This is a genomic window from Anaerotignum lactatifermentans DSM 14214 (genome assembly GCF_900142265.1).
Classification (GTDB): Bacteria; Bacillota; Clostridia; order Lachnospirales; family Anaerotignaceae; genus Anaerotignum; species Anaerotignum lactatifermentans.
Genome location: NZ_FRAH01000020.1, coordinates 1 through 48810, shown reverse-complemented (window position 1 = coordinate 48810; position 48810 = coordinate 1). Strand labels below are relative to the sequence as shown.

At 46.3% G+C, this 48810-nt stretch carries 53 protein-coding genes and 1 tRNA gene; 47 read left to right on the top strand and 7 right to left on the bottom strand.

What is annotated here, in order from left to right; translation table 11 throughout:
• Nucleotides 1-270: 270 nt before the first annotated feature.
• The gene (locus tag BUB35_RS07210; protein WP_072850472.1) at nucleotides 271-1464 is read right to left on the bottom strand and encodes a type III PLP-dependent enzyme domain-containing protein; all 1194 of its coding nucleotides are present in this window, start codon (nucleotides 1462-1464) and stop codon (nucleotides 271-273) included.
• A 242-nt stretch (nucleotides 1465-1706) separates the two neighbouring features.
• Here BUB35_RS07210 and rimP point away from each other — a divergent pair, with 242 nt between their 5' ends.
• From rimP to BUB35_RS07155, 12 genes are all read left to right on the top strand, one after another.
• Nucleotides 1707-2171, top strand: coding sequence for a ribosome maturation factor RimP (gene rimP, locus BUB35_RS07205; RefSeq protein ID WP_072850470.1), 465 nt, complete (start codon nucleotides 1707-1709; stop codon nucleotides 2169-2171).
• 22 nt (nucleotides 2172-2193) lie between these two features.
• On the top strand, nucleotides 2194-3372 hold the full coding sequence (gene nusA, locus BUB35_RS07200; protein ID WP_072850468.1) for a transcription termination factor NusA: 1179 nt from the start codon (nucleotides 2194-2196) through the stop codon (nucleotides 3370-3372).
• Nucleotides 3373-3394: 22 nt separating this feature from the next.
• Complete coding sequence (gene rnpM, locus BUB35_RS07195) at nucleotides 3395-3673, top strand: RNase P modulator RnpM (RefSeq protein ID WP_054329586.1); 279 nt, start codon at nucleotides 3395-3397, stop codon at nucleotides 3671-3673.
• A complete protein-coding gene (locus BUB35_RS07190; RefSeq protein ID WP_072850466.1) occupies nucleotides 3666-3980 on the top strand; it encodes a L7Ae/L30e/S12e/Gadd45 family ribosomal protein in 315 nt (104 codons plus the stop codon). Before rnpM ends, BUB35_RS07190 begins: the two co-directional genes overlap by 8 nt.
• A gap of 41 nt (nucleotides 3981-4021) precedes the next feature.
• A complete protein-coding gene (gene infB, locus BUB35_RS07185) occupies nucleotides 4022-6295 on the top strand; it encodes a translation initiation factor IF-2 (RefSeq protein WP_084730608.1) in 2274 nt (757 codons plus the stop codon).
• A gap of 15 nt (nucleotides 6296-6310) precedes the next feature.
• The gene (gene rbfA / locus BUB35_RS18495) at nucleotides 6311-6694 is read left to right on the top strand and encodes a 30S ribosome-binding factor RbfA (RefSeq protein WP_084730607.1); all 384 of its coding nucleotides are present in this window, start codon (nucleotides 6311-6313) and stop codon (nucleotides 6692-6694) included.
• Complete coding sequence (locus BUB35_RS07180) at nucleotides 6684-7634, top strand: DHH family phosphoesterase (RefSeq protein ID WP_072850464.1); 951 nt, start codon at nucleotides 6684-6686, stop codon at nucleotides 7632-7634. Before rbfA ends, BUB35_RS07180 begins: the two co-directional genes overlap by 11 nt.
• Before the next feature lie 12 nt (nucleotides 7635-7646).
• Entirely contained in the window at nucleotides 7647-8546 is a 900-nt protein-coding gene (gene truB / locus BUB35_RS07175) for a tRNA pseudouridine(55) synthase TruB (RefSeq protein ID WP_072850462.1), read from the top strand.
• A 12-nt stretch (nucleotides 8547-8558) separates the two neighbouring features.
• Nucleotides 8559-9515: a bifunctional riboflavin kinase/FAD synthetase gene (locus tag BUB35_RS07170; RefSeq protein WP_072850460.1), complete on the top strand. Its 957-nt coding sequence runs from the start codon at nucleotides 8559-8561 to the stop codon at nucleotides 9513-9515.
• Between the two features lie 36 nt (nucleotides 9516-9551).
• Nucleotides 9552-10448, top strand: coding sequence for a DMT family transporter (locus BUB35_RS07165; RefSeq protein ID WP_072850458.1), 897 nt, complete (start codon nucleotides 9552-9554; stop codon nucleotides 10446-10448).
• 164 nt (nucleotides 10449-10612) lie between these two features.
• Nucleotides 10613-10876 (top strand): 30S ribosomal protein S15, encoded by a 264-nt coding sequence (rpsO, locus tag BUB35_RS07160; RefSeq protein ID WP_191344099.1) that lies wholly within the window; start codon nucleotides 10613-10615, stop codon nucleotides 10874-10876.
• A gap of 175 nt (nucleotides 10877-11051) precedes the next feature.
• Nucleotides 11052-13208, top strand: coding sequence for a polyribonucleotide nucleotidyltransferase (locus tag BUB35_RS07155; RefSeq protein WP_072850454.1), 2157 nt, complete (start codon nucleotides 11052-11054; stop codon nucleotides 13206-13208).
• Nucleotides 13209-13363: 155 nt separating this feature from the next.
• On the opposite strand, the gene BUB35_RS07150 is transcribed toward BUB35_RS07155, so the two are convergent.
• Nucleotides 13364-13810: a hypothetical protein gene (locus BUB35_RS07150; protein ID WP_072850452.1), complete on the bottom strand. Its 447-nt coding sequence runs from the start codon at nucleotides 13808-13810 to the stop codon at nucleotides 13364-13366.
• A 253-nt stretch (nucleotides 13811-14063) separates the two neighbouring features.
• On the opposite strand from BUB35_RS07150, the gene BUB35_RS07145 reads away from it, so the two are divergent.
• From BUB35_RS07145 to BUB35_RS07125, 5 genes are all read left to right on the top strand, one after another.
• Nucleotides 14064-15329 (top strand): M16 family metallopeptidase, encoded by a 1266-nt coding sequence (locus tag BUB35_RS07145; protein WP_072850450.1) that lies wholly within the window; start codon nucleotides 14064-14066, stop codon nucleotides 15327-15329.
• A gap of 69 nt (nucleotides 15330-15398) precedes the next feature.
• Complete coding sequence (locus BUB35_RS07140; RefSeq protein WP_022255215.1) at nucleotides 15399-15632, top strand: DUF378 domain-containing protein; 234 nt, start codon at nucleotides 15399-15401, stop codon at nucleotides 15630-15632.
• 48 nt (nucleotides 15633-15680) lie between these two features.
• Nucleotides 15681-16514: a diaminopimelate epimerase gene (gene dapF / locus BUB35_RS07135; RefSeq protein ID WP_072850448.1), complete on the top strand. Its 834-nt coding sequence runs from the start codon at nucleotides 15681-15683 to the stop codon at nucleotides 16512-16514.
• Between the two features lie 21 nt (nucleotides 16515-16535).
• The gene (gene hflX / locus BUB35_RS07130) at nucleotides 16536-17819 is read left to right on the top strand and encodes a GTPase HflX (RefSeq protein WP_022365183.1); all 1284 of its coding nucleotides are present in this window, start codon (nucleotides 16536-16538) and stop codon (nucleotides 17817-17819) included.
• Nucleotides 17820-17844: 25 nt separating this feature from the next.
• Nucleotides 17845-18468, top strand: a complete 624-nt coding sequence (locus tag BUB35_RS07125) for a hypothetical protein (protein ID WP_072850446.1) — start codon at nucleotides 17845-17847, stop codon at nucleotides 18466-18468.
• A 55-nt stretch (nucleotides 18469-18523) separates the two neighbouring features.
• On the opposite strand, the gene BUB35_RS07120 is transcribed toward BUB35_RS07125, so the two are convergent.
• Nucleotides 18524-19183, bottom strand: a complete 660-nt coding sequence (locus tag BUB35_RS07120; protein WP_072850444.1) for a B3/B4 domain-containing protein — start codon at nucleotides 19181-19183, stop codon at nucleotides 18524-18526.
• A gap of 133 nt (nucleotides 19184-19316) precedes the next feature.
• On the opposite strand from BUB35_RS07120, the gene BUB35_RS07115 reads away from it, so the two are divergent.
• Both BUB35_RS07115 and BUB35_RS07110 read left to right on the top strand, forming a co-directional pair.
• A complete protein-coding gene (locus tag BUB35_RS07115; RefSeq protein WP_072850442.1) occupies nucleotides 19317-19724 on the top strand; it encodes a DUF3791 domain-containing protein in 408 nt (135 codons plus the stop codon).
• 65 nt (nucleotides 19725-19789) lie between these two features.
• Nucleotides 19790-20227 carry a GNAT family N-acetyltransferase gene (locus BUB35_RS07110; protein ID WP_072850440.1) on the top strand — a complete coding sequence of 146 codons (438 nt, stop codon included), beginning with the start codon at nucleotides 19790-19792 and terminating at the stop codon, nucleotides 20225-20227.
• 96 nt (nucleotides 20228-20323) lie between these two features.
• Here BUB35_RS07110 and BUB35_RS07105 read toward each other — a convergent pair.
• Nucleotides 20324-20397 (bottom strand) — tRNA-Pro (locus BUB35_RS07105).
• Nucleotides 20398-20585: 188 nt separating this feature from the next.
• On the opposite strand from BUB35_RS07105, the gene BUB35_RS07100 reads away from it, so the two are divergent.
• The 16 genes from BUB35_RS07100 (at nucleotide 20586) to BUB35_RS07025 (ending at nucleotide 31980) form a co-directional block, all read left to right on the top strand.
• Nucleotides 20586-21092, top strand: a complete 507-nt coding sequence (locus BUB35_RS07100; RefSeq protein WP_159432869.1) for an RNA polymerase sigma factor — start codon at nucleotides 20586-20588, stop codon at nucleotides 21090-21092.
• Nucleotides 21076-21402, top strand: a complete 327-nt coding sequence (locus BUB35_RS07095) for a zf-HC2 domain-containing protein (protein ID WP_072850436.1) — start codon at nucleotides 21076-21078, stop codon at nucleotides 21400-21402. Before BUB35_RS07100 ends, BUB35_RS07095 begins: the two co-directional genes overlap by 17 nt.
• 157 nt (nucleotides 21403-21559) lie before the next feature.
• A complete protein-coding gene (locus BUB35_RS07090) occupies nucleotides 21560-22513 on the top strand; it encodes a beta-ketoacyl-ACP synthase III (protein WP_072850434.1) in 954 nt (317 codons plus the stop codon).
• A 112-nt stretch (nucleotides 22514-22625) separates the two neighbouring features.
• Nucleotides 22626-22850 carry an acyl carrier protein gene (locus BUB35_RS07085; protein ID WP_072850432.1) on the top strand — a complete coding sequence of 75 codons (225 nt, stop codon included), beginning with the start codon at nucleotides 22626-22628 and terminating at the stop codon, nucleotides 22848-22850.
• A 17-nt stretch (nucleotides 22851-22867) separates the two neighbouring features.
• Nucleotides 22868-23815 carry a nitronate monooxygenase gene (locus tag BUB35_RS07080; protein WP_334292964.1) on the top strand — a complete coding sequence of 316 codons (948 nt, stop codon included), beginning with the start codon at nucleotides 22868-22870 and terminating at the stop codon, nucleotides 23813-23815.
• On the top strand, nucleotides 23803-24714 hold the full coding sequence (gene fabD, locus BUB35_RS07075; RefSeq protein WP_072850428.1) for an ACP S-malonyltransferase: 912 nt from the start codon (nucleotides 23803-23805) through the stop codon (nucleotides 24712-24714). Before BUB35_RS07080 ends, fabD begins: the two co-directional genes overlap by 13 nt.
• Before the next feature lie 3 nt (nucleotides 24715-24717).
• Entirely contained in the window at nucleotides 24718-25452 is a 735-nt protein-coding gene (fabG, locus tag BUB35_RS07070; protein ID WP_022255202.1) for a 3-oxoacyl-[acyl-carrier-protein] reductase, read from the top strand.
• A 10-nt stretch (nucleotides 25453-25462) separates the two neighbouring features.
• Complete coding sequence (gene fabF / locus BUB35_RS07065) at nucleotides 25463-26698, top strand: beta-ketoacyl-ACP synthase II (protein WP_072850427.1); 1236 nt, start codon at nucleotides 25463-25465, stop codon at nucleotides 26696-26698.
• A gap of 5 nt (nucleotides 26699-26703) precedes the next feature.
• Nucleotides 26704-27165 carry an acetyl-CoA carboxylase biotin carboxyl carrier protein gene (gene accB, locus BUB35_RS07060; protein ID WP_072850425.1) on the top strand — a complete coding sequence of 154 codons (462 nt, stop codon included), beginning with the start codon at nucleotides 26704-26706 and terminating at the stop codon, nucleotides 27163-27165.
• 20 nt (nucleotides 27166-27185) lie between these two features.
• Complete coding sequence (locus BUB35_RS07055; protein ID WP_022255199.1) at nucleotides 27186-27599, top strand: 3-hydroxyacyl-ACP dehydratase FabZ family protein; 414 nt, start codon at nucleotides 27186-27188, stop codon at nucleotides 27597-27599.
• Between the two features lie 6 nt (nucleotides 27600-27605).
• Nucleotides 27606-28940, top strand: coding sequence for an acetyl-CoA carboxylase biotin carboxylase subunit (locus tag BUB35_RS07050; protein ID WP_054329533.1), 1335 nt, complete (start codon nucleotides 27606-27608; stop codon nucleotides 28938-28940).
• Nucleotides 28933-29787 (top strand): acetyl-CoA carboxylase, carboxyltransferase subunit beta, encoded by an 855-nt coding sequence (gene accD, locus BUB35_RS07045; RefSeq protein WP_022364881.1) that lies wholly within the window; start codon nucleotides 28933-28935, stop codon nucleotides 29785-29787. Before BUB35_RS07050 ends, accD begins: the two co-directional genes overlap by 8 nt.
• A complete protein-coding gene (locus BUB35_RS07040; protein WP_022255196.1) occupies nucleotides 29784-30572 on the top strand; it encodes an acetyl-CoA carboxylase carboxyltransferase subunit alpha in 789 nt (262 codons plus the stop codon). Before accD ends, BUB35_RS07040 begins: the two co-directional genes overlap by 4 nt.
• Nucleotides 30573-30691: 119 nt before the next feature.
• The gene (locus BUB35_RS07035) at nucleotides 30692-30949 is read left to right on the top strand and encodes a hypothetical protein (protein ID WP_022255195.1); all 258 of its coding nucleotides are present in this window, start codon (nucleotides 30692-30694) and stop codon (nucleotides 30947-30949) included.
• A 20-nt stretch (nucleotides 30950-30969) separates the two neighbouring features.
• The gene (locus BUB35_RS07030) at nucleotides 30970-31209 is read left to right on the top strand and encodes a phage holin (protein ID WP_072850423.1); all 240 of its coding nucleotides are present in this window, start codon (nucleotides 30970-30972) and stop codon (nucleotides 31207-31209) included.
• A 15-nt stretch (nucleotides 31210-31224) separates the two neighbouring features.
• Entirely contained in the window at nucleotides 31225-31980 is a 756-nt protein-coding gene (locus tag BUB35_RS07025) for an N-acetylmuramoyl-L-alanine amidase family protein (RefSeq protein ID WP_072850421.1), read from the top strand.
• Nucleotides 31981-32037: 57 nt separating this feature from the next.
• On the opposite strand, the gene BUB35_RS07020 is transcribed toward BUB35_RS07025, so the two are convergent.
• The 3 genes from BUB35_RS07020 to BUB35_RS07010 all read right to left on the bottom strand — a co-directional run bounded on the left by BUB35_RS07020 (nucleotide 32038) and on the right by BUB35_RS07010 (nucleotide 34879).
• Nucleotides 32038-32460 carry a Fur family transcriptional regulator gene (locus BUB35_RS07020; protein WP_242949218.1) on the bottom strand — a complete coding sequence of 141 codons (423 nt, stop codon included), beginning with the start codon at nucleotides 32458-32460 and terminating at the stop codon, nucleotides 32038-32040.
• Between the two features lie 74 nt (nucleotides 32461-32534).
• The gene (locus BUB35_RS07015; protein WP_072850419.1) at nucleotides 32535-33632 is read right to left on the bottom strand and encodes a pyridoxal phosphate-dependent aminotransferase; all 1098 of its coding nucleotides are present in this window, start codon (nucleotides 33630-33632) and stop codon (nucleotides 32535-32537) included.
• 95 nt (nucleotides 33633-33727) lie between these two features.
• Entirely contained in the window at nucleotides 33728-34879 is a 1152-nt protein-coding gene (locus BUB35_RS07010; RefSeq protein ID WP_072850417.1) for a YkvI family membrane protein, read from the bottom strand.
• Between the two features lie 298 nt (nucleotides 34880-35177).
• Between BUB35_RS07010 and nth the strand changes: the two genes are divergently transcribed.
• From nth to tnpA, 12 genes are all read left to right on the top strand, one after another.
• Nucleotides 35178-35825: an endonuclease III gene (gene nth, locus BUB35_RS07005; RefSeq protein WP_072850415.1), complete on the top strand. Its 648-nt coding sequence runs from the start codon at nucleotides 35178-35180 to the stop codon at nucleotides 35823-35825.
• Between the two features lie 106 nt (nucleotides 35826-35931).
• On the top strand, nucleotides 35932-36723 hold the full coding sequence (locus tag BUB35_RS07000) for a LolA-like protein (RefSeq protein WP_072850413.1): 792 nt from the start codon (nucleotides 35932-35934) through the stop codon (nucleotides 36721-36723).
• Between the two features lie 149 nt (nucleotides 36724-36872).
• The gene (locus BUB35_RS06995; RefSeq protein WP_143158956.1) at nucleotides 36873-37721 is read left to right on the top strand and encodes a hypothetical protein; all 849 of its coding nucleotides are present in this window, start codon (nucleotides 36873-36875) and stop codon (nucleotides 37719-37721) included.
• A gap of 184 nt (nucleotides 37722-37905) precedes the next feature.
• Nucleotides 37906-38724 carry a DUF6612 family protein gene (locus BUB35_RS06990; RefSeq protein ID WP_072850409.1) on the top strand — a complete coding sequence of 273 codons (819 nt, stop codon included), beginning with the start codon at nucleotides 37906-37908 and terminating at the stop codon, nucleotides 38722-38724.
• A gap of 256 nt (nucleotides 38725-38980) precedes the next feature.
• The gene (locus BUB35_RS06985; protein WP_159432868.1) at nucleotides 38981-39886 is read left to right on the top strand and encodes a LysR substrate-binding domain-containing protein; all 906 of its coding nucleotides are present in this window, start codon (nucleotides 38981-38983) and stop codon (nucleotides 39884-39886) included.
• 180 nt (nucleotides 39887-40066) lie between these two features.
• Nucleotides 40067-41590 (top strand): glutamate synthase-related protein, encoded by a 1524-nt coding sequence (locus BUB35_RS06980; protein ID WP_072850407.1) that lies wholly within the window; start codon nucleotides 40067-40069, stop codon nucleotides 41588-41590.
• A 110-nt stretch (nucleotides 41591-41700) separates the two neighbouring features.
• Nucleotides 41701-42954 (top strand): M16 family metallopeptidase, encoded by a 1254-nt coding sequence (locus BUB35_RS06975; RefSeq protein ID WP_072850405.1) that lies wholly within the window; start codon nucleotides 41701-41703, stop codon nucleotides 42952-42954.
• Nucleotides 42945-44192 (top strand): EF-P 5-aminopentanol modification-associated protein YfmH, encoded by a 1248-nt coding sequence (gene yfmH / locus BUB35_RS06970; RefSeq protein ID WP_072850403.1) that lies wholly within the window; start codon nucleotides 42945-42947, stop codon nucleotides 44190-44192. The genes BUB35_RS06975 and yfmH overlap by 10 nt, the downstream gene beginning before the upstream one ends.
• Nucleotides 44193-44206: 14 nt before the next feature.
• Nucleotides 44207-45103, top strand: a complete 897-nt coding sequence (gene lgt, locus BUB35_RS06965) for a prolipoprotein diacylglyceryl transferase (protein ID WP_072850401.1) — start codon at nucleotides 44207-44209, stop codon at nucleotides 45101-45103.
• A 92-nt stretch (nucleotides 45104-45195) separates the two neighbouring features.
• Entirely contained in the window at nucleotides 45196-47109 is a 1914-nt protein-coding gene (locus BUB35_RS06960; RefSeq protein WP_072850399.1) for an ABC-F family ATP-binding cassette domain-containing protein, read from the top strand.
• An 87-nt stretch (nucleotides 47110-47196) separates the two neighbouring features.
• The gene (locus BUB35_RS06955) at nucleotides 47197-48480 is read left to right on the top strand and encodes an HlyC/CorC family transporter (protein WP_072850397.1); all 1284 of its coding nucleotides are present in this window, start codon (nucleotides 47197-47199) and stop codon (nucleotides 48478-48480) included.
• Nucleotides 48481-48654: 174 nt separating this feature from the next.
• A partial coding sequence (gene tnpA, locus BUB35_RS06950) for an IS200/IS605 family transposase (protein ID WP_143158955.1) occupies nucleotides 48655-48810 on the top strand: 156 nt, incomplete at its 3' end.

The window sequence follows — 48810 nt, the reverse complement described above, 5'->3', positions numbered from 1 at the left end:
CCAGCGCTTAATAATACCGAGACAGTTGATATTAAATCTTCTCATGGTTTCACTGAGACTTAGACCTTCTTCCCGCATCGTTTCTACCACCAGTTGCTTGAATTCTGGTGTATATCGTTTATTTGGTACTCCTTTTGGCATAAAAATCACCCCACTTGTTATTCAGTATATCATACTGTCTAACAAATGGGGTGCAGTTCATTGTTTCAAGGATGTCGGCTATATGAGAATGGTCAGATTTGTTTTTATCTGGAATGCCTTTTACTGTAATCAGATGTCTATTTCGTGTTCCAGCCAAAGCTGATCTGGCGGGGTTTGAGAGCCAAAGAGCAAAGGGGAAAGGGTATAACCGTAACTGCCGGCGTTTGTAAACAGCAGGCGGTCGCCTACCTCTGCTCGAGGAAGTGTCACATTAGATGCCAGCAGGTCATAACGGCTGCACAGACCACCTACGATGTCTACGGTTTCTGTACCTTCCCGGTCAGCCAGCAGTGTCACCTGAGAAATGTTCGGACAGGTGTAGAAAGGCTCTGCCGGTGCTGGTGTATGCTGGTCTTTTGTCATTAATTCCTTCATGACTGGACGGAAAAAGCCGTTGGTACCATTTTTTACAATATAATATGTTTTGCCACGGGAGATTTTGATGTCCATAATTTCTGTTACATAGACGCCGCTTTCGCCCACCAGAAAACGTCCGCTTTCCAGCAGGAATTTTGCCTGCAAACGAGGACGGAATGCATCAAAGACGGTGGATACCTTTTTTTGCAGGACATCTAAATCCAGCGGTTTTTGAGTATCTGGATCGTAAACAATGCCTAAGCCACTGCCGAAATTGATGTAAGAAAATTTGGTGTCCCAAAGGTGTTCCAGCCGCAGAGCCAATGTCAGTACATGAGCATAGTAGGCTGTCAGCTGGTCTGCATCCAGAATCTGTGACTGGATATGTACGTGAATGCCTGTAGGACGCAGGGCAGGAAAATCGTCAAAAGCGTGGGAAGAAAGAAGCTGTTCCTCATCAATGCCAAACTGGGAAGGTCCCCCCTCAGTTCCTTCCATAGAAAATGCTGGATTGATGCGGATACCGATAGGCAGAACAGCGTGTTTTTCCTGTGCCAGACGATTGCATAAATCAAGTTCGTGGAAGCTGTCCGCAATGATATGGCAGCGTCCAATGACGTCCTCCAATTCATCCCGTGTTTTGCCGGGAGCGGAAAAATAAATCCGCTCAGAAGGAATCCCTGCCCGGCGGCTTTCTGATACCTCTTTGGCAGAAGCGGCATCAGCCCCCAGACCGAATTCGGAAATGGTCTGCAAAATGGGGAAGAATGGATTGGTTTTGATGGAATATAATATTTCAAAATCAGGAAAAACCTGTTTCAGTTTTTGTGCCTGACGCAGAATCACCTGTTTGCGATAAGCGTAAAAAGGTGCTGCGTGTATGGTGAAAATATCATGTCTCTTCAAGAATGAACCCTCCTTTTTGCCCTTCTATCATATCACAGGGAGTAGTCCAGAAACAATAGAGAATGTTTTTTTCTGCCATAGCCAAATTCCTTGATTTTTCGGGAAATAAAGGAAAAATGCTTGCATAAGGTATGAAAAAATGGTATACTAACAACAGTAACAAGCGGAAATGGCAGAGAAAAGAGTGGGTGAAAGCCCACTCTTTGTTGTTGCTTAGGCAAAAATATATACGAGGTGAAAAAATGGCAAAGAGCAATACAGAAAAGAAAGTACTGCCTCTTCTGGAACCCATTGTGGAAGAAAGAGGTCTGGAACTGGTGGATTTGGAATTTGTAAAGGAAGGCGCGAACTGGTATCTGCGTGTGTATATCGACAAAGAAGGCGGCGTTTCCATTGACGACTGCGAAGCTGTCAGCCGTGCGCTGGAAGCAAAGCTGGATGAAAAAGACCCCATCGAACAGGCTTATGTGCTGGAAGTAAGCTCTCCCGGTATCGACCGTCCCCTGAAGAAGGATGCGGATTTCATCAGATTCCAGGGAGAAATCATTGATGTAAAGCTCTATAAGGCTGTAGACGGACAGAAACAGTTCCAGGGCAAACTGCTGGGACTGAACGACGGCGTGATTTCTTTGGAAGAAGAAGATGGTACTGTTCGCGAATTTGTACAAAAAGATACCGCTGATGTGCGGTTGGCTGTTATTTTCTGAGGATAAGGGAGGAATAGGAAAAATGGATAGAGCAGAATTTATCGAAGCACTGCATTTGATTGAAAAAGAAAAAGGTATCGACAAGGAGATCATTTTTGAAGCCATTGAAGCATCTCTGGTTTCCGCTTGCAAAAAGAACTTTGGTTCCAACCAGAACATCAAAGTTGTTATCGACAGAGAAACAGGTAACGTTGCCTGCTACGCACAGCGCGAAGTTGTGGAAGAAGTCATGGACGAACAGAACGAAATCGACCTGATGGCTGCAAGAATTCTGAACCCCAGCTATCAGATTGGCGATACTGTAGATCTGGAAGTAACACCCAGAGACTTCGGTCGTGTGGCTGCCCAGACAGCAAAACAGGTAGTTGTACAGAAATTCAGAGAAGCGGAAAGAGAAATCCTCTACAATCAGTACATCACAAAAGAACGTGAAGTAGTGACCGCTATCGTACAGAGAAAAGAAAGAAGAAACATCATCGTACAGATGGGCAAAATCGATGCGGTGCTGGCTGCCAACGAACAGATTCCCGGCGAACAGTATAATTTCATGGACCGCATCAAAGTATATGTGCTGGAAGTAAAACAGACACCAAAGGGTCCCCAGATTTATGTTTCCAGAACACATCCCGAACTGGTAAAACGTCTCTTTGAACAGGAAGTGCCTGAAGTGCATGACGGTACTGTAGAAATCAAGAGCATTGCCAGAGAAGCAGGCAGCAGAACAAAAATCGCTGTTTACTCCAAAGACGAAAATGTGGACGCTCTGGGCGCATGTGTTGGTCAGAACGGCTACCGCGTAAATGTTATCGTAAACGAACTGGGCGGCGAAAAGATCGACGTGATCAACTGGAGCGAAGATCCTAAGGAATTTATCGCTGCGGCTCTGAGCCCTTCCAAAGTTCTGGCAGTTGCCATCAACGAAGCAGAACAGAGCGCAAAAATCGTTGTGCCTGACCATCAGCTGTCTCTGGCCATCGGTAAAGAAGGTCAGAACGCAAGACTGTCTGCAAAACTGACAGGCTGGAGAATCGACATCAAGAGCGAAACACAGGCAAGAGAAACAAACTTCCTGGCTGAAGATCCTGTAGAAGAAACAGAAGATGCAGCAGAAGAAATGACAGAAATCATGGAAGAATCCGCAGAAGCTGTGGAAACAGCAGCAGAAGAAACTGCTGTAGAAGAAACACAGGAAGAAGCGTAAACATAGAGGAGGCGGCATCATGATGAAACAACGGAAAGTCCCCCTCAGAAAATGTACCGGCTGTCAGGAAATGAAGGACAAACGGGAATTGATCCGCATCGTGCGCAACGATGCAGGCGAATTTTCTCTGGACCGTACAGGCAAGAAACCGGGACGGGGCGCATATATTTGCCCCAATACGGAATGTCTGGCAAAGGCGCAGAAGTCCAAAGGTCTGGAACGCTCCTTCAAAGCACCTGTGCCCAAGGATGTATATGAAGCCCTGCTGGCACAGCTGGAAGGAGAAGAAAATCATGCGTAAGTTTTATTCCCTGCTGGGGCTTTGCAAGCGGGCCAATAAAGTGGCAGGCGGCGAAGTGGCAGCAGAGGAAGCGATACGCGGCAAAAAGGCATGTCTTGTCATTGTGGCAGGAGATGCGTCGGCAAATACAAAGAAAAAATTTCATAACTCTGCATCGTTTTATGAAGTTCCGATTTTGGAACTGGGAACAAAGGCAGATTTAGGCAGAGCTGTCGGCGAGGAAATCCGCGCGGTACTGGTTGTGACAGAAGCGGGATTTGCGGCAAAACTGCAGCAGCTTGCACAGACAGCAGAAAACGCAGAGTAAAGGATTTGGAATAGATGTAAGAGAAAGAAGAGGTGCGGCGAATGTCAAAAATGCGAATTTATGAACTGGCAAAGCAGTTGGGCGTAGCCAATAAAGAACTGATGGAAAAAATGAAGAGTGTAGGTATGGAAGCAAACAGCCATATGAGCATGATCGAGGAAAGCGACGCGGACAAGATCAGAAAGCTGTATCAGCCTGCACAGAAAGCGGAAGAACCCAAAAAAGAAGCTCCCAAGCAGGAAGTGAAAGAGCAGCATAAGGGAAATCAGCAGAAAGATGCTCCCAAACAGGATAACAGAAACAAGGGCGAAAACAAAAAAGCGCAGGACGGCAAGAACCCGCAGAATAATAACAATCAGAACAAAAACAACAACCAGAATAAAAACCAGAACAACAACGCCCAGAACAATCAGAATCAGGGCAAAAAAGATAAAAAGGGCAAAGGCAAAAAAGACCAGAAACCCAGAGAAAATCCCTTGGAACGCAGAAGACGTGAAATGGAAGAAGAAGCGGCGCTCCTGGCAGAACTGGAAGCGCTGGAAGCAGCTGAAAAAGCAGCAGAACCTGTAATCAAATCCATTCCTGCTTCCATCAGCGTGAAAGAACTGGCAGAAGTGCTGGGCAAAAAAGGTTCCGATCTGGTAATGGCACTGATGAAAAAAGGTCAGATGCTGAACATCAACGCAACACTGGACTTTGATACAGCTGCTGCCATTGCAGAAGATTACAACGTTATTCTGGAACAGGAAGAAGAAAAAGACATTCTGGAAACTGTTTTCGCAGAGGAAGAAGACGACGAAAAAGATCTGAAAGAAAGGCCTCCCGTTGTTGTTGTTATGGGTCACGTTGACCACGGTAAAACATCCCTGCTGGATGCCATTCGTCACAGTAACGTAACTAAAGGCGAAGCCGGCGGTATCACACAGCACATTGGTGCTTATACAGTACAGATCGACGGCAAACCCATTACATTCCTGGATACACCCGGTCACGAAGCTTTCACAGCAATGCGTATGCGTGGTGCGCAGATTACAGATATTGCTATTCTGGTTGTAGCGGCTGACGACGGTGTTATGCCTCAGACCGTAGAAGCCATCAACCATGCCAAAGCAGCAGGCGTTGAAATCATCGTTGCCATTAACAAAATGGATAAACCCTCCGCAAACCCTGACCGCGTAAAACAGGAATTGGTAGAATATGGTCTGGTAGCGGAAGACTGGGGTGGTCAGACTATCTGTGTACCTGTTTCCGCAGTGACAAAAGAAGGTCTGGATTCTCTGCTGGAAATGATCATTCTGGTAGCAGAAATGAAAGAATTGAAAGCAAACCCCAACAAACATGCAAGAGGCGCTATCGTAGAAGCACAGCTGGACAAAGGCAGAGGTCCCGTTGCGACTGTACTGGTACAGAACGGTACTTTGCAGGTAGGTGACCCCATCGTTGCAGGTGCGGCTTATGGTAAGATTCGTGCTATGACCGACGATAAGGGCAGACGTGTGAAAAAAGCAGGTCCTTCTACTCCTGTAGAAATCCTGGGTCTGTCTGAAGTACCTTCCGCTGGCGACAGCTTCTATGTAGCAGAAAATGATAAACAGGCAAGACAGGTTGCTGAAAGCATCATCGCGAAGAACAGAGAAAACATGATCAAAGAAACACCCCAGAAAGTATCTCTGGACGACCTGTTCTCTCAGATTCAGAGCGGTAACATGAAAGAACTGAACATCGTAGTAAAAGCAGACGTACAGGGTTCCGTAGAAGCCGTTCGTCAGAGTCTGGAAAGACTGTCTAACGAAGAAGTACGTGTACGTATCATCCACGGCGGTGTTGGTGCTATCACAGAAAGCGACGTTATGCTGGCTTCCGCATCCAACGCTATCATCATCGGCTTCAACGTACGTCCCGAACCCGCTGCAAAAGCATTTGCAGATGAAGAAAAAGTTGATGTTCGTCTGTACCGTGTCATCTACAACGCTATCGAAGACATCACAGCTGCTATGAAAGGTCTGCTGGACCCCGTATTTGAAGAACAGGTACTGGGTCATGCGGAAGTACGTCAGCTGTTCAAAGCTTCCGGTGTTGGTACTATTGCCGGCAGCTATGTAAAAGATGGTAAGTTCGTAAGAAACTGCCAGGTTCGTATCATCCGTGACGGCATTGTTGTTTACGAAGGCGATCTGGAAAGCTTGAAACGTTTCAAAGACGACGTAAAAGAAGTTGCTGCGGGCTATGAATGCGGTCTGGTATTCAAGAAGTTCAACGACGTGAAAGAAGGCGACTGGATCGAAGCCTATACCATGGTAGAAGTACCTAGATAAGCAGGTGAGAAATATATGAAGAACAATACAAGAATTTCCCGTATCAATGACGAAGTTTTCAAGGAAATCTCTCAGATTGTATGGGGAGAATTGAAAGACCCTCGCATCGGCGCTATGACCAGCGTTGTGCGTGTGGATACCACTCAGGATTTGAAATACTGCAAAGTATATGTATCTGTGCTGGGGGATGAAAACCAGAAAGCAAGCGTCATGAAAGGCTTGAAAAACGCTTCCGGTTTCATCCGCCATCTGGTGGCAGAACGTGTGAATCTGCGTCTGACACCGGAACTGATTTTCAAACTGGACGAATCTGCGGAATATGCCGTTCGTATGGAACAGCTTATGGCGCAGATTGCCAAAGACCGTGAGGAAAGAGAAGTGCAGAAAGATGCAGAATAATACAAAACAGGAAATTCTGGAAAAAATTGCACAGGCAAAGACCATTCAGATTGCAGGGCATACCAATCCCGACGGCGACGCCATCGGGGCTTGCCTTGCTTTCGGGCTGGCACTGGAAAAAGCCGGTAAAGATGTGACCGTACTGCTGGAGCATTATGCGCCCAAGTATGACGTGATTCCCGGCAAGCATCTGGCGAAAGAAGCGGCAGCGAAAGCGGACCTGTTTCTGGCGCTGGATTGCGGCGACGAAGGTCGTCTGGGGGCTGCAGGGGATTGGTTTCGTCAGGCAGATGTGACCATCAACATTGACCATCACAGCAGCAATACCTATTACGGGCAGTACAATTATGTGGAAGGGGAAGCGTCCTCCACATCTGAAATCGTATATGGTTTTCTGGAAGGAAATTACCCTGTAGATCAAGACATGGCGGCAGGACTTTATGCTGGTCTTATTTATGATACTGGTGGCTTCCGTCATTCTTCCACATCTCCTAATACCATGCGTGTGGCAGGGGCTTTGATGGAAACAGGGATTCCTTTTACAGATATTTACAACCGCTTTTTCGACAGCCGCAGTTTTTCCGAAATGAAAATTATGGGACAGGCTCTGGAAAACGCAAAACTGTATTTTGACGGCAAAGTGGTATGTGCTACCATCACTTCTGCGGAAATTGCTGCCTGCAACGGCACCAATAAGGAACTGGACGCCATCATTAATTACCTCAAAGGCGTGCAGGGAGCAGAAGTGGCATGTTTCCTTTACGAAAAGACAGAAACAGAAGTCAAAGCAAGCTTCCGTGGCGCTGATGGCAGAGATGTCTGCGCATTGGCACAGAAATTCGGCGGCGGCGGTCATGTGAAGGCGGCAGGCTGTACCATTGCGGCACCCATTGACAAAGCCAAAGAAATGGTGCTGGCAGAAATCGAAAAAATGCTGTAAGGAGGGAATCGCTTGGACGGTATTTTGAATATCCGAAAGGAAAAGGGATTTACCTCCCATGACGTAGTGGCTGTGGTGCGCCGTATCCTTCACACAAAGAAAGTGGGGCATACAGGCACCTTAGACCCGGACGCAGAAGGCGTACTGCCTGTTTGCGTAGGCAAAGCCACAAAACTGGCGGACATCATCATGGACGGGAAAAAACGTTACCGTGCCATGGTGCGGCTGGGCATCACCACCACGACAGAAGACGCGGCTGGTGAAGTGCTGGAAGAAAAGCCCGTGGATTTTGATGAGGAAAAAATCAGACAGGCAGTAGCCGGATTTGTGGGGGAACAGAAACAGATTCCGCCCATGTATTCCGCTATCAAAGTCAACGGCAAGAAATTGTATGAGTTGGCGCGGGAAGGCAAAGAAATTGAGCGTAAGGCAAGAACCATTACCATTTTTGCTATCAATATTGTCCGTTTTCTGCCTCCTGACCGCTTTGAAATAGATGTGGACTGCTCCAAAGGGACTTATATCCGTACCCTTTGCAGTGACATTGGCAAGACTTTGGGCTGCGGCGCACATATGGCAGAACTGACTCGTACCCGTACCGGCAGTTTTGCATTGGAAGATGCCATTACACTGGGAGAATTGCAGACAATGGCAGATGAAGGACGGCAGGAAGAAGCTTTCCTGTCCATGGAAGCGGCATTGTCCGATTTCCCGAAAATCATCGTTTCTCCGAAGTCCACAAAGATGCTGTATAACGGCGGCAGAGTTTACGCCAAGTTTTATGAGGCGGAAAAAGAACTGACAGCAGGTGATATCGCCGCTGTCTTTGACAGTGAACACCATCTGGTGGGACTGTATGAAGTACGGGACGAAGAAGGCTTTTATATCAAACCATTTAAGATGTTGATTTAAAGGAGTATCGAAATGGAACATATTACAGACGGGCAGGTAGACCGCAGCAGACCCACAGCCATTACTTTGGGGAACTTTGACGGGCTGCATCTGGGTCACCGTGCCCTGATTCAACTGACAAAAGAATTTGCGGCAGAGGAAAATCTGGAAAGTGTTGTATTTTCCTTTTCTCCTCATCCCATGCTGGTATTCAAGAAAAAAGAGGATTTTGCTCTGATTATGGCACCCTCTGAAAAACTGTTTACCATGGAGCAGATGGGCGTGGATACGTATATCGAATATCCTTTTGATGTGGAATTTGCTTCTATGTCTGCTTATGATTTTGCCGTAAAACTGCTTTTTGAACGCATGAAGTGCAAAGTGCTGGTGGTAGGAGAAAATTATCATTTCGGCAGCAATCGGGCAGGCAATTATGAAATGCTGCGCCGTTTGGGGGAAGAACACGGCGTGAAAGTCATTGCGGTGCCTTCTGTCCAGTATGAAGGCGAACGGGTCAGCAGCTCTCGTATCCGTCAGTGCCTCATCGACAAGGATTTGGAAAGCGCGAACACCATGCTGACTGTGCCTTATTTCATTCTGGGTACTGTAAAAGAAGGGAAAAAACTGGGCAGAACTATTGGTTTCCCTACGGTGAATATCGAAGCCCATCCCTTGAAGCTGTTCCCTCCCAATGGGGTATATGCCACAAAAACACTGTATGAAGGCAAGTATTACTACGGTGTGACCAATATCGGCAAAAATCCTACGGTAAACGGCACACAGAAGATTGTGGAAACCTATCTGTTTGACTTCAACAAAATGATTTACGGCGAAGAATTACAGATTTTCTTCTATAAATTCCTGCGCAGTGAAAAGAAATTTGAAAGCGTAGACGAATTGCAGGCACAGATTGCTATCAATGCGGAACAGACCAGAGCATATTTCGCTTCTGCGGAATATGAACACTGGAAAGCGGAAGAAGAAAAATAAGAAATACAGACAGATAAAATGATATGAGGTAACATCATGTTAGAGAATAAAAGAACACGGGCCCATCTGTTGCTGCTCTTGACAGCTATCATCTGGGGGAGCGCCTTCGTTTTTCAGAAATTTGCCACAGAGGAACTTTCCGGCTGGTTTATCACAGCGGCAAGATTTTCCATCGCGGCAGTGGTGCTTTGGGTCATTACCTACAAAAAATGGGGCAGACTGGATAAGGGGTATTTGCTTGGCGGTATCATCACAGGCTTGACCATGGGGACGGCCACAGCTGTGCAGACTGTTGCTCTTGCCATGGGTACCACACCGGGCAAAAGCGCCTTTTTGACGGCGGTTTATTGCGTGATTGTACCATTTTTCTATTGGTTTGTTTCAAAGGAACGTCCTCAACGCAATCATGTCATTGCGGCAATCTTCTGCTTGGCGGGGATTGGGCTCATTTCCCTCAACGGGGATATGACTATGCTGCCGGGGGACGTGGTAACACTGGTCTGCGGCGTCATTTACGCCTGTGACCTGACAGCAGTGGCGTGGTTTTCCAAGGGCAGAGACCCCATTCTGCTGACTACTATGCAGATTACATTCTCTGCGGTCATTGGCTGGATTGGTACCCTTCTGACAAACGGTATGCCGGAAAGCGTTTCCATGGGTGCCATGGGAAATGTCATGTATCTGGCGCTGCTTTCCACAGCTCTTTGCCTGTTCCTGCAGGCATATGGTCTGAAGCATACAGATGCGGCAGTGGGAACCATTCTGCTGAGTCTGGAATCCGTTTTCGGGGTTGTCTTCTCTGTACTGCTGTACCATGAAGAAGTAACACCCAGAATGGCGGTGGGCTTCGCGGTGGTATTTGTGGCAGTGCTCATGTCGCAGTTCCGTTATGAACCCAAGAAAAAGACGGAAAAATCAGCCCAAACCAGCTGAAAAAACGAAAAAATCGCAAGAAATCAAGCCTTTGCTCTTGCAAAGGGTCATATAGTATGATAAAATGAGAACGCTGTAAAACCAGGACTCAGTGACAGGACGCTCCGACCTTCACTTAGTTCTAGGGGTTGCAAGAATAAATATTTTTAAGGAGGCCAAAAATCATGGCAACAATCAACAAACAGGAAATTATCGCAAAATACGGCAGAACACCTAACGACACAGGTTCTCCCGAAGTTCAGATCGCTCTGCTGACAGCAAGAATCACTCTGCTGACAGACCACCTGAAAAGCCACAAGAAAGATCACCACTCCAGACGTGGTCTGCTGAAAATGGTTGGTCAGAGAAGAGGTCTGCTGAACTACCTGAAAGAACTGGATATCGAAAGATACCGTGCAATCATTGCAGAACTGGGTCTGAGAAAGTAAGACACAAACCAAAAGATTAGGAAAAGAGAGGACGTTTTTCCTCTCTTTTCTTCTATCAAACAAAAACAAAGAAGGTTGCACTATAGATTTCCAACTTTGCAAATATGGACGACCATGTTTTTGAAGTTGAAGATCTATGGTGCAGGAGAAAAACAGACAGAAAAGGAGAATGAACATGTTTAGAACCTATTCCATGGAACTGGCAGGCAGAACATTGACAGCTGAAATCGGCAGAGTAGCAGAACAGGCTAACGGCGCTGTATTGCTGCGTTACGGCGATACCACTGTACTGGTTACTGCAACTGCATCCGAAAAGCCCAGAGACGGCATTGACTTTTTCCCTCTGAGCATTGATTACGAAGAAAGACTGTACTCCGTAGGTAAAATCCCCGGCGGTTTCATCAAAAGAGAAGGCAGACCTTCCGAAAAAGCAATCCTGACAGCAAGATGTATCGACAGACCTCTGCGTCCTCTGTTCCCTAAGGATTACAGAAACGACGTAGCTATCGTTGCAACAGTAATGTCCGTAGACCAGGACTGCTCTCCTGAAGTAGTAGCGATGATCGGTGCATCTCTGGCACTGAACATTTCCGATATTCCTTTCACAGATCCCGTTTCTTCCGTAAGCATCGGTTATGTGGACGGCGAACTGGTGGTGAACCCCACAGCAGAACAGAGAGAAAAAACAAGACTGACACTGACTGTATCTTCCAAAGAAGATAAAGTTATGATGATTGAAGCAGGCGCAGACGAAATCCCTGACGCACTGATGATGGAAGCCATCCATCTGGCATTCGACACTAACCTGGAAGTTGTCAAATTCATTCAGGAAATCACAGCAAAAGAAGGCAAGGAAAAAGCTCCTTACACAGAACATGTGATTCCCGAAGACGCTTACAAACTGGTAACAGAATATATCACAGACGCAAGAATGGAAGAAGCTGTTTTTGCAGAACTGAAACAGGATCGTGACGCAAAGATCAAAGTCATCACAGAAGAAGTTCTGGAACAGCTGACAGAAGCTCTGACAGAAATTTCTGAAGAAGATACAGACATTGCTGCTCTGGTAGACGAAATCATCTACAAATTCGAAAAAATGACTGTTAGAAGAATGATTCTGAGAGAACACAAACGTCCCGACGGTCGTGGTATCGAAGAAATCAGACCTCTGAGCGCAGAAGTAGACGTACTGCCTCGCGTGCATGGTTCCGCTCTGTTCTCCAGAGGACAGACACAGGCTCTGACAGTAACCACACTGGGCGCCATCAGCGAAGGTCAGCGTCTGGATGGTCTGGATGCAAACGAAACAGGCAAACGCTACATTCACCATTATAACTTCCCCGGTTTCTCTGTAGGTGAAGCAAAAACTTCCAGAGGTCCCGGCAGACGTGAAATCGGTCACGGCGCACTGGGTGAAAGAGCACTGCTGCCCGTTATCCCCAGCGAAGAAGAATTCCCTTACGCAATCCGTCTGGTTTCCGATATCCTCAGCTCCAACGGTTCCACATCTCAGGCTTCCATCTGTGGTTCCACACTGTCCCTGATGGCAGCAGGCGTACCCATCAAACGCCCCGTTGCTGGTATCTCCGTTGGTCTGGTAACAGGTGACAGCGATGATGACTTCATCGAAATCACAGACATCCAGGGTGTAGAAGACTTCTTCGGCGATATGGACTTTAAAGTAGCTGGTACTTCCGAAGGTATCACAGCAATTCAGATGGATATGAAGATCAAAGGTCTGACATTCGAAATGATCGAACAGGCTTTTGTGCAGACAGGCAGAGCAAGAGAATATATCCTCAACGAAGTCATGCTGAAAGCGATTCCCGAACCCAGAAAAGAACTGTCCAAATATGCGCCTAAGATTGCAACTATGCAGATTGACGTGGATAAGATTGCGGAAGTTATTGGTACAAGAGGCAAAGTCATCAAAAAGATCATCGAAGAAACAAATTGTGAAATCGATACAGAAGATGATGGCAAGATATTCATCAAAGGTACAGATCCCGCAGATATGCAGCGTGCAATGGATATGATCAACGCTATTGTCAGCGATCCCGAACCCGGTAAGGTTTACAAAGGCACCATCACAAGACTGATGACATTCGGTGCTTTCGTAGAAATCGCACCCGGCAAAGAAGGTCTGATTCATATCTCCAAAATGGCAAACAAGAGAGTTGCAAAAGTAGAAGACGTTGTAGCACCTGGCGATGAAGTTATGGTAAAACTGACAGAAATCGACAAACAGGGCAGACTGAACTTCTCCATGAAAGACGCTCTGGTGCAGGACGAAACACCTGATTCCGAAAAAAGCGTTCTGGAAAGATATTGATTTGCAATCAGATAAAATTAAATCTCAGTAAGAACAAAAAAGCTGAAATCCTCTATCATAAGGATTTCAGCTTTCTTTGTTGTTGATGAAGATGCCCCAAAAGCAGAGATTTTCTGTTTCATCCATTTTTCTGGTAAGATTAAAATTTTGCGGAATCAACTGAAGTCGGGAGCATCTGGGTGTTCTATCAGATAGATATCATGGAGATTGCCATTGAGCGCAGGCGAATCCGACATTTTTTCAAACAGATATGTTTCGCCAGAAATGGTCAGAGAAAATGTGCCGTTTTCTATGGTGATTTCCTGCTGCCCCAGTGTTTCGCTTTCCAGAAGATAATGCCCGTAGGTTTTCAGTGTACAGGTGCCGGATTCATACAACCCTTTGTTCATGTCGTATGAACCAGTATCGGCATCAAGGAACACAGATTCGTTTTGGTAAATGTAGAATATCCCTTTTTCCTCGCTTGCCGCAAAATAATACTCTTCTGTTTCCGTATGACAGGAATATGTGCCTGTGATCATAGGCTCGGATGTTGTGACCAGACGATAGACCCCGTAGAGCAGAAGCAGAGCAATGACTACCAGTAAAATTTTTTTTGCCATCAAAATCCCCCCAATTTGTAAGATGTTCTATGCCGTTGTTATATAGTTTCATGGTAGCAGATTTTGAATGGGACAACAATGTCCATCCTTACGAAAAAACAGAGAGTTTGTGGGAACAATGGACGAATTCGCAGAAAAAATCGACAAGAAGATTGCACAGGAAAGCCGATTTTGCTATGCTATAAAGATAGAAATATGTATGGTATTTTGAAAATGGAATACCCTAATGAGAAAAACAGGCAGGAGAAGAATGATGCTGACCATAGAAAAATTAGAAAACGGAATACAGGTGGTGCTGGAGGAAATTGGCTACGTCCGCAGTATTTCCTTTGGCATTTGGGTGAAAAACGGAACGAGAAACGAGCGTCCCGAGGAAAACGGCATTTCCCATTACATTGAACACATGATGTTCAAGGGAACAGAAAACCGCTCCGCAAGGCAGATTGCAGAGGAAATGGACGCTTTGGGCGGACAGATCAACGCTTATACTACAAAGGAATATACTTGTTATCATACCCGTGTGCTGGACAAGCATGTGAAACAGGCCATGGAAGTTATGAGTGATATGCTTCTGCATCCGGCTTTTTCTCAGGAAGAAGTGGATAAGGAACGGAACGTCATTACAGAAGAAATTTATATGTATGACGACGCGCCGGAAGAACTGGTTCATGACTGCTTGCAGGACAGCATTTGGCGGGAAAGCAGTTTGGGCATGCCCATTCTGGGAACAGAAGAAACCATTGGCAATCTGGATGCGGCAAAAATCCGCGCTTATTACGAGAAAAATTATCATACGGAAAATATGGTGCTTTCCGTGGCAGGAAACTTCAAACGGGAAGAAATGCTGGAACTTTTGAACCATTACTTTGGCAGATGGCAGGCAAAAGCACCTTATGCTCCTTTGGAAACAAAGGCTTCCTATCACCAGTCATGGATTCAGAAGAAAAAAGATGTGGAACAGCTCCATACATGCATTGCTTTTGAAGGGCTGGAACGGGAACATCCCTTGAAATACGCTATGGCAATTTTCAATACGGTTTTTGGTGGCGGCATGAGCTCTCGTTTGTTCCAGAAAATCCGTGAGGAACAGGGATTGACCTATTCCATTTACAGCTACACCACCGCTTTTGCGGATACGGGACTTTTTTCCATTTATGCCAGCATGAACCCCTCTCAGGCAGAGGCAGTATATAAGGGCATTGCGGCAGAAATCGCGGCATTGCGGAAAGAAGGCATTTCCGAAAAGATACTGAATGTGACAAAAGAACAGATGATCAGCAATTTCATCATCGGTTCTGAAAGCACATTGAACCGTATGACAGCGGCAGGTTCCGCCATGCTCCTGCGTGGTAAGGTGCAGGAAATGGAAGAAGTCATTGAAAAAATAGAAGCAGTGACACAGAAAGATTTGGCAGAAGTGGCGGAACTGGTTTTTGCGAACCCGAAAATGAGCTATTCTGCTGTGGGAAATCTTAAAGGGGTAGATTTTGCCAATACAGTTGAAAAACTTTTTTCATAAAATTCAAAAGACAAGGGATACTATGGATACAGATATATCTGTTGATCATACCATTAGGAGGTCAAAAGCATGAAAACAGGGAATTATATTGCTTTGACACTTGTCATCATCGGTGCGCTGAACTGGGGTCTCATCGGATTTTTCGGATTCGATCTGGTAACAACCATTTTCGGCGGTTCCATGTTCTGGCTGGCTCGTGTGATCTTCGCGCTGGTAGGTCTGGCAGGACTTTGGTCTCTGCGGCTGTACAGCGCAGTGGCACAGGAGCGGGAGATGGTACCGACGACCCACGGACAGCACTAAACACAGGCGGTATATTTTACCGCCCCTACATAGCAAGGAGGAAACAACATGCGTTTTACAAAAATGGAAGGCTGCGGCAACGACTATATTTATATCAACGGTTTTGAGGAAGAAGTGAAATATCCCGATATGCTGGCGGTGGCTATGAGTGAGCGTCATTTTGGTGTAGGCGCTGACGGGCTGGTATTGATTCTGCCTTCTGAAGTGGCAGACTTCCGTATGCGGATGTTCAATATGGACGGTTCCGAAGGGGAAATGTGCGGCAACGCGGTTCGCTGCATCGGCAAATACGTTTACGAACGGGGCATGACCCAAAAGAACGTCATTACATTGGAAACATTGGGCGGCATCAAAACATTGCAGTTACATATTCAGAACGACATCGTCATTGCCGTCACAGCGGATATGGGAGAACCCATTTTGGAAGCGGCACAGATTCCCGTTATCAGCGACAAAACACCTGTCATTGGAGAAAAATTGCAGATTCTGGACAAGACTTTTGATGTGACCTGTGTTTCCATGGGTAATCCTCACGGGGTCATTTTTGTGGATGATACAGAACATTTTGAAGTGGAAAAATACGGCAAAGTGGCAGAAGTCCATCCCATGTTCCCCAAAAAAGCAAATATCGAGTTTGCCCATGTCATTGACCGCACCCACATGAGTATGCGTGTTTGGGAAAGAGGCAGCGGCGAAACAATGGCATGCGGTACAGGGGCATCTGCCACATTGGTGGCAGCGGTGCTCAATGGATTGTGTGACAGAAAAGTGCGTATCCAGCTTTTGGGCGGCACTTTGGAAATCGAATGGAGAGAATCCGATAACCATGTTTATATGACAGGTCCCGCCAGATTCTCTTTTGACGGCGTATGGCTGCGGTAAGAAAGCAGAGAGGAGTAAGACATGGCAAAAGAATTGCATGAAAATAAAGATACAGAAGAAAGATTGATACTGGTAGGCATTGAGCTGGAGGACAAGGACAGTCCTTCTGCCATGGCAGTGGAAGCCTGTCTGGATGAGCTGGAAGAACTGGTAAATACAGCAGGTGCAACAGCTGTTGCACGTACCATCCAGCGCAGAGAAAAGGTGCATCCTGCCCATTATCTGGGAAAAGGCAAAATCGAAGAACTGAAAATGATGATAAATACATACGATGCCACAGGCATTGTCTGCGACGATGAACTTTCTCCGGCACAGCTAAAAAATCTGGAAAAAATGCTGGAAACAAAGGTCATGGACAGAACCATCGTCATTCTGGATATTTTTGCCGGACGGGCCATTTCCGGTGAAGGGAAAATTCAGGTAGAATTGGCACAGCTGAAATACCGCATGTCCCGTCTGACTGGTATGGGTGCATCCATGTCCCGTCTGGGTGGCGGTATCGGTACCAGAGGTCCAGGGGAAAAGAAGCTGGAAACAGACCGCCGTCACATCAAGGAACGGATTGCGGAATTGAATCGGGATTTGAAAGAAATCCAGACCCATCGGGAACTTTTGCGTAGTCAGCGCAGCAAAAAAGGCACTCCTGTGGTTTCTTTGGTGGGCTATACCAATGCGGGGAAATCTACTACATTGAATGTACTGACACAGGCTGGCGTACTGGCGGAGGATAAACTTTTTGCCACACTGGATACTACCACCAGAAAAGTGGAACTGCCTGGCGGTTCTGAAATTCTGCTGACAGATACCGTTGGTTTTATCCAGAAACTGCCTCACCATCTGATTCAGGCATTCCGTGCAACACTGGAAGAATTGAAGTATGCAGATATTCTCCTTCATGTGGTGGATGCGTCCAACCCCAACAGAGAAGAACAGATGCGAGTGGTATATGACACTTTGAGAGGTCTGGGCTGCGAAGATACACCCGTTATTACCGTTTATAACAAAATGGACAGAGAAGTGGAACTGCCTTTGCCTATGGACAGAATGGCAAGGGAAATCGTACAGATTTCCGCAGGGAAACAGATGGGGCTGGAACAGATGCTGGCAACCATTGAAAAACTGCTGAAAAGCTTCCGTAAGTCCATGACGGTGCTGCTGCCTTACACAGAAGGCGCATTGGCTGGCTGGGTACATGGCCGATGTGAAATCATTCGGGAAGAACATACAGCAGAAGGGGTATTGCTGGAAGTTTATGTGGATGAGGAAGCGGCAAACAGACTGAAATCTTTTGCGGTAGAAGCTTAAAGCAACATGGAAAAGGGGAATTTCTATGAAAAGAAAGGGATTACTGTTGTTGGGGATGCTTCTGGGGTTGACAGCCTGTGGACAGGAAACGGCACAAGTGGATGAAAACGCTGTGGCAATGGCATATGAAAATCGTCTGCTTATGGTGAATGATACCTTATACTATAGTACAGACCAGACAGGACCTATGGGGGATTCCGAAGCGGTTGCAGGAGAAATCACATCGGAAACATCCGAAGGGGCTGTACCAACAGAAAATGGACAATCCAACTTTGGCTGTGTGGGCAATGCTTACACCATAGGGGAAGAAACCATCATGGTACAAATTGGGGAAGAATGGTTTGTGTTTGCAACAGCAGAAGCTTTGCCGGATTTCATGGAGAAAGAAAGTCCATGGAGTGTGGAGAATCCCTATAAAAACCGTTTGCTTATGGTGAATGATACCTTATACTATAGTACAGACCAGACAGGACCTATGGGGGATTCCCAAGCGATTGCAGGAGAAATCACATCGGAAACAAGTGAAGGCGCTGTACCAACGGAAAACGGACAATCCAACTTTGGCTGTGTGGGGAACTCTTATACTATGGGAGAAGAAACCATTATGGTGCAGATTGATGAAGAATGGTTTGTGTTTGAAAAAGCATGATATAAAAAAGATGGCAGATATCAAAGTCTGCCATCTTTTTGTATTTCAGAATATATTACTTCAAAATCTGAATTTCAAAATCTGTGCCTGCCGCATGTTTTTGCAGCAGTTCTTTGGAAAGTTCCAGCAGGGATTCCAGTTCCTGACCGCCGTTGAAGGTGTAGTATACCAGCAGGATTTCTTTGGTGTCGTCGGTAATCATGGCACGGGTGTTGTCGCTGGTTGGATTGCCGAAGGGACCTTCTTCATCAAAGAGGGCAGGAAGGAACTCAATATTCAGCACATCTTTGCCGATGCCTTGATAAGCGGTGCCTTCGGGGGCGCGTTTCCAGGTGATGCCGCCAGTAACGTGCGCCAGATCATAAGTGCCCATGGAGTAGCCGGACAGTATAGAAAGGTAGTTATTGATGTCTACCACATTATTGATGTAGTAAAGCCCACGTTCTTTGGCGATTCTGCGGCACATGGCTTCACAGGAATTGCGGTAGCGGTTGGGTTCTTTGCCCAGTGCCTTATAGGCTTTGCGGGTGGACTGGATATAGTCCCGTTTGTTTGCCTGAGACAGTTCCACTTCAGACAGTTCCGCAATCTTGCCGTTGAGCAGTGCAAGGAATTCTTCATCATCGGGATGTACATTAACTTTGCACTGCAAAAGTCCTAGTACCGCTTCGGGACAACGTTCTTTGATGCTTTCGTCTATGGTAACAGAAATCATGTCATATCGCTCCTTTATCTTTTTATAACAACATACTGCATTTTCTTTCGTCACTTGTCAAGCAAAAACGAAAACGGCTGTTGAAATTTTGCCAAAAAACAGGTATGATACAGAAGGAAAGGAGCGTGCAGAAATGGATGAATTGAGAATGATCGTTTCCTGCATCGAATATTACAGCTATGCAAAAAACATTCCCGGACATAAGGTTTTTGAAGCCTTTGACAAAAATGGTGTGATCCAGCTGCTGCAGGATACCAGAAACCAGTTCCCGGAAATGGACACCTCTTTTTACATCGGCATGATCGACGGGATGATGGCGCTGGAAAGAGATGCGGAAGAAGATACTTATGGGCATTATGAAGAAAGAACAGAACTGCTCATTGATGTCGTTGGACGGATGGCAAAGGCACATCGTATGGATGCTGCGGAAGCCTGCCGTATGTACTATGGCACAAAGATTGCGGCAACTGTTGCAGAAGACAGCACAGGATATTACAAAAAATCCGCAGAAGAAATCTTTGAAGCTGCAGAAAAAGAATGATAAAAAGCTGAAAAAGGAACCATGGAACGGTTCCTTTTTTTATGGAGAGAATGGCGGAGAACAATATGAAAATCATGGAAGTAAAGGAAAGAACGCCCATGCTGATGGAGCAGCTGCTGGCAGTGTGGGAGGATTCTGTCAGAGCAACCCATCTATTTTTATCGGATGAGGAAATTAACAACATCAAGCCTTATGTGCCCCAGACCATAGAAGGGGTGGCACGTTTGTATATGGCAACAAAAGCAGGACAGCCTGTGGCGTTTATGGGAACGGAAAAAGGGTCTTTGGAGATGCTGTTCATTGCGTCTGCGGAACGTGGAAAAGGATTGGGAAAACAACTGCTGGAACGGGCAGATTGTGATGAAAAAATAAAGCAGGTGACAGTCAATGAGCAAAATCCTCAGGCTATTGGTTTTTATGAGCATATGGGATTTTCCGTTTACAAAAGAACCGATTTGGATGAGCAGGGGAATCCATATCCCCTTTTGTATATGTGCCGCTGAGGAAAAGACGGCAAAAGAAAAACCCCTGTCCAAGCTTTGGAATCAGGGGTTTTTGGCAATAAAAAACGCCGCAAACAGATGCCTGCGGCGCGTCTATCGGTGTGACAGGATTTGAACCTGCGGCCTCTACGTCCCGAACGTAGCGCTCTACCAAACTGAGCCACACACCGATACACAACACTAATATTTTGCGCTATTTTTATAGAATTGTCAAGATGAAAATAAATTTTTTTTGCCCCAGAAAGCGAAATCTGTCCTTTTTAATGCCCATTTGCGAAAGAAGCCATAGAAAGTTACTGGATTTTCCATGTTTCTTATGGTATACTGTAATGCGAAACAGGCGAACGGGGGTGAGCAGGTGAATTCATTTGAAATGCTCTATCGAGCATATTATGACAGAGTATATGCTTTTTTGCACCGTCTGTGCGGGGATCGCGCCTTGGCGGAAGACCTGGCGCAGGAAACGTTCTTGCAGGCATATATGTCCTTTCACCGTTTTCGCGGAGAGTGCGAAGTTTTTACCTGGCTTGCATCCATCGGAAAGCATGTTTATTTCAAATATCTCAAACGCAACAAACTGCATCTGGATTCTGCCAATCTGGACTTAGTAGTCAATACCTATTATACGCAGAATGCAGACCCGGAAGAATATGTCCATAAGAAATATGTGGAAAAAGCAGTCCGCGCCATGGTAAAGGAAATTCCGAAAAAATACCGGGATGTGGTGCTGCTGCGAATCTATGCGGAGCTGCCCTTTTCTCAGATCGCTCTGGCGCTGAAGATCAGTGAAAATTCCGCAAAGGTGATTTTTTTCCGCGCAAAGAAAAAAATGATGGAGGTGTTGAAAGATGAATTTGCCGTGTGAAATCGTCATGGACTTGGTGGCCCTGTATCAGGATGGGTTGGCAAATCCCGTGACAAAAAACAGTGTGGCGGCGCATTTGCGGACTTGTCCCGACTGCCGTCGGTATTACAAACAATATCGCAGATTCTCTCAAAAACCTTCCAATATGGGACAGATCCCTTCAGAAAATGCAGCGGAACAGGAGTTTTGCCGACTGGCGGAAAAAATGCGCCATAGAAGGATGCTCATTGGTATTGGATTTTTCTCCTATGTCTGTGCTTCCTGGTGCCTGCTGGTGATGCTGTGGATGCGGATGAGAAAAAGAGGCTGACGGGGGAACAAAGGGGCTTTTACTACGATAGAAAAGTCTGTTTCCTTTTTGTTTGGAAAAAAGTGCAAAAAAATATCAATTTCCTGTAACCTTTTTGCCAAAACGGGGACTAAATATCGTAAGCACAAAAGAATGCGTAAAGCAGGAGGAAAAAAGAATGAGTTTTTCGATATTGGGAACGGGCATGTATGTGCCTCCCAGAGTGGTAACCAATGATGATATGTCTAAAATCGTAGATACAAATGATGAGTGGATCATGCAGCGCGTCGGCGTAAAAGAACGCCACGTCAGCACAAACGAAACGGCGGCAGACATGGGCGCCAAAGCAGCACTGGCAGCACTGGAAAACAGCGGTGTGAAAAAGGAAGAAATCGATCTGATTCTGGCAGCCAGTGTCAGCGGGGAATCCATTTCTCCTTCTGTTTCCTGTATGATTCAGAATATTTTGGGTCTGGACTGCATGACCATGGACATCAATGCGGCATGTTCTGCATTTGTTTTCACACTGGAAACAGCAGCAGGATTCTTTGCCAGAGGTAAGGTGAAAAAAGTCCTTGTCATTGGCTCAGAAAGATTGAGCCGTATCGTAGACTGGGAAGACAGAAGCACCTGTGTTATTTTTGGTGATGGCGCAGGGGCAGTGGTTCTGGGTGAAGGTGACAACTACCTGGACTCTGTATTCCATGTAAAAGGCGGCAACAATGTCATCGACATTCCCCAGCTCATCGGGAAATCTCCTTTCTTTGAAGGAGAACAGAAAAAACCTTATATCCATATGCGTGGACAGGATACATTCAAGTTTGCTGTCAACGCCATCTGTCATGACACAAAATATCTGCTCAAGCAGAATGGTCTGACATTTGAGGATATCAAGTACATCGTACCACATCAGGCAAATCAGCGTATCATTGACTTTGCAAGCGTAATGCTGAAAGTGCCTAAGGAGAAATTTTATGTGAATATTGACCGTTACGGCAATACTTCCTCTGCAAGCATCCCCATTGCGCTGGATGAAATGAACCGCAAGGGAATGCTGCAAAAAGGCGATCTGCTGCTGCTGCCTGCTTTCGGCGGCGGTCTGGCAAGTGCAGCCTGCATTGTAAGATGGTAATGAGCCGAAAAGGCATCATATACAAGTCCGCAACATGCGGAAATATTGGGGACAGCTTGCTGCCCTGAACAAGACGAAATCATTTTTTTAAAGAAGAAAAGGAGAATGCATCATGGTATTTGAAAAAATCGCAGCACTGTTGGCAGAAAAACTGGAATGTGAAGTTTCCACAATCACAATGGAAACAAAATTCGCTGATCTGGGGATCGACTCTCTGGACGTTATGGAACTGCTCATGAGCCTGGAAGAAGAACTGGGCACAGAAATCGAAATGGGCGACAACAAAGTAGAAACTGTTGCTGATCTGGTTAAAATGATCGAAAGCAAACAGAACTAATTGGAGGGAAAGAAATGATTGTTTCACCGATTTGCGAAATGATAGGCATTGAATACCCCATCTTTCAGGGGGGCATGGCTTGGATTGCAGATGGTAAACTGGCAGCAGCTGTTTCCAATGGCGGCGGTCTGGGCATCATCTCTGCCATGAACGCAGGCGGCGACTACCTGCGTGAACAGATTCGTATTGCCAGAGAACTGACAGACAAACCTTTTGGCGTGAATATCATGCTGATGAGCCCCCATGTGGATGAAGTGGCAAAAATCGTGGCTGAAGAAAAGGTAGCTGTTGTTACCACAGGCGCAGGTATGCCAAAAAAATACATGGGAATGTGGAAGGAAGCAAACATCACCGTCATTCCCGTTGTTGCATCTGTTGCGGCAGCAAAAATGATGGAAAAAGCTGGTGCTTCCGCTGTTATCGCAGAAGGCGGCGAATCCGGCGGGCATATCGGGGAAATGACAACAATGCCTCTGGTGCCTCAGGTATGCGACGCTGTGAACATTCCTGTACTGGCAGCAGGCGGCATCGGTGACGGACGCGGTATGGCAGCGGCATTCATGCTGGGCGCAGTAGGCGTACAGATGGGTACTCGTTTCCTGCTGGCAGAAGAATGCGGTGTGCACCAGAACTACAAAGACATGGTTCTGAAAGCAACTGACATTTCTACCGTTACCACAGGCAGACGTTTTGGCGGCAACACTTGCCGTTGTCTGAAAAATCCTTTCAGCCGTGAATTCCTGAAAGTGGAATATGCACCGGAAACCACAGCGGAAGATGTGGCAGAACTGGGCGTTGGCGCACTGCGTAAAGCAGCTGTAGAAGGCGATACAAAAGCTGGCTGCTTCCTGGCAGGTCAGATCTCCGGTATGGTGAAGAAAGAACAGCCCGCAGCGGAAATCGTGAAAGAAATCGCGACCGAAGCGGAAGAACTGCTGAAAGGAGCTGCAAAATGGGTAAAATAGCCTTTGTCTTTTCAGGGCAGGGCGCGCAGAAGGCCGGTATGGGCAAGGACTTTTACGAAAACAACGCAAGCGTAAAAGAACTGTTTGCTCGGGCGGAGGAAATCCGCCCCGGCACTTTGCAGCAGTGCTTTGAAGGTACAGCCGAAGAATTGAAAATCACAGAAAATACACAGCCCTGTCTGTATCTGGCAGACATCGCAGCAGCAATTGCACTGCGGGAAGAAGGCATTGTGCCTGAGGCTGTGGCAGGTTTTTCCCTGGGAGAAATCCCAGCATTGGCTTTTGCAGGCGCTTACAGCCCTGAAGATGGGTTCCGTTTGGCCTGCGCGAGAGGGGCAGCCATGGGAAAAGCTGCAAAAGAACATCCCGCATCTATGGTAGCGGTGATGAAAATGGAAAATGCACAGGTAGAAGCACTGGCGGAAAAATACCCCAATGTGTTCCCTGTAAACTACAATGGACCCGGTCAGCTGGTTGTTGCCGGGAAAAAAGATGAACTCGACAGTTTCGGAAAAGATGTAAAGGAAGCTGGCGGCAGATGTCTGCCCGTAGCCGTAGGCGGCGGTTTCCATTCTCCTTTTATGGATGAAGCATCTCAGGAATTTGCAGAAGCACTGAAGGCTGTAGATGTAAAACAGCCCGAAATGACTGTATATTCCAACTACACAACAAAACCTTACACAGCGGAAGTAAGAGATCTGATGGAAAAACAGATCAACCATTCCCTGCGTTGGCAGGAAAGCATTGAAAATATGGCGGCAGACGGCTTTGATACTTTCATCGAAGTGGGCGTTGGCACCACACTGAAGAAACTCATCAGCCGCATTCTTCCCGACAGCAAAGTGTATGCTGTTTCCAACATGGAAGAAGCTCGCCAGGTAGCAGAGGAGGTACGCTAAGATATGTTGAAAGGAAAAACAGCCATTGTTACAGGCGGTTCCCGTGGTATCGGTGCGGCCATTTGTAAAAGATTCGCAGAACAGGGCGCAAACATTGCGCTGCTGTATGCAGGCAATACCCAGAAAGCAGAAGAAACAAAAGCAGCTCTGCAGGAAATGGGTGTAAAGGCAGAAGCTTACCAGTGCAACGTGGCGGACGCGGAACAGGTTGCCGCAGTCTGCAAACAGATTATCAAAGATTTCGGCGGCGCCGATATTCTGGTAAACAATGCCGGCATTACCAAGGACAAACTGGTGCCTATGATGAAGGTTCCCGACTTCGACAGCGTTGTGGATACCAATCTGAAAGGCGCTTTCTATATGATCAAGCAGCTTTACCCTGTTTTCATGAAACAGAAAAGCGGCAAGATTATCAATATCAGCTCTGTATCCGGTCTGATGGGCAATCCCGGTCAGACAAACTACTCCGCATCCAAAGCGGGGCTCATTGGGCTGACAAAATCCGTTGCAAAAGAACTGGCTAGCCGCAATGTGAACTGCAATGCCATTGCGCCCGGTTTTGTAGCAACAGACATGACAGAAAATCTGTCTGAAAATAACGCATTAGTCGATCATATTCCAATGAAAAGATTTGCGCAGCCCGAAGACATTGCAAACCTTGCGCTGTTTTTGGCAAGCGACCAGTCCGATTATATCACTGGCGAAGTGATCCGCATCGACGGCGGTCTGGCCATGTAGGAGGTACTTTATGAAAAGAGTCGTAGTAACAGGTTTGGGTGCGGTAACTCCCATCGGCAACAACGTGGCTGATTTCTGGGAAGGTCTGAAAACAGGCAAAAACGGCATCGGTATGATTACCCGTTTTGACGTATCCGAATCCAAATATAAACTGGCAGCAGAAGTAAAGGATTTCGATCCTCTGTGCTGCATGGATAAACTGTCCGCAAAGAAGCTGGACCGTTTCACACAGTATGCGCTGGCATCTGCGGCAGAAGCCATGGCTGACAGCGAACTGGAAGGCAAAATCGCCCCTGAAGAACTGGGCGTATACTTTGGTAGCGGTATCGGTGGTTTTGAAACATTTGGAGAATCTTACAAAGCACTGGAAGAAAAAGGTCCCAGACGTGTTTCTCCTCTGTTCATCCCTAAAATGATCAGCAATATCGCAGCTGGCAACATTGCCATCAAATATCATGCACAGGGTCCTTGCGTTTCCATGACAACTGCATGTGCTACAGGTACTACATGTATCGGCGAAGCATATCGTGCAATCCGTCACGGCTACACAACAGCGGCTATCTGCGGTGGTAGTGAAGCAGCCATCACCAATCTGGCAGTGGCAGGCTTTGGCGCATGTATGGCACTGAGCCCTTCTGAAGATCCTAACGCAGCATCTCTGCCTTTCGACAAACGCCGCGGCGGTTTTGTTATGGGCGAAGGTGCAGGCACACTGATCCTGGAAGAATATGAACACGCAAAAGCAAGAGGCGCAAAGATTTACGCGGAAGTATGCGGTTATGGTTCCACTTGCGACGCACACCATGTAACAGCTCCCGATGAAACAGCTGTAGCCAGCGCAAGAGCGATCAAAGAAGCTATGGCTGAGCTGGAAGGCGTTCCCGCAGAAAAAATCTACATCAACGCCCATGGCACAGGTACATCCCTGAACGATAAAACAGAAACAAATGCCATCCGTAAGGCTCTGGGCGAAGAAGACGCACAGAAAGTACATATCAGCTCTACAAAATCCATGACAGGTCATATGCTGGGTGCAGCAGGTGCAGCAGAAGCTATCGCTGCAATCTGTGCCATGAACAACTCTCTGGTACCTCCCACCATCAACCTGCAGGAACAGGATGAAGTTTGTGATCTGCACTATACACCCAATGTAGCGGAAGAAGCGGAACTGGAAGCCGTTCTGTCCACTTCTCTGGGCTTTGGCGGTCACAATGCCTGCATCGCATTTAGAAAATTCAAAGGGTGAGATAGATGGAAACAACAAAGATTGCTGAATTAGCAAAAATTTTGAAAGATAACGGTTTGACCAAACTGGATTTGACAGAAGGCGACAACAGACTGGTGCTGGAAGCAGTTTCTGCTCCTGTGGCACCTGCTGTGGTAGTGCCTGCGGCTGTTCCTGTGGAAGCTGTGCCCGTTGCAGCAGCAGAAGCACCTGCGGCACCTGCAGCACCCGCTGCCCCTGAAGAAGATCTGTATGAACAGAAAACACCTCTGGTAGGTACTGTTTATATGGCACCTCAGGCTGGTGCGGCACCCTATGTAGCCGTAGGGGATCATGTAGCAGCCGGCGATACTGTATGTATCGTAGAATCCATGAAGATGTTCAATGAAATCGCAGCAGAATGCAGCGGTACCATTGAAGAAATCTGTGTCAACAACGGTCAGATCGTGGAATACGGTCAGGTTCTGTTCCGTATCCGTGAAGACTGACAGGAAGAAGGCGAAAACCTATGAATCAGGAAGAACTGAAGAAAATACTGCCCCATCGGGACAATATGCTTCTGGTTGACGAAGCAGAACTGAGAGATGGCGTTGCTTACGGCAAAAAGACCATCCGCCCCGATGAGTGGTTTTTGCAGGGACATTTCCCCGGTAACCCTGTAGTGCCGGGTGTTATCCTGTGCGAAATTCTGGGACAGTCCACCTGTGTGCTCCTTTCCGGTGAACAGGAAGGCGCAACACCTTATTTCACAGGTCTGGACAAAGTACGTTTCAAAAACAGCGTGCGTCCCGGTGATGTTTTGGAAACAGAATGCACTTTGATCAAACACAAAGGTCCTTTCTACTGGGCAAGCGGCAAAGGCTTTGTGAACGGAAAATTATGCGTCAGTGCGGAATTTTCTTTCGCTCTGATAAAGGAGTAAGAGGATATGTTTTCAAAAATTCTCATTGCAAACAGAGGGGAGGTAGCTGTCCGCATCATTCGTGCCTGTAAGGAAATGGGCATCGAAACCGTAGCAGTATATTCCGAAGCAGACCAGAATTCCCTGCCCGTTGCACTGGCAGACGAAAGAATCTGTATCGGTTCCAACGCGGCGGCAGACAGCTATCTGAACCAGAAAAATATCATCAGTGCAGCTTTGGCATCCAATGCGGAAGCCATCCATCCCGGCTATGGCTTTTTGTCCGAAAACCCTGAGTTTGCGGCACTTTGCGAAGAAAAGGGCATCATTTTCATTGGTCCTGACAGCAATGTGCTTCGCGCCATGGGTGATAAGGACAATTCCCGTCAGCTCATGAAGGAAATCGGTGTGCCTGTGGTACCCGGTACAGAAATCCTTCATGACCCTGCGGAAGCAAAACGTCTGGCTGCGGAAATCGGCTATCCCATTCTGGTAAAAGCTACCGCTGGCGGCGGCGGCAAGGGCATCCGCGTGGTGGAAAGAGAAGAAGATCTGGAACATGCCTTTTTGGCAGCGTCTGAAGAAGCCAAAAGTGCTTTTGGCAACGGCGATGTGTTCCTGGAAAAATATCTGACTTCCGTACGCCATGTGGAAATGCAGGTGCTGGCAGACGCCTTCGGCAACATCGTTTGTCTGGGGGAACGTGATTGCTCCCTGCAGCTGAACAAGCAGAAGGTGCTGGAAGAAACACCTTGCCCTGTTATGACAGAAGACATCCGCAAAAGAATGATGGATGCGGCTGTGAAAGCGGCAAAAGCTGCCAACTATGTGAACGCAGGTACTGTAGAGTTCCTGCTGGCACCCGACGGCAATTTCTATTTCATTGAAATGAATACCCGTCTGCAGGTAGAACATCCCATTACAGAAGAAATCAGCGATGTGGACATCGTAAAGTGGCAGATTCGTATTGCCTGCCAGATTCCTCTGGATTTCACGCAGGAAGATATTCACCTGCACGGTCATTCCATGGAATGCCGCATCAATGCAAGAAGCACCGGTCAGGTAGACTTTTTGCATATCCCCGGCGGTTCCCGGGTACACTTTGATACAGCATTGGTACAGGATTGCCTGATTGTACCTTTTTATGATTCCATGATTGGGAAACTCATTGTTTACGCCAAGACCAGAGAAGACGCCATCCGCAAAATGGAAGCGGCTCTTTGTGAAATGGTTATCCATGGGATTCATACAAATATTGAAGACCAACTGCGGCTGGTGCGTAACCCCCGGTTCCAGAAAGGGGATTATGACACACTGATTCTGCCGGAACTGTTGGCGGAAGGAGGCACAGAACTTGAATAATATTGTTGGCATGTTCCGAAAATCAAGAAATGTGCTGGAAAGCGGCGGTATCACACCTACGGTGGAAGAAAAAATCCGCTGCCCCATTTGTAAAGCCATTGATACAAAGCGTTCTGTCGCAAAGAACAAAATGGTATGCCCTTCCTGTGGCTACCATTACCGTATCAATGCCAGAACAAGAATCAAAGCCATTTGTGATAAAGGCAGTTTTCAGGAACTGGAAATGAATATCCAGACAGAAAACCCTTTGAACTTCCCTGGCTATGCCAATAAGATCGAGTCTGCCCGTGCGGCATCCGGTCAGATGGAAGGCGTGGTATGCGGTACTGCTACCATCCGCCGTCAGCCCTGCGCTGTGTTTGTTATGGACCCTCAGTTCATGATGGGCAGTATGGGTTCTGTGGTAGGGGAAAAGATTACACGGCTTTTTGAATACGCAACAGAACATGATCTGCCTGTAGTGGGCTTCACAGCCTCTGGCGGCGCCAGAATGCAGGAAGGGATTCTGTCCCTCATGCAGATGGCAAAAACCAGCGGCGCTGTTCATTTCCACAGCGACAAAGGCGGATTGTATATCACTGTTCTGACAGACCCTACAACTGGCGGGGTAACAGCAAGCTTTGCTATGCTGGGGGACATCATCCTGTCCGAACCCAATGCACTCATTGGCTTTGCCGGTCGTCGTGTCATTGAACAGACGACTAAGAAAAAATTGCCGGAAGATTTCCAGCGTGCAGAATTTCTGCAGGACTGCGGTTTTGTAGATGCCATCGTGCCTCGTACAGAACTGCGGGCAACACTGGAACGGCTTTTGAAACAGCACAGCAGAAGGAGGGATGAGGCATGATGACAGCTTATGAAAGATTACAGGCTGCAAGAGCCCAGGATCGTCCCACTTCCCGTGCCTATATCGAAAATCTGTTCACAGAAAGAACAGAACTGCATGGCGACCGGAAATACGCAGATGACCCTGCCATCATTGGCGGTATCGGTTATCTTGGGGATATTCCTGTCACATTCATTGGCATTGAACGTGGTCGCGATTTGCAGGAAAGAATCCGCTGCAATTTCGGCTGCCCCATGCCCGAAGGCTATCGGAAAGCCCTGCGCCTTATGAAACAGGCGGAGAAATTCCATCGCCCTGTCATTTGTTTCGTGGATACCTCCGGTGCATACTGCGGGGAAGAAGCGGAAGAACGTGGTCAGGGTCAGGCCATTGCTGATAACCTGATGCAAATGATGGGTCTGGAAACACCCATTATCACCATTGTCATTGGGGAAGGCGGCAGCGGCGGCGCACTGGGGCTGTCTGTGGCAAACAGAGTATATATGCTGGAAAATGCGGTATTTTCCGTTATTTCTCCCGAAGGCTGCGCATCTATCCTGTGGGAAGACGCAAGCAAAGCGGCTGACGCGGCAGAATGCCTGAAAATCACAGCAGAAGATATGAAACGCTTCGGTGTGGCAGAAGATGTCATTGAAGAAAACTTTGATTCCTTTGATGTCATGTGCGAAGACCTGAAAGCGCGTCTGCTTTCTGACGTACAGGAACTGGAACAGTATTCCGGTCGTGTCCTGTCTGAAAAACGCTATGAACGTTTCCGTAAACTGGGCGTTTACAGCGAAAAATAATATTTGTATTTGATGTCCTTGTGGGATTTCCCACAGGGACTTTTTTTATGCAGAAAAGTTGGGACGCAGCGGGACTTTTTTTCCGTTATGCTCCTTTTGTCCGGGAAAGGAGGGAGGATATGGAACTGGAAATTGGGCTGGCGCTGTCGGTGCTGGGCGGTCTTCTGGGCGTTCTTAGTTTTGTTCAGAGCCGGGATAAGTCGGTGGAGAAGGATGCCGCATGGCGGGGCGGTGTGGACGCGAAACTAGATATGATTCTTGGTATGCAGAAAGATCTGGAAGGCATCAAAGCATCTTTGAAAGACCATGAAGGCCGTTTATCCGCCGTAGAAAGCAGCGCAAAATCTGCCCATCACCGTTTGGACGAGTACGCATAGTATGAAAGGGGGGAATACAAATGAATCTGGAATGGAAGAAACGACTGACAAACCCTTGGTTTTGGGTGGGGCTGGTGGGCGTGGTGCTGACAGCAACAGGAGCAAATCCTGAAATGCTTACCAGCTGGCAGGTGCTGTGTGATGAGGTGAAAGCGCTCTTTGCCAATCCTTATCTGCTGGCAACGGCATTTCTAGCAGTACTGGGGGTACTGACTGACCCAACCACTAAAGGGATTTCCGATGAAAAGAAAAATCAATAGAAAGGAGCAGATGAGATGTTTTGTGTGGCAGTAGATGATGGTCATGGCATGAAAACGGCTGGCAAGCGCACACCCTTGTTCCCTGACGGCAGTTATATGCCGGAAAACGCCTATAATCGGGCAGTAGCGTCTTATTTAATGGACGCGCTGAAAAGATGCGGTTTTCGTGTCCTTGCAGTGGCACCGGGGGATGAGGACACATCTTTGCAGACCCGCGTCAAACGGGCAAATGACGCAAAAGCAGATGCGTATATCAGCATCCATGCCAATGCCTTTGGCAGTGATTGGAATGACGCAAACGGCGTAGAAAGCTGGATTTATGAAAAGGCGGATGCCAAGACTGTGGACTTTGGGGGAAAGGTTCATGAAGCATTGGTAAAAGCATGCGGCAGAAAAAACAGAGGCGTGAAAAAAAGCGCAGATCTTTATGTGCTGCGGGCAACGAAAATGCCGGCAGTTCTCATTGAAGGGGGCTTTATGACAAATCGGGAGGAAGCAAAACTGCTTCTTTCAGAGGAGTATCGGAAGCAATGTGCAGAAGGCATCTGCAAAGGCGTATGCAGTTATTTCGGCGTGACTTACAAGGAGGAAACGGAAGGGGATGAGGAAGTGAAACGATATCAGAAAATCGAGGATTTGCCCTACGGCAAGGAAATCATCAAAAAACTGGTGGATGAAGGTGTACTCAGCGGAGATGAGAATGGAAATCTGAATCTGTCAGAGGATATGGTTCGTATCTTTATGATTCTGGATCGTAAAGAAATGCTGTAAATAAAAAACAGCCAGTATTTTCTATGAGAAATACTGGCTGTTTCTATTTACGTTTGTTTAAAGCCCATTTGATTTTCTGCATTCTGGGCAGATACCGCTGAATTCCAAGGTATGTCCAGTGATGCGGAAGCCTGTTTTTGCTTCCAGATCTTCTTCCAGCTCTTTCAGAGGGCAGGAGTCAACAGGAATGACTTTGCGGCAGACGGTGCAGACCAAACGATGATGGTGATCGTGTTTTTCCAATGAAAAATAGGATTTGCCGTCTTTACGTAGGCTCTTGCTCAGGACTCCTTTTTCTGTCAGTGTATTCAAAGTACGATATACCGTAGAAGCGTTCATGGGCAGAATGGGCGTGGCTTTTTCCAATAGTTCTTCAGCTGTCATGGCGCGGTCTTCTGTCTGGAGAATCGAAAGCAGCAGACAGCGCTTTTTTGTGGATTTCAAATCTGCGTTTTTTAATATGCTCTGTGACATTTCCATACACCAATCCTTTCCTCTGTCCATCATAGTATAGGAAAAAATCTTTGTCAACGCAGAGTTGGAAAAACTTGCTGTTACAGCTGGTCAATTTCTTCCATGGCTTTCAAAACAGCAGGCATGTCTTTTTCTTCGGGAACACGCAGACGAACGGAGTTTTGTCCGATGTTTTCGAAATCGTTGCCGGAGATGACCAGAATTCTGCGTTTAGCGAATTCTGCCGCCAGATCGATTTCAGGGTTCTGGTGGGTGATCATGCTGATGGAAACGGTGTCGCAGGTGTGGGCAATGGAAAGGTTTTTCCAAGGACGGTACATCTGTTTTTTCATTTCTGCTGTTTTGCTCTGGAGAATTTCCAGGAAGGATTCATCCAGAATGGTTTTAGATGCAACGCTTCTGGCGAATTCTGTCATGCAGTAAGGGTTTGTGATGTTGGCAATGTAAGGTGCCAGACATTCGGGAATCAGCAGATAACCGGCACGCAGACCTGCCAGACCGAAGCCTTTGGAGAATGTTCTTGCAACAATGAGATTTTCGTATTTATCCAACAGAGAAACGGCGGAGTTTTTCTTGGGAATGTATTCGCCATAAGCTTCGTCGATAATGACAGCGGTGCCGTTTTTATTGGCAGCTGCCAGAATGGTTTCGATGTCGGAAAGGGGAATTGCCTGCCCAGTAGGGTTGTTGGGGTTATCGATGTAGATCAGCTTGTGGTCAGGTGTCAGTGCTGCCAGCAGATCTTCTACAGAGAAACGGTAGTTGTTTTCTTTTTTCAGAGGTACACCGGTAACATTGGTGCCGTACATTCTCACATCTGTCACATATTCAGAGAATTGGGGAGCGATGCCCAATACAGAATCGCCTCTTTCCAGGAACAGACGATTGAGCAGGTATAATCCGCCTACAGAACCGTCACAAAGAACGATTCGTTTGTAATTCAGAGGGCAGTAGTCCTTCCAGTACTGGATGATGCTGTCTTTGACGTCAACAGAATGAGGATAAGGACGCATCATTTCGAAATCCAGTTCTTTGAATGCCTGTTTTGCAGCAGGGGGCACCATAACGGTGTTGATGCCTTCGCCGCAGTCAATGTCGTAAGGTAAGGGACCAGCAGATTCAATGGCGTAGCTGACTTTTGTCTGCTCTGCAATGCTGCGATTGATTCTCAAATTCATATGAAAAACCTCCTAAATATGGTTAAATATCCGAAAATAATCAAACTTTATGAAAAACACGACATCCAGAAGAATGTCGTGTTTTGGAAGCAAAATCAGTCCTTTTTGGGTACTTTGCCGTTCTTGATGACTTTGTAAAGACCAACTGTCACCAGAGGCAGCAGATAGAACAGGATGAAGCCGTAAGCAAGAGCGGAATAACCCATGCTGATCAGATTGATGATACCGATTTTAGAGAACAGCATCGCTACAATCAGAATTGCTGCTGTAATGAGACCACGTTTCTTAGGAGAAAGCGGCTCCTGATTTTTTTCTTCCAGGCTGTGATCCAGACGTTCCAACAAAGCGTGAATCATGCCGGTAGCTGTTTCGATCAATGTCCAGCCGGCTACAACACCGAATACCAAAACAGGAATATTGCTGTCGGAAACAGATTGGAGCATTACCAACCAAGGAACAGATGCACCGATGATGGTGTCATCGGGATAGTAACCCATAACTGCGAAGTATGTCAGGAACCAGGGGATTGTCATAAGCAATGCACCGATGATACCGGAAATGATGGATTCGCTCCGTTTTGTCTGGGCACGCAGTGTGAACAGACCAGCAGGGACTGCAGAAAGGTTATAAGATGCATAAATGATCCCTGTCAGCATTGCCATAGGCAGTGTTGCGTTTTCCACATAGCTGGTGTCCTGTGTTGCCATGACTGTGACGATGTTATCTTTGTTTGCTGTGATAACCATAATGGTGAAAATGATGTATGCCGCATAAAGGGCAATGGTGCCGTATGTTTCAAATTTTGCGATGAAAGCACTGCCGAAGAAGTTCAGGAATGCTACGATCAAAATCAGGATAACAACGCCGACCATGTAGTTTAAACCAATGGTTTGCTGTAAAATTTCCCCGGTGGCAGAAGCCATGATGGAGATGATCAAAAACAGCAGGATAACGTATAAAATATCATAAATTGGCCATGCCTTGCCAATGATCTGTTTCAAGATGGATTTATAATCATAAATACGATAGATGCGCGCCAGTTCAAAAGTCAGAACAGCGATAACTGCAAAGGTAAAAAATGTAAATAAACCAGATACCCAGCCATAAGCGCCGAACTTGCCGCCGTATTCAATGATTTCACGCCCTGTAGCGTATCCGCCGCCCATGAGGACAGACTGTAAAACAATGCCGGGAAGCAGTATTTTCAGTGCCCCAGAGGTGCGGAATTCTTTGTTGCTTGTTGCCATAATACCACCTCTTTAATGAATAAAAATAAAAAATAAATTAATATGAATGAATCTCATTATACTGAGAAAATATGCAAAGTCAATGCAAAATCGGAAAATGCACGATGCTTTATTTGTGTATACGGTATGCATAATTCATGTTTTCATGAATCGAAAAACTATGGTATAATAAAATCCAACATCTTTTTTACTGACAAAAAGACAGAAACCATGAAAATAAAAGACTTTGGGAAATATTTCTCGGGAAATCTTCCTTGTTTGCGGGAAATATTTCTTTTTCGGGAAGGAGCAAAAGATTATGACAAAAAAAGAAAAGGTTACTATCATATTAGATTTGCTGCGGGAGCACTATGGTCCGACAAAATGTTATCTGAATCACGAAAATCCATGGCAGCTGCTCATTGCCACCATCCTGTCTGCCCAGTGCACAGACGATAGAGTGAATCTGGTTACAAAAGACCTGTTCCAGAAATATACATCCATTCAGGCTTTTGCAGAAGCAAATCAGGCAGAGCTGGAACAGGATATCCATTCCATTGGCTTTTATCATAACAAGGCAAAGAATATCATTGCCTGCTGCCAGAAACTTCTGACAGAGTTTGGCGGGGAAGTGCCTTCTGATTTGGATGAACTGACTTCTCTGGCTGGCGTTGGCAGAAAGACGGCTAATGTGGTGCGGGGCAATTGGTATGGTATCCCCAGCATCGTAGTGGATACCCATGTGAAGCGGGTGTCTAATCTGCTGGGATTGACCAAAAATCAAGACCCTGTGAAAATTGAGTTTGATTTGATGAAGATTGTGCCAAAGGATAAATGGATTGATATTAACACCCAGATGATCGCCCACGGCAGAAAAATTTGCATTGCCCGCAGACCCAAGTGTGCGGAATGTTTCCTGTTTCCTTATTGCACAGGCGGTCAGGCGTTGCAGAAGAAAAAGTCCTAAAAGATTGTTACATATTTCTTAACAAATTCGAATAAAGCCGGTGGTGATGTTTTTTTGTGATATGATGATAAAAAACAGGGGCTTCGTTTGAAGGGAGGAAGAAATTATGTATGGGAAAAAGATTATGGCAATGGCAGCGGGTTTGATTCTGGCTGTTGGAGCAGCTGGTTGCGGCACTGAAAAAGGGGACGATACAACTGCCATTTTGCAAAAAGCACAGGGCACTATGTCGAAATTGGAAAGTTTATCCGCAGATTCAGAAACGAAAATTGTCATGAAAAATGATTCTGAAACAGAAACAACAATGATCTGGCGGAATCAGGAGATTTTCATGAATCCCTTTAAAATGCATTACAAAACAAAGGTAATGCTGGGAGAAGGCTCAGAGGTTGTGGACGCAGAAGAACAATATGCGGAAGAACGAGATGGAATGGTTCATACTTATATGATAACAGTGGGGGATGTGTTTGCGGATTCCTATGGGGCTGAGGAATTTATTGGAGAGCAGGCTCTTGCGGATTTGGATTTATATTTGACAAAACTTCAGTCTGCACAGACCGTTGGTACAGAGGAAATCAATGGTGTTTCTGCAACAGTGGTGACCGGCATTCTGGATGGCAAAGATATGGCGGACAGCGGTGAAGAATGGGCAGATATCCGGGAAGGCAAAGTGGATGTAGATGCTTCCATCAAACTTTGGATTACGGAAGATGGCTATATATTGCGGCATGAAATAGATGCAACGGCGCTGATGAATGGGATGCGTTCAGGTGTGGATCCTGAGGCAGAACCTGTGGACGATTGGTCTTATGGGGCGTATGTAGAACAGATGACCTATGGAGATTTCAATACAGTGCCGGATTTTGAAATCCCTGCAGAAGTGCTGGAAGCGGCATAAAAATGGAATGATTTTAGGCAGAGCAATCTGGAATGGATTGCTCTGTTTTTATATGCGAAGAAAAATGCCACATCCATTGGATAGACAAATGTTTTTGTGATATGATGCATATAGGTGCGATTTATGATACAAACGGGGAGGAAAAATTCGTGCTAATCAGCGGAAAAATCATTACGGGCATTTTGACAGCGGCAGTTATGGCAGCAGGAAGTGGAACGCCAACGCCGGACATGGAGGCATTGCTGCAAAAGGCAAATGGAACCATGTCACAGGTAGAAAGTATGTCTGTGACGACGGAACGACAGATGGATGTTGCCTTTGATGGAGAAATCACCAGTACTATCATACAATCGGAAATAGATACCATAGCGAAGCCTTTCAAAGCAAATGTGGATGTTGTTGTTATACGCAATGGTGAAGTGGCACAGAGATATGGCACGTACGCTGTGGAAAACGGCGAAGATATAGATACTTATTCGGAAATGGAAGGAAAATGGGTTCACGAAGCAGGAACCATGGCAGATATTTCTCAGTACAACATCTGGATGCAGAAGGATCTGTTTCTGAATCATCTCAGTTTTTTTGTAGTGGATGGTACAGAGGAAATCGATGGAATACAAACGACAAAAATTTCCGGTGTATTGACTGGAGAAGCTATGGAAAAAGTTTTGGAAACCTTGGGTATTGATCTGATATTCGGTGGTTTGGGATGGAGTTTAGACGAATTGTATACTGAACTGAAAGATATGAAGGAATTGCCTGTCAGTCTTTGGATCAGTCCCGATGGTTATTTGATTTGTTATGAATTTGATATGACAGACAGGATGCAGGCAGCTCTGGACAATCTCAGCGGCACAGAAGAAAACTTCCAGACAATCGTAAAAACAAAGCTGCGGGTGACATGCAGTAATTTCAACGAGATATCCGATTTTGAAATACCGAAAGAAATTACGTCAGGAGCAGTGGAATTTGAGGAGTTCTGTCAGGAAATGATATAATGCATACTGTTTTTGTATAGATTGTTTCGAAAATGATGCATAATATTAGATAGCAGTGGAAATTTCCTAATGTTCTTTTAAGAAATTCTTACCGAAAAGAGAATTTGCGGACAAACCTCTGTTGTTTATGGTATGATGCAGAAAATCAAATTTAATCAAGACCAACCCAAAGGAGGACAGGTAAATGAAAAAGAGAATTTTTGCATTGGCTATGGCACTGGCAATGGCAGCTACAGCAGCAGGCTGTGGTGCGAAACAGTCAACAGACGTAGAAGCATTGCTGCAGAAAGCAAATGACACAATGGCGCAAGTGACAAGTATGTCTGCCCAGATGGAAGTACAGATGGATATGGCTTTTGAAGAAGAATCCATGAAGTCCGTGGTAAAATCTGATATGGATTTGAAGCTGGATCCCTTCAAAACCAATATGACCATCAGCATGACATTGAACGACGAAGCGCTGCAGACATATGAAATGTATGCAGTACAGAACGGTGATACTGTGGATGCATATATGCAGGTGGACGGAGAATGGATTCACCAGCCTATGGCAAGTGCAGACGTTTCTCAGTACAACGCAGGACAGAATATGGATCTGTATCTGAAAAACATCGAGGCCTTCAAGGTCACAGGTACAGAAGAAATCAACGGTAACAAGACAACAGTGATTGAAGGTCTGCTGACAGGCGACGCTATGGAAGAAGCTCTGAAAAACTCCGGTATCGAATCTACAACTGCTGGCTTGGGTATTTCCGCAGATGATCTGGTTACCCTCATGGACAGCGTAGAAGGCATGCCTGTAAAACTGTGGATCAGTGACGATGGCTATGTGATGCAGTACGAACTGGATATGACAGCCATGATGCAGGGAATTATGGATGTTATGAGTGGCGGAGAAGAAAATCCTGTTACCATTTCCAAAACTTTGGTACACATGACATGCAGCAACTTTGACGCAGTACCTGACTTTGAAGTACCTGCGGAAGCATTGGCAGCAGCATAAAAATGAATTGGAAGCAGAGAGACCAAAAGCAACTTCCTCTTAAGAAAACATAGATTTTCCTTTTTCTTGATTTCTTAAGAGGAATTGCGACGGCGGTCTTCAGAAGAAAATATATTAAATAAAATCTTAAAATAAGAAAGCCAAAATCTTTTGCAATGATAAGGATTTTGGCTTTCTTTGTTTTCTTATGAAGATGCCCCAAATGGTTTCTCTGCTTTTTTCATGGGCAGAAATATGGTATGATGGAGGAAAAGTTTTGAAAGGGGAGAATATCATGCTGGACAATCGCGTGGAAACGTTTTTGGCGCTCTGTGATATTATGAATTATACCAAAACGGCAGAAACGCTGCATATTACCCAGCCGGCTGTGACACAGCAGATTCGCTGGCTGGAGGAATATTATGGCTGTAGGCTTTTTTCCTATCAGGGGAAAGTGCTGCGTCTGACGGAAAAAGGGAAAACTCTGCGGCGCCTTGCCCAGCAAATGACAGCAAATGCCCAAGGAATTCTGCAGGAGATGCAGCGGGAAGAAAATACGGAAATCCATCTTCGGATTGGTGCCACAAAAACCATCGGAGATTACATGCTGCCGCCTATTATGGTAGTTTTTTTGCAGGAATATCCACAGTATCGCCTGCATTTGACAGTGGATAACACAGGAAAGCTGCTGCACATGATGGAAGAAGGAAAAATTGATTTCGCCATTGTAGAAGGCTTTTTTGATAAAGAAAAATATGATTTTACCCTTTATAAACGAGAGCGGTTTTTGGGGGTTTGCGGGAAGGCGTGTCCCTTGCGTGGGAAATCTATTTCCTTATGGGGAACCCACACAGAACCATTGATTTTGCGGGAACCTGGGTCTGGTACCAGAGATATTCTGGAGGAATTGCTGAAAGAGAATAATTTTACGGTGCATAGTTATTCTACTGTACAGGAAATCAGCAATTTTCAAGCTATCAAAGCCATGACGGAAGCCAGCCTTGGCATTACGTTTTTGTATGAACCGGTGGTGAAACAGGAGTTAGAAGAAAAGCGACTTTTCCCTCTGGAAATTTTGAATTTTGATATTTTTCGGGAATTGAATTTCGTTTATCTGCAAAACAGTCTGTTCCGTCAGACATGGCAGCCCTTTGTAGATTTTGCCATGACATGGCAGAAATGAAAGTATGCGTTTTTATCAATACAATTATTCGAAATGAACATATATTATTGCAAAAATGCATACACAGTTATGAGAAATAAATTCCTGAAAAAATATAGGAATTGTTAAAATTGACAATAATCATCCTTAATGTTACCATGGTTTTATGATAAATTATGATGCGATAAGGAGGTCTTGGTTATGTCATATAGTCCTTTGCTTGGTTCTGCCTTCAACAGAACAAAACTGAGAGATGCTGCTCATCCCTGCACATTTTCCGGTATGTGCTCCATGTGCACAGCAGATTGTGTAGGTACTTGTGAAATTGGTTTGTCTGCTGTGCGTGGTGCAGATGCCGTGTATCCCACCACTACCGGGGACAATCAGGTAGCATCGGAAAAACAGTATCCCATTGATTACTCCCATTTCAACATCAATGGGCGGGTGTTTGGTGCTATGGGTGCGGAAGCGGATTCCGATAAGGCAACCATTCACGATGTGAATCTGGAAACAGAAATCGGCACACTCCATCCTGTGAAGCTGAAATTGCCCATCATTCTGCCTGCTCTGATTAAGTTGAACTGGCAGGATTACTTTGGCGGTGCGGCTATGGCCGGCGTATTGACCGTCATCGGCGAAGGTGCCGTAACCAAAGACCCTACACTGCGTCTGGAAAACGGCAAAGTGGTACATTGCCCGAAGCTGAAAGAATTTCTGGATGCTTTCCGAAAATATTACCGTGGATATGGACAGATTATTTTGCAGGTGAATATTGACGATGACCGCATTGGTGTACCGGAATACGCCATCAAGGAATGCGGCTGTGAAGCCATTGAAATCAAATTCGGTCAGTCCGCCAAAGGCACACAGCCTGTAAACCGTCTGGCAACCTTGGAGGATGCTTTGAAGGCACAGCAGAATGGTCTGCTGGTGATTCCTGACCCTTCCGATCCGCAGATGCAGGAACGCTACAAAGCAGGCTTTGGGGAAAACTTCCGTTCTTATGGCAGATTGCCTATGTGGGACGAAGAATCCCTTTGCAAACGCATTGATGAACTCCGTGCCATTGGCTTGAAAAATGTATATTTCAAAATGGCTGGCTATGATCCGGCTGATTTGGAACGGGTATTGCGCATTGCGTCCATGGCACAGGTGGATATGGTTACATTCGACGGCGCAGGCGGCGGCTCCGGTTACAGCCCTTGTAAAATGATGAACGAATGGTGCCTGCCTACAGTGGCAATGGAAAGTGAACTGGTGCAGATCATGTCCCGTATGGAAAAAGAAGGCTTGAGTTTGCCCCATATTGCTATCACCGGCGGTTTTGCCATGGAAGATCAGGTTTATAAAGCTTTGGCGTTTGGTGCGCCTTATGTGAGCGCCATCGGCATTTGCCGGGCATCCATGGCAGCGGCAATGAGTGCCAAAAAAGTGGGAGAACTCATCGAAGCAGGTAACATTCCTATAGAACTCCAGCGGTTCGGCTCCACAGTGGATGAATTGTTCCCAGATTTGAGAGAACTGCGGAATATTTACGGCGAAGAAGCAAACAACTTCTCCACAGGTGCCATCGGCGTATATTCTTATTTGAATCGTATTGCCTTTGGTCTGAAACATTTTGCCGCACTGAATCGAAAATTCTCTCTGGAATACATCGATAGAAGCGACATTTTCCCTCTGACAAGAGACGCACAAGATTTGCTGGATGGAAAATGGATGAAATAAAATAGAATCACACACAGCAGAGTCTGAACAGCAGGCTCTGCTGTTTTTTTGGATTTTTTCCCATCTTTCGGGAAAGAATAGGAGGAAAGAAACCAAAATGAGGTGATTGCATGAGGAATACAACGGCAAAGAAAGCGGAACAATGCCGGATGTTTTTCGTAGATGGAAAGAAGTTCAAGACAAACGCTCTGCTGGGCTTTTTCCGTGTGCCTTTGCGCCGGGAAAATGCCACAAAGCTTGCATTATTGGCAGAAGTGCTTCAAAAAGGAACGGAGAAATATCCTTCTGTGACAGCAGTGGCAGCAGCGGCAGAGGAATGTTATGGCGCGCTGTGGCAGGTGCAGATCATCAAAAAAGGCGGAGAAGCATGGCTGTCTTTCTCCATGGAAGTTTCCAAGCATGTGTCAGAGAAAGAAGTGCTGGATTTTCTGCTCCAATTGATGAAGCATCCAAAACGAATAGACAACCAATTTCCTGCGGAAACGGTGGAACGGTGTATAGCCATTTTAAGACGGCGGCTAGAAGCGCAGGCAGATGACAAAATCTCCTTTGCCGCAAAACGAGCCAGAGAACTGGCAGCGGAAGACGAAGGTGCAGGCATTTGCGCCGACGGGTATCTGGAAGATTTGGAAAAGCTCACTTCGGCGGACATCAGCGGTTTTTATGAAGATGTGCTGGCACATGCGCCAGTGTATCTCTATGTCTGCGGTGACAGCGACGGCAGACAGATGTTGAAGAAATGGAAAGGCGCATTGGATTTACAAGGGAAAGAATTGTGGGAATTTCAGCAGACTTCCCGGAAACAGGCTCTTTGCCGCAAAATCGCCGAAAAAGCCAATATGGGACAGACTCGGCTGGTATTGGCTTTTGATTCCGGTTTGCATCCTTGGGACAGAGCCTTTCATTCTCTGCGGGTGCTTTGTGAAGTGTTGGGCGGTGGAAATGGACTGTTGTTTCAGGAAATTCGGGAAAAACAGGGATTGTGTTACGATATTTCCATGACATGCGACACCATGACAGGATTGGCTTTTGTCCAAACGGGCGTTGCTGGGAAGGACGCCAAGCATACAGCATCAGAAATTTGTCGAATTTTGCAGAATGTGGCGGATCATGGCATCAAAAACGACGATTTTCAAGATGCAGTGGAGCAAATACGGCGAAAGATATCCGATATTTCCGATTCTCAATGGAAAATCATGGACTATGTGGCGGAGCAGGAAATCATTGGAACAAATCTGGATTCTGAACAGATGCTTCGCAGACTGGCAGATGTAACAGTAGAAGATGTGGTAAAAGCGGCACAGAAGCTTTCATTGCGGACAATGTATGCCCTGACAGGAGAGGAGGAATTTTCATGGGATTGATGCGCCATGGTGCAGGAGAAACCATATTGCGGGAACGGGCGGCGGCAGGTATGCGCTGCTGTATTTACCCCAAAAAACAGTTTGGAGAAAAATTTGCGGCGGTGGTGGTGCCTTTCGGTTCCAACGATGTTTGCTGTCAGGGAGAAAACAGCGAAAAGCCGATTCGCTTCCCCTTGGGTGTTGCCCATTTCATCGAGCATAAGCTATTCCAGCAGAGTTGGGGAGATGCCCTTTTTCAGTTCGGCAAACAGGGAGCGGCAGCCAATGCTTTTACGGATGGGGAAAAAACAGTCTACTATTTCTCCTGCCGTGAAAACTTTATGGAAAACCTGCGGTTATTGCTGGATTTTGTGCAGCATCCTTGTTTTCAGGAGGAAGATGTGGAAAAGGAAAAAAGCATCATCCGAAGCGAAATTCGCATGGGGAAAGATGACGCCAACCGGGCAGCTTATGAAACTATGGTTGATTTGATGTATCAGAAGCATCCTGTGCGTTTTCCCGTTGCAGGAACAGAAGAAAGCGTGAAAAACACCACAGCGGAGAAGATGCAGAAAGTCTATGATGCCTGCTATCTGCCCCAAAAGTTCTGGCTCATTTGTGCCGGCGATGTGGATGATCATCAGATCATGGAAGCAACAGCGCTGGTTCAGGAGAAAGAAAGCACCGGAAAAATTGTATACTGTAAAGAACCGGACACCATTCAGGAGCGGTATCGGGAAATTGCTATGGGACTGCGCCGACCAGTGTTTCAAGTTGGCTTTAAACTGGAACCAGGGGAAAGAAATCTACGGGAGAAACTTGCCATGGAGCTTTTGATGGATTTATGGGCAGGAGAAAGCAGTCCGTTTTTTCTGGAAGCTTATGAAAAAGATTTGCTGGATGCGCCGCTGGAGCGGATGTACAGCTGTGGAAACGGTTTTGCCTTCTGCGCCTTTATGGGCAGTGGCGAGCAGGCGGAAGAAACGGCAGAACTGCTTTTGACCCACTGGAAGCGGCTAAAGCAGAACGGTATCGACGAAAATCATTTCCGCAGACTGCAGAAAAAGGCAGTAGGGCAGACTTTGCGGCTGTTCCAGTCCATTTCTGCCATTGGATTGACGCAGATCGAATTGACGCCTTTTGACGCGGATTTGAGCGATCTTTTTCGCCTGACGAAAGAATTGCACAAAAAGGATTTGGAAAAATTGTTGCAAAATACCATTGCGCAGGATAAAATGGTTCTATCGGTAATGCGATAGAAAGAAGGGATCTTATGCCTGAAATTTGGTTTCCCAATCTGGGAATCGAAATCGACCACTTGAGCCGTACGGCTTTTACAGTATTTGGACAGGATATTTACTGGTATGGTATTTTCATTGGGCTTGGTGTGATTCTTGGGGTGCTGCTGGCGCTCCATGAAGCCAAACGCACGGGTCAAAACCCGGATACCTATCTGGATTTTATCATTTATGCCATGATCATTGCCATCATCGGCGCAAGACTGTATTATGTTATTTTTTCCTGGGATTTTTACAGCCAGCATCCAGAAAAAATATTTGCCATCCGGGAAGGCGGTCTTGCCATCTACGGCGGCATCATTGGTGGTGTCCTCACAGCCATTGTTTACAGCCATTTGAAAAAGAAAAGCTTCTGGGTTATGGCGGATACCATGGCACCATCTTTGATTCTGGGACAGATGCTGGGTCGCTGGGGTAACTTCTTTAATAAAGAAGCTTTCGGCGGATTTACAGATAACCTGTTTGCCATGCGGTATCAGCTTTCTCAGGTGCGTGCTTCTGATGTCACACCGGATATTCTGCAAAATCTGGTGACAGTCAATGGCGTGGATTATATTCAGGTGCACCCCACATTTTTGTATGAATCCATGTGGAGCCTGTGTGTATTCATCATTCTGCTGATTTTGCAGCGGAAAAAGAAATTCGATGGTCAGGTCTGCGCAACGTATTTCTTTGGCTATGCCTTAGGGCGTGTGTGGATCGAAGGTCTGCGCACAGACCAGCTTTGCATCGGCAATGTGCCCGTTTCTCAGGCGTTGTCAGCAGTACTGATCATTGCCTCTGTGGTGCTGTATGTTTACTGCAAAAAGAAAGCCGCTGTGGTGCCTGTCACCGAAGGGGCAAATGCGGAAACCGAACAAAAGGAAGAATGATTGTAAACGGGACAGACCGCGTCAAAAGGGTGGTCTGCCCGTTTTTTGCATGGTTCCCATCAGGGGACCGATACATAGAAAGAGGGAATAACATGGTTTTACTGACAGCGGAGAATATCCGTAAAAGTTATGGTACAAGAGTGATTTTTGACGATATTTCCTTCAGCATCCACGAAGGGGATAAAATTGGTGTAGTAGGTGTCAACGGCACAGGGAAGTCTACCCTGCTGAAAATCGTTGCAGGCGTGAATCAGGCGGACAGTGGGGAAATCATTACCATGAACGGTATGCGTATGGGGTATCTGCCCCAGTCCCCGGTGTTCCGTCCGGGAACCACTGTGCTGGAACAGGTATTTTATGGGGATAACCCTGTAATGGCACTGGTGCGGGAATACGAAAGCACCATGAAAGCCCTGGAAACAAACCCTACCGATGAGAAACTGACAAAACAGGCGGCACAGCTTTCCGAAAAAATGGACAAGGCAGAAGCGTGGTCTTTGGAAAGCGAAGCCAAAAACATCCTGACTCGTCTGGGTATTTCTGATTTTTCCCAGCCTGTAGAAACTCTTTCCGGCGGTCAGCGGAAACGAGTGGCATTGGCAGCGGCATTGATTGCGCCTGTGGATTTGCTGATTTTGGACGAACCTACCAACCACATTGACAACGATACTGTGGAATGGTTGGAAAAACATCTGGAAAAATACTCCAAAGCCCTTTTGATGGTAACCCATGACCGTTATTTCTTGGATAGGGTAGCAAACCGTATGCTGGAACTGGAAAAAGGGAAGATTTATACCTATCAGGCAAACTTTACAAAATATCTGGAAATGAAAGCGGAACGGGAAGAACGTCTTCTTTCCGAGGAGAAAAAACGTCAGAACTTCCTGCGGAACGAACTGGAATGGGTGCGTCGTGGGGCGCAGGCACGTTCCACCAAACAGAAAGCCCGTTTGCAGCGATTTGAAGAAGTGTCTGCCATTCGTGCGCCGGAAGAAAAACAGAGTGTGGATATTTCTTCTGTTAATAGCCGTCTGGGGAAAAAGACCATTGAACTGGAACATGTCTGCAAAGGCTATAACGGCGTGGAATATATCCATGATTTCAGCTATATCATCCTGCGGAATGACCGTGTGGGCATCACCGGGAATAACGGCTGCGGTAAGACTACATTGCTGAAAATGATGACAGGTCAGCTTCAGCCTGACAGCGGCACGGTCACAAGAGGGGAAACAGTCAAAATTGGCGTATTTGCCCAGGAAAACGAAGAATGGGACGAAAATCAGCGGGTACTGGATTATATCCGAGATGTGGCAGAGTATGTGCCTACGGTAGACGGCAGACTTTCTGCTTCTCAGCTGTTGGAAAAATTCCTGTTCCCCATTCCCATGCAGAGAGGACCGATTTCCATGCTTTCCGGCGGGGAAAAACGGCGGCTGTATCTGGCGAAAGTCCTTATGGAAGCACCAAATATCCTGTTTTTGGATGAACCTACCAACGATTTGGATATTGAAACCCTCATGATTCTGGAAGATTATCTGGATCATTTCCAAGGGGCAGTGGTAGCCGTATCCCATGACCGTTATTTCCTGGATAAGACTATGGGCAGAATTTTTGCCTTCCTTGGCAATGGACGCATCAAGCAGTACGAAGGCGGTTATACCGATTTCAGAAACGCTTATCTGAAAGAACAGCCAGTGGAAAGCCAGAGTGTTTCTGTGAAGAAAGAAGCCCCTGTGGAACGGAAAGCAGAAAAGAAACTGCTGAAGATGTCTTATAAAGACCAGCGGGAATACGATTCCATCGGGGATGAGATTGCCGCACTGGAAGATAAGATTGCTGCACTGGAAACAGAAATGGCAGCATGTACTACAGATTATATGCGTTTGCAGGAGCTTTCCGATGAAAAAACAGCCACAGAAGAAAAGCTGGAAGAAAGAATGGAACGCTGGATGGAACTGAGCGAACTGGCAGAGGAAATTGAGAAAAACCGTCAGGAAATGGCGTAACTTGCAAAGAATCGGGTTTTTCTGTTATAATAAAATATTAAGTTGTAAAAAAGAAGGTTATATGTATTTTTTAGGAGAGTGATTTTTGTGGACGGAGGCAGTCCGGTGTTGATCGGGATTTTGATATTGCTGATATGCGGTTCAGCGTTTTTTTCAGCGTCTGAAACGGCTTTGACTTCATTGAGCAGGATTCGGCTGCGGAATATGGTGGATGAAAAAATCAAAAACGCAGATAAGATTCAGAAGCTGCTGGACAACCCCAGCAAGCTTTTAAGCTCTATTTTGGTCGGCAATAACCTGGTAAACAACGGTGCATCTGCACTGACAACAGCATTGGCTATCCAGATTTTCAACGGCGATGCCGGCAGCGGCGCTGGGGTAGCAACGGCAGTGATTACCATCATCATTTTGATCTTTGGGGAAATTACACCAAAAACCATTGCGGCGCAGAAAGCAGAAAAAGTGGCATTGATCGTTGTCAATCTCATTGCGTTTTTCAATTGGATTTTCACACCGGTGGTTGCGGTTTTGAATGTGGTTACAGGCACATTTGCGAAAATGATGGGATGCAATTCCAATGAAAGAGCGCCGCTGATTACAGAGGCGGAACTGCGTACCATTCTGAATGTAAGCCATGAGGAAGGTGTGTTGGAACAGGAAGAACGTACCATGATGGATAACGTGGTTAACTTCGGCGATGCGAAAGCAAGGGATGCCATGACACCCAGAACGGACATTTTGGCTGTCAGCACCGAAGCCACTTACGCGGAATTTGTAGAAGTGGTGCGGGAAGAAGGTTTTTCCCGTGTGCCTGTATACGAAGAAGATTTGGACAACATTGTCGGTGTCCTGTATGTCAAAGATGTGTTCCTGGCAGATCAGGAGGACTTTACACCGGCGAAATATATGAGAGAACCTTTCTTTACCTATGAAAGCAAACCTCTGGCGCAGCTGTTTGCCCAGATGCGGGACGACCATTTGGCGGTGGCCATCGTACTAGATGAATACGGCGGTACAGCTGGTCTGCTGACCATGGAGGACCTGGTAGAAGAAATCGTTGGGGAAATCGAGGACGAATTCGACGACGAAGAAGAAGATATCGAAGTTGTCAAAGAGGATGAATTCGTGGTGGACGGCAGCACCCGTCTGGAAGATCTGAACGAAATGATCGGATGCGAGCTCATCAGCGAGGAAGTGGATACCATTGCCGGTTATGTACTGCTGGTGCTGGGCAACTTCCCCAAAGACGGCGAAGAAATCGAAACAGACGGTCTGCGTATTGTGGTAGAAGATATGGAAAAGAACCGTATCGGAAAATTGCGTATTTATAAAATACCCCATACGGAGGAAGAAACAGAAACGGAAGAATAAGAGAATCGGCAGTGTTTTTCGGATTAGGAAAGACACTGCTGTTTTTTTGGTGAATCCAATAAAAACCCCCGGCTATGCCGGGGGAATCAGTGAGCTTCAGCTTCAAGCAAAAACCTCCTATGCTATAATTATCTTGAGTCCGCCAAGACACAAGAAAGCATAGGAGGTTTTTATATGAATAGTTTAGCACATACGAGTTGGGAATGTAAATATCATATTGTATTTGCACCAAAGTATAGAAGACAGGTAATATATGGAAAAATGAAAGCTGAAATAGGGAAAATTCTTAGAGAATTATGCGAAAGAAAAGGGATAGAGATCATAGCAGCA

Excerpts from the sequence above, each read along its gene's own strand:
- BUB35_RS07115 (WP_072850442.1), top strand. The coding sequence starts at position 19,317 with ATGGATGAATTGAGAATGATCGTTTCCTGCATCGAATATTACAGCTAT.
- fabF (WP_072850427.1), top strand. The coding sequence starts at position 25,463 with ATGAAAAGAGTCGTAGTAACAGGTTTGGGTGCGGTAACTCCCATCGGC.
- BUB35_RS07085 (WP_072850432.1), top strand. The coding sequence starts at position 22,626 with ATGGTATTTGAAAAAATCGCAGCACTGTTGGCAGAAAAACTGGAATGT.
- fabD (WP_072850428.1), top strand. The coding sequence starts at position 23,803 with ATGGGTAAAATAGCCTTTGTCTTTTCAGGGCAGGGCGCGCAGAAGGCC.
- BUB35_RS07055 (WP_022255199.1), top strand. The coding sequence starts at position 27,186 with ATGAATCAGGAAGAACTGAAGAAAATACTGCCCCATCGGGACAATATG.
- BUB35_RS07030 (WP_072850423.1), top strand. The coding sequence starts at position 30,970 with ATGAATCTGGAATGGAAGAAACGACTGACAAACCCTTGGTTTTGGGTG.
- BUB35_RS07190 (WP_072850466.1), top strand. The coding sequence starts at position 3,666 with ATGCGTAAGTTTTATTCCCTGCTGGGGCTTTGCAAGCGGGCCAATAAA.
- BUB35_RS07140 (WP_022255215.1), top strand. The coding sequence starts at position 15,399 with ATGAAAACAGGGAATTATATTGCTTTGACACTTGTCATCATCGGTGCG.
- BUB35_RS06980 (WP_072850407.1), top strand. The coding sequence starts at position 40,067 with ATGTCATATAGTCCTTTGCTTGGTTCTGCCTTCAACAGAACAAAACTG.
- infB (WP_084730608.1), top strand. The coding sequence starts at position 4,022 with ATGTCAAAAATGCGAATTTATGAACTGGCAAAGCAGTTGGGCGTAGCC.
- BUB35_RS07180 (WP_072850464.1), top strand. The coding sequence starts at position 6,684 with ATGCAGAATAATACAAAACAGGAAATTCTGGAAAAAATTGCACAGGCA.
- BUB35_RS07110 (WP_072850440.1), top strand. The coding sequence starts at position 19,790 with ATGAAAATCATGGAAGTAAAGGAAAGAACGCCCATGCTGATGGAGCAG.
- BUB35_RS06990 (WP_072850409.1), top strand. The coding sequence starts at position 37,906 with ATGAAAAAGAGAATTTTTGCATTGGCTATGGCACTGGCAATGGCAGCT.
- BUB35_RS07155 (WP_072850454.1), top strand. The coding sequence starts at position 11,052 with ATGTTTAGAACCTATTCCATGGAACTGGCAGGCAGAACATTGACAGCT.
- accB (WP_072850425.1), top strand. The coding sequence starts at position 26,704 with ATGGAAACAACAAAGATTGCTGAATTAGCAAAAATTTTGAAAGATAAC.
- nusA (WP_072850468.1), top strand. The coding sequence starts at position 2,194 with ATGGATAGAGCAGAATTTATCGAAGCACTGCATTTGATTGAAAAAGAA.
- fabG (WP_022255202.1), top strand. The coding sequence starts at position 24,718 with ATGTTGAAAGGAAAAACAGCCATTGTTACAGGCGGTTCCCGTGGTATC.
- BUB35_RS07125 (WP_072850446.1), top strand. The coding sequence starts at position 17,845 with ATGAAAAGAAAGGGATTACTGTTGTTGGGGATGCTTCTGGGGTTGACA.
- BUB35_RS07025 (WP_072850421.1), top strand. The coding sequence starts at position 31,225 with ATGTTTTGTGTGGCAGTAGATGATGGTCATGGCATGAAAACGGCTGGC.
- yfmH (WP_072850403.1), top strand. The coding sequence starts at position 42,945 with ATGGGATTGATGCGCCATGGTGCAGGAGAAACCATATTGCGGGAACGG.
- BUB35_RS07020 (WP_242949218.1), bottom strand. The coding sequence starts at position 32,460 with ATGGAAATGTCACAGAGCATATTAAAAAACGCAGATTTGAAATCCACA.
- lgt (WP_072850401.1), top strand. The coding sequence starts at position 44,207 with ATGCCTGAAATTTGGTTTCCCAATCTGGGAATCGAAATCGACCACTTG.
- BUB35_RS07090 (WP_072850434.1), top strand. The coding sequence starts at position 21,560 with ATGAGTTTTTCGATATTGGGAACGGGCATGTATGTGCCTCCCAGAGTG.
- BUB35_RS07095 (WP_072850436.1), top strand. The coding sequence starts at position 21,076 with ATGAATTTGCCGTGTGAAATCGTCATGGACTTGGTGGCCCTGTATCAG.
- BUB35_RS07015 (WP_072850419.1), bottom strand. The coding sequence starts at position 33,632 with ATGAATTTGAGAATCAATCGCAGCATTGCAGAGCAGACAAAAGTCAGC.
- BUB35_RS07170 (WP_072850460.1), top strand. The coding sequence starts at position 8,559 with ATGGAACATATTACAGACGGGCAGGTAGACCGCAGCAGACCCACAGCC.
- BUB35_RS07150 (WP_072850452.1), bottom strand. The coding sequence starts at position 13,810 with ATGGCAAAAAAAATTTTACTGGTAGTCATTGCTCTGCTTCTGCTCTAC.
- nth (WP_072850415.1), top strand. The coding sequence starts at position 35,178 with ATGACAAAAAAAGAAAAGGTTACTATCATATTAGATTTGCTGCGGGAG.
- BUB35_RS06975 (WP_072850405.1), top strand. The coding sequence starts at position 41,701 with ATGAGGAATACAACGGCAAAGAAAGCGGAACAATGCCGGATGTTTTTC.
- BUB35_RS07000 (WP_072850413.1), top strand. The coding sequence starts at position 35,932 with ATGTATGGGAAAAAGATTATGGCAATGGCAGCGGGTTTGATTCTGGCT.
- BUB35_RS07165 (WP_072850458.1), top strand. The coding sequence starts at position 9,552 with ATGTTAGAGAATAAAAGAACACGGGCCCATCTGTTGCTGCTCTTGACA.
- BUB35_RS07010 (WP_072850417.1), bottom strand. The coding sequence starts at position 34,879 with ATGGCAACAAGCAACAAAGAATTCCGCACCTCTGGGGCACTGAAAATA.
- BUB35_RS07120 (WP_072850444.1), bottom strand. The coding sequence starts at position 19,183 with ATGATTTCTGTTACCATAGACGAAAGCATCAAAGAACGTTGTCCCGAA.
- dapF (WP_072850448.1), top strand. The coding sequence starts at position 15,681 with ATGCGTTTTACAAAAATGGAAGGCTGCGGCAACGACTATATTTATATC.
- hflX (WP_022365183.1), top strand. The coding sequence starts at position 16,536 with ATGGCAAAAGAATTGCATGAAAATAAAGATACAGAAGAAAGATTGATA.
- rnpM (WP_054329586.1), top strand. The coding sequence starts at position 3,395 with ATGAAACAACGGAAAGTCCCCCTCAGAAAATGTACCGGCTGTCAGGAA.
- BUB35_RS06960 (WP_072850399.1), top strand. The coding sequence starts at position 45,196 with ATGGTTTTACTGACAGCGGAGAATATCCGTAAAAGTTATGGTACAAGA.
- BUB35_RS07050 (WP_054329533.1), top strand. The coding sequence starts at position 27,606 with ATGTTTTCAAAAATTCTCATTGCAAACAGAGGGGAGGTAGCTGTCCGC.
- BUB35_RS07145 (WP_072850450.1), top strand. The coding sequence starts at position 14,064 with ATGCTGACCATAGAAAAATTAGAAAACGGAATACAGGTGGTGCTGGAG.
- BUB35_RS07040 (WP_022255196.1), top strand. The coding sequence starts at position 29,784 with ATGATGACAGCTTATGAAAGATTACAGGCTGCAAGAGCCCAGGATCGT.
- rimP (WP_072850470.1), top strand. The coding sequence starts at position 1,707 with ATGGCAAAGAGCAATACAGAAAAGAAAGTACTGCCTCTTCTGGAACCC.
- rbfA (WP_084730607.1), top strand. The coding sequence starts at position 6,311 with ATGAAGAACAATACAAGAATTTCCCGTATCAATGACGAAGTTTTCAAG.
- BUB35_RS07035 (WP_022255195.1), top strand. The coding sequence starts at position 30,692 with ATGGAACTGGAAATTGGGCTGGCGCTGTCGGTGCTGGGCGGTCTTCTG.
- rpsO (WP_191344099.1), top strand. The coding sequence starts at position 10,613 with ATGGCAACAATCAACAAACAGGAAATTATCGCAAAATACGGCAGAACA.